Annotated in this window: 48 protein-coding genes and 2 other annotated features (1 of these 50 running past the window's edge); of the genes, 6 read left to right on the forward strand and 42 right to left on the reverse strand. The window is 50.6% G+C overall.

Annotation, left to right across the window (positions count from 1 at the left end):
• Positions 1-318: 318 nt before the first annotated feature.
• From EKM99_RS04155 to ezrA, 31 genes are all read right to left on the reverse strand, one after another.
• Complete coding sequence (locus EKM99_RS04155) at positions 319-1,677, reverse strand: DEAD/DEAH box helicase (RefSeq protein WP_125581244.1); 1,359 nt, start codon at positions 1,675-1,677, stop codon at positions 319-321.
• Positions 1,674-2,639, reverse strand: a complete 966-nt coding sequence (locus EKM99_RS04160) for a DHH family phosphoesterase (protein ID WP_125581246.1) — start codon at positions 2,637-2,639, stop codon at positions 1,674-1,676. The genes EKM99_RS04155 and EKM99_RS04160 overlap by 4 nt, the downstream gene beginning before the upstream one ends.
• A 451-nt stretch (positions 2,640-3,090) precedes the next feature.
• Complete coding sequence (gene dinB, locus EKM99_RS04165; RefSeq protein ID WP_225419783.1) at positions 3,091-4,203, reverse strand: DNA polymerase IV; 1,113 nt, start codon at positions 4,201-4,203, stop codon at positions 3,091-3,093.
• A gap of 174 nt (positions 4,204-4,377) precedes the next feature.
• On the reverse strand, positions 4,378-4,812 hold the full coding sequence (gene yajC / locus EKM99_RS04170; protein WP_164511522.1) for a preprotein translocase subunit YajC: 435 nt from the start codon (positions 4,810-4,812) through the stop codon (positions 4,378-4,380).
• A gap of 148 nt (positions 4,813-4,960) precedes the next feature.
• On the reverse strand, positions 4,961-5,986 hold the full coding sequence (gene ruvB / locus EKM99_RS04175; protein ID WP_125581250.1) for a Holliday junction branch migration DNA helicase RuvB: 1,026 nt from the start codon (positions 5,984-5,986) through the stop codon (positions 4,961-4,963).
• A 20-nt stretch (positions 5,987-6,006) separates the two neighbouring features.
• Positions 6,007-6,612, reverse strand: a complete 606-nt coding sequence (ruvA, locus tag EKM99_RS04180) for a Holliday junction branch migration protein RuvA (RefSeq protein WP_125581252.1) — start codon at positions 6,610-6,612, stop codon at positions 6,007-6,009.
• A gap of 1,091 nt (positions 6,613-7,703) precedes the next feature.
• The gene (mutL, locus tag EKM99_RS04185) at positions 7,704-9,734 is read right to left on the reverse strand and encodes a DNA mismatch repair endonuclease MutL (protein ID WP_125581254.1); all 2,031 of its coding nucleotides are present in this window, start codon (positions 9,732-9,734) and stop codon (positions 7,704-7,706) included.
• 41 nt (positions 9,735-9,775) lie between these two features.
• Positions 9,776-12,481 (reverse strand): DNA mismatch repair protein MutS, encoded by a 2,706-nt coding sequence (mutS, locus tag EKM99_RS04190; RefSeq protein WP_125581256.1) that lies wholly within the window; start codon positions 12,479-12,481, stop codon positions 9,776-9,778.
• Positions 12,482-12,509: 28 nt separating this feature from the next.
• Positions 12,510-13,304, reverse strand: a complete 795-nt coding sequence (locus EKM99_RS04195) for a TIGR00282 family metallophosphoesterase (protein ID WP_125581258.1) — start codon at positions 13,302-13,304, stop codon at positions 12,510-12,512.
• 714 nt (positions 13,305-14,018) lie between these two features.
• Complete coding sequence (rny, locus tag EKM99_RS04200) at positions 14,019-15,578, reverse strand: ribonuclease Y (protein WP_125581260.1); 1,560 nt, start codon at positions 15,576-15,578, stop codon at positions 14,019-14,021.
• Between the two features lie 289 nt (positions 15,579-15,867).
• On the reverse strand, positions 15,868-17,028 hold the full coding sequence (gene recA, locus EKM99_RS04205; protein WP_225419784.1) for a recombinase RecA: 1,161 nt from the start codon (positions 17,026-17,028) through the stop codon (positions 15,868-15,870).
• A 90-nt stretch (positions 17,029-17,118) separates the two neighbouring features.
• Positions 17,119-18,369 carry a competence/damage-inducible protein A gene (locus tag EKM99_RS04210; RefSeq protein ID WP_125581262.1) on the reverse strand — a complete coding sequence of 417 codons (1,251 nt, stop codon included), beginning with the start codon at positions 18,367-18,369 and terminating at the stop codon, positions 17,119-17,121.
• A gap of 344 nt (positions 18,370-18,713) precedes the next feature.
• The gene (pgsA, locus tag EKM99_RS04215; protein ID WP_125581264.1) at positions 18,714-19,301 is read right to left on the reverse strand and encodes a CDP-diacylglycerol--glycerol-3-phosphate 3-phosphatidyltransferase; all 588 of its coding nucleotides are present in this window, start codon (positions 19,299-19,301) and stop codon (positions 18,714-18,716) included.
• Between the two features lie 71 nt (positions 19,302-19,372).
• Positions 19,373-20,317 carry a helix-turn-helix domain-containing protein gene (locus EKM99_RS04220; RefSeq protein ID WP_125581266.1) on the reverse strand — a complete coding sequence of 315 codons (945 nt, stop codon included), beginning with the start codon at positions 20,315-20,317 and terminating at the stop codon, positions 19,373-19,375.
• A 112-nt stretch (positions 20,318-20,429) separates the two neighbouring features.
• Positions 20,430-21,716 carry an EF-P 5-aminopentanol modification-associated protein YfmH gene (gene yfmH / locus EKM99_RS04225; RefSeq protein ID WP_164511523.1) on the reverse strand — a complete coding sequence of 429 codons (1,287 nt, stop codon included), beginning with the start codon at positions 21,714-21,716 and terminating at the stop codon, positions 20,430-20,432.
• Positions 21,709-22,989, reverse strand: a complete 1,281-nt coding sequence (gene yfmF, locus EKM99_RS04230) for an EF-P 5-aminopentanol modification-associated protein YfmF (RefSeq protein ID WP_125581270.1) — start codon at positions 22,987-22,989, stop codon at positions 21,709-21,711. The genes yfmH and yfmF overlap by 8 nt, the downstream gene beginning before the upstream one ends.
• Before the next feature lie 349 nt (positions 22,990-23,338).
• Positions 23,339-24,187 carry an amino acid ABC transporter substrate-binding protein gene (locus tag EKM99_RS04235; protein WP_125581272.1) on the reverse strand — a complete coding sequence of 283 codons (849 nt, stop codon included), beginning with the start codon at positions 24,185-24,187 and terminating at the stop codon, positions 23,339-23,341.
• 12 nt (positions 24,188-24,199) lie between these two features.
• Complete coding sequence (locus EKM99_RS04240; protein ID WP_125581274.1) at positions 24,200-24,835, reverse strand: amino acid ABC transporter ATP-binding protein; 636 nt, start codon at positions 24,833-24,835, stop codon at positions 24,200-24,202.
• Positions 24,836-24,853: 18 nt separating this feature from the next.
• Complete coding sequence (locus tag EKM99_RS04245) at positions 24,854-25,495, reverse strand: amino acid ABC transporter permease (protein WP_125581276.1); 642 nt, start codon at positions 25,493-25,495, stop codon at positions 24,854-24,856.
• A gap of 179 nt (positions 25,496-25,674) precedes the next feature.
• Positions 25,675-25,902 (reverse strand) — a binding site (T-box leader).
• Between the two features lie 406 nt (positions 25,903-26,308).
• Positions 26,309-27,115, reverse strand: coding sequence for a septum site-determining protein MinD (gene minD, locus EKM99_RS04250; protein ID WP_125581278.1), 807 nt, complete (start codon positions 27,113-27,115; stop codon positions 26,309-26,311).
• A gap of 2 nt (positions 27,116-27,117) precedes the next feature.
• The gene (locus EKM99_RS04255; protein WP_125581480.1) at positions 27,118-27,789 is read right to left on the reverse strand and encodes a septum site-determining protein MinC; all 672 of its coding nucleotides are present in this window, start codon (positions 27,787-27,789) and stop codon (positions 27,118-27,120) included.
• Positions 27,790-27,807: 18 nt separating this feature from the next.
• On the reverse strand, positions 27,808-28,338 hold the full coding sequence (mreD, locus tag EKM99_RS04260; protein ID WP_125581280.1) for a rod shape-determining protein MreD: 531 nt from the start codon (positions 28,336-28,338) through the stop codon (positions 27,808-27,810).
• Positions 28,339-28,351: 13 nt separating this feature from the next.
• Positions 28,352-29,203 (reverse strand): rod shape-determining protein MreC, encoded by an 852-nt coding sequence (gene mreC, locus EKM99_RS04265; protein WP_125581282.1) that lies wholly within the window; start codon positions 29,201-29,203, stop codon positions 28,352-28,354.
• 83 nt (positions 29,204-29,286) lie between these two features.
• The gene (locus tag EKM99_RS04270; RefSeq protein ID WP_125581284.1) at positions 29,287-30,291 is read right to left on the reverse strand and encodes a rod shape-determining protein; all 1,005 of its coding nucleotides are present in this window, start codon (positions 30,289-30,291) and stop codon (positions 29,287-29,289) included.
• 230 nt (positions 30,292-30,521) lie between these two features.
• Entirely contained in the window at positions 30,522-31,157 is a 636-nt protein-coding gene (locus EKM99_RS04275) for a JAB domain-containing protein (RefSeq protein WP_125581286.1), read from the reverse strand.
• A gap of 43 nt (positions 31,158-31,200) precedes the next feature.
• Complete coding sequence (locus EKM99_RS04280; RefSeq protein WP_125581288.1) at positions 31,201-32,520, reverse strand: bifunctional folylpolyglutamate synthase/dihydrofolate synthase; 1,320 nt, start codon at positions 32,518-32,520, stop codon at positions 31,201-31,203.
• Positions 32,521-33,372: 852 nt separating this feature from the next.
• Positions 33,373-36,039, reverse strand: a complete 2,667-nt coding sequence (locus EKM99_RS04285) for a valine--tRNA ligase (protein WP_125581290.1) — start codon at positions 36,037-36,039, stop codon at positions 33,373-33,375.
• Between the two features lie 247 nt (positions 36,040-36,286).
• Positions 36,287-36,501, reverse strand: a binding site (T-box leader).
• A 22-nt stretch (positions 36,502-36,523) separates the two neighbouring features.
• On the reverse strand, positions 36,524-37,033 hold the full coding sequence (locus EKM99_RS04290) for a thiol peroxidase (protein ID WP_125581292.1): 510 nt from the start codon (positions 37,031-37,033) through the stop codon (positions 36,524-36,526).
• A 249-nt stretch (positions 37,034-37,282) separates the two neighbouring features.
• The gene (gene thiI / locus EKM99_RS04295; RefSeq protein WP_125581294.1) at positions 37,283-38,500 is read right to left on the reverse strand and encodes a tRNA uracil 4-sulfurtransferase ThiI; all 1,218 of its coding nucleotides are present in this window, start codon (positions 38,498-38,500) and stop codon (positions 37,283-37,285) included.
• Positions 38,501-38,520: 20 nt separating this feature from the next.
• Positions 38,521-39,666 (reverse strand): cysteine desulfurase family protein, encoded by a 1,146-nt coding sequence (locus tag EKM99_RS04300; protein ID WP_125581296.1) that lies wholly within the window; start codon positions 39,664-39,666, stop codon positions 38,521-38,523.
• Between the two features lie 260 nt (positions 39,667-39,926).
• Entirely contained in the window at positions 39,927-41,657 is a 1,731-nt protein-coding gene (gene ezrA / locus EKM99_RS04305; protein ID WP_164511516.1) for a septation ring formation regulator EzrA, read from the reverse strand.
• A 188-nt stretch (positions 41,658-41,845) separates the two neighbouring features.
• On the opposite strand from ezrA, the gene EKM99_RS04310 reads away from it, so the two are divergent.
• Both EKM99_RS04310 and rpsD read left to right on the forward strand, forming a co-directional pair.
• A complete protein-coding gene (locus EKM99_RS04310) occupies positions 41,846-42,316 on the forward strand; it encodes a GAF domain-containing protein (RefSeq protein WP_125581300.1) in 471 nt (156 codons plus the stop codon).
• Positions 42,317-42,514: 198 nt separating this feature from the next.
• Entirely contained in the window at positions 42,515-43,120 is a 606-nt protein-coding gene (gene rpsD / locus EKM99_RS04315) for a 30S ribosomal protein S4 (RefSeq protein WP_125581302.1), read from the forward strand.
• Positions 43,121-43,691: 571 nt separating this feature from the next.
• Here rpsD and EKM99_RS04320 read toward each other — a convergent pair.
• Together EKM99_RS04320 and EKM99_RS04325 are read right to left on the reverse strand one after the other, a co-directional pair.
• Positions 43,692-44,741 carry an AI-2E family transporter gene (locus EKM99_RS04320; RefSeq protein ID WP_125581304.1) on the reverse strand — a complete coding sequence of 350 codons (1,050 nt, stop codon included), beginning with the start codon at positions 44,739-44,741 and terminating at the stop codon, positions 43,692-43,694.
• Between the two features lie 26 nt (positions 44,742-44,767).
• Positions 44,768-45,367, reverse strand: a complete 600-nt coding sequence (locus EKM99_RS04325; RefSeq protein WP_125581306.1) for a DUF1054 family protein — start codon at positions 45,365-45,367, stop codon at positions 44,768-44,770.
• A 75-nt stretch (positions 45,368-45,442) separates the two neighbouring features.
• On the opposite strand from EKM99_RS04325, the gene EKM99_RS04330 reads away from it, so the two are divergent.
• The 4 genes from EKM99_RS04330 (at position 45,443) to EKM99_RS04345 (ending at position 48,777) form a co-directional block, all read left to right on the forward strand.
• Positions 45,443-45,898, forward strand: coding sequence for a YueI family protein (locus EKM99_RS04330; protein WP_125581308.1), 456 nt, complete (start codon positions 45,443-45,445; stop codon positions 45,896-45,898).
• A gap of 43 nt (positions 45,899-45,941) precedes the next feature.
• A complete protein-coding gene (locus tag EKM99_RS04335; RefSeq protein ID WP_125581482.1) occupies positions 45,942-47,192 on the forward strand; it encodes a replication-associated recombination protein A in 1,251 nt (416 codons plus the stop codon).
• 721 nt (positions 47,193-47,913) lie between these two features.
• Positions 47,914-48,201, forward strand: a complete 288-nt coding sequence (locus EKM99_RS04340) for a hypothetical protein (protein WP_125581310.1) — start codon at positions 47,914-47,916, stop codon at positions 48,199-48,201.
• 96 nt (positions 48,202-48,297) lie between these two features.
• A complete protein-coding gene (locus EKM99_RS04345) occupies positions 48,298-48,777 on the forward strand; it encodes a universal stress protein (protein ID WP_125581312.1) in 480 nt (159 codons plus the stop codon).
• Positions 48,778-48,897: 120 nt separating this feature from the next.
• Here EKM99_RS04345 and EKM99_RS04350 read toward each other — a convergent pair whose 3' ends face one another.
• The 9 genes from EKM99_RS04350 to yidD form a co-directional block, all read right to left on the reverse strand.
• Entirely contained in the window at positions 48,898-49,755 is an 858-nt protein-coding gene (locus EKM99_RS04350) for a helix-turn-helix transcriptional regulator (protein ID WP_125581314.1), read from the reverse strand.
• Positions 49,756-50,526: 771 nt separating this feature from the next.
• Positions 50,527-52,119, reverse strand: coding sequence for a glycerophosphodiester phosphodiesterase (locus EKM99_RS04355; RefSeq protein WP_125581316.1), 1,593 nt, complete (start codon positions 52,117-52,119; stop codon positions 50,527-50,529).
• An 83-nt stretch (positions 52,120-52,202) separates the two neighbouring features.
• Entirely contained in the window at positions 52,203-53,345 is a 1,143-nt protein-coding gene (locus EKM99_RS04360; protein ID WP_125581318.1) for a D-alanine--D-alanine ligase family protein, read from the reverse strand.
• 75 nt (positions 53,346-53,420) lie between these two features.
• The gene (locus tag EKM99_RS04365; RefSeq protein WP_125581320.1) at positions 53,421-54,392 is read right to left on the reverse strand and encodes a DUF2785 domain-containing protein; all 972 of its coding nucleotides are present in this window, start codon (positions 54,390-54,392) and stop codon (positions 53,421-53,423) included.
• Positions 54,393-54,462: 70 nt separating this feature from the next.
• Positions 54,463-55,311: an SPFH domain-containing protein gene (locus EKM99_RS04370; protein WP_125581322.1), complete on the reverse strand. Its 849-nt coding sequence runs from the start codon at positions 55,309-55,311 to the stop codon at positions 54,463-54,465.
• Between the two features lie 450 nt (positions 55,312-55,761).
• The gene (locus EKM99_RS04375; RefSeq protein ID WP_125581324.1) at positions 55,762-56,064 is read right to left on the reverse strand and encodes a glycine cleavage system protein H; all 303 of its coding nucleotides are present in this window, start codon (positions 56,062-56,064) and stop codon (positions 55,762-55,764) included.
• A gap of 15 nt (positions 56,065-56,079) precedes the next feature.
• A complete protein-coding gene (locus EKM99_RS04380; protein ID WP_125581326.1) occupies positions 56,080-57,285 on the reverse strand; it encodes an FtsW/RodA/SpoVE family cell cycle protein in 1,206 nt (401 codons plus the stop codon).
• Positions 57,286-57,381: 96 nt separating this feature from the next.
• On the reverse strand, positions 57,382-57,606 hold the full coding sequence (locus EKM99_RS04385; protein ID WP_125581328.1) for a DUF2969 domain-containing protein: 225 nt from the start codon (positions 57,604-57,606) through the stop codon (positions 57,382-57,384).
• A 12-nt stretch (positions 57,607-57,618) separates the two neighbouring features.
• Positions 57,619-57,671, reverse strand: the 3' end of a protein-coding gene (yidD, locus tag EKM99_RS04390; protein WP_125581331.1) for a membrane protein insertion efficiency factor YidD. It continues 250 nt past the right edge of the window; only the last 53 of its 303 coding nucleotides appear in the window; its start codon lies off the right edge, out of view; the stop codon is at positions 57,619-57,621.

The following is a 57,671-nucleotide window of genomic DNA, read 5'->3' on the forward strand; positions in this document are numbered from 1 at the left end:
TTCAGTACTAATTCGCTTCAGCTCACACTCCTCCTAAACGATAACTTGAACCACATCTAAAAGAAACATGATTAAACTGGGATTAGTACTTGACTAATGGTAGAAAAATAAGGACGTCCCAGCTTCGGCCTTTGTTGATTCTACTGGCTTAGTTCGTTAATCTTTCTCTCGCCCTTATATCCTGATCCTGGCAGCTTCCGAAACGTGCTACACAGGGCAGGTCCCTGCGCTTAGCAAAAAGAGGAGCCCCAGTCGGCGCTGCCGACTGAGACTCCTCTTCCCGCTAATGCTCAGGACCTAATCGCCCTGTTCCGCACTCTACTTATATCTATCCGATTCACTCTTCCGTCTCTTCCGCTCATTTCTAGCGCTTTGACGTTGGGCAATTCGTTTTTCTTGGTCTTTTCTGCGGTGAATTTCTTGCTTGATTTGGTGCTTGTATCCTGGCTTGATTTTCTTCTTCTTTTTCATGACGAAACCAATCAAACCTGGATCAAGCTTTTCCGTACTCTTGTTCCGGTGAGTCCGGCGGTTCCGGTCGTAGGAGTCCGTGATTTCATTGTTGCTGATCCGCTTGGGTTGGAACTTGATGCCCATCGCTTCAATTTCAGCAACCTTGGCTTCTTCGTCTGGTGAGTACAGCGTGATGGCTGTCCCGTGCATCCCCTGGCGACCTGTCCGGCCAACCCGGTGAACGAAGAAATCCAGGTCCTCTGGAATATCATCGTTGATCACGTGTGAGACCCCTTCAATATCAATTCCCCGCGCAGCTAAATCAGTTGCGACTACAAATTGGTATTGCAAGTTCTTAACTTCACGCATGACCCGCTTCCGTTCACGGGGTTTGATGCCCCCATGAATCATGGCGACCTTCATACCTTGTGCCTGTAAGAAGTCATGGATCTGTTCGACCCGCGTCTTGGTGTTGGCAAAAATCAGGACCAGGTAAGGTTCACCCATGGTAATCAATTGGTAAATCAATTGATTACGGTTCTGCCCCTTGGTGGAGATCAACCAATTATCAACCGTGTCAGAAATAATCGTGTCGGTTGGAATCTCTTCAACAACGGGATGGTTCATGTACTTCTTCAAGAATGGGTTCAGGCGTTGGGGAATCGTCGCCGAAAAGACCATCATTTGTAAGTCCTTAGGCATCCGCCCAGCAATCCGGTCGATTTGGTCCAAGAAACCCAAGTCCAACGTCATGTCAGCTTCATCCACAACAAATTGGCGCGCGGTGTGCACGTCCAAAGCGTCTGACTGAATCAAATCCATAACCCGGCCGGGCGTCCCAATAATCAATTGGGGTTGGTAGTGCCGCAGCTTTTCAACTTGGCGCTTCTTGTCGGTCCCCCCGACGTAGTTCCCAATCCGAATTTCAAATGGGGATTCCGCAGCTAATTGTTCCGCTGCCGTATGAATTTGGTAAGCTAATTCCCGGCTTGGCGTGGTGATCACGGCCTGAACCTGGTTTTCTGACGTCAACTGGTTAAAAATAGGCAGGAGGAACGTGTGCGTCTTCCCACTCCCAGTCTGGGATTGGCCCACGACGTCTTTGCCCGACGCAATCACAGGAATTAATTTTTCCTGCACCTTGGTTGGGGTCGTGAAACCAATCTTTTGCAAGGCCGTCATTAAGTACGGCTGCAACTTGAATTGTTTAAAATCTGCGGTCATTCATTTTCTCCTTTAGTGTTAGCCACTAACTCATCGAGCTCGTGAATAACTTGGTCGATTTCTGCTTGATCTTGGGCCGCAGCGCCACTGGCTAGGGCATGTCCGCCCCCACCGTGATTCTTGGCCAAGCCGTTGATGGACGGGCCTTTAGACCGCAACCGAATGCGGAAAGTCTTGTCCTTCGCTTCAACGAAAATGGCCCAGGCAACCACCGACGTAATCTTGCCGGGTAATGGAACCACGGCAGACGTCGAATCGCTGGCAGCGAGGCCAAACGATTCCACAATTTCATCGGTCAGCTTTAAATAAGCCGCCCCACTAGGCAGAATCTCTAAGTTCTGGTAAACGTAAGCGGACAACCGCGCCATTTCTGGGGAAATTTCATCCTCAGCCTGGTTCACAGCGGTCATCGAGAAGTTGTACGTTAACAACTTGCTGGCAACCGCAAATGTGTTGGGTGACGTCGCTGGGTACATGAAACGCCCAGTGTCGCCAATGATGCCGGCGTAAAGTAGTCGAGCCGCATCGTCAGGCATGGTTAAATCCGCTTGGTTTTTGGCGTACCAGTCGTAAATAATTTCGGACGTGCTGGACGCTTGATCCAACACCCACTGAATATCGCCAAAGGCATCGTCGTTGGGATGATGGTCGATTTTGATGAGGGCAGCCCCCGTGGACCACCGTTCATCGTCGATTCGAGGTTGGTTAGCCGTGTCCACAACAATCACTAACGCACCCTGATAGACGTCATCCGCAACATCTTGGTCAGCTTGCCCCATCCAGTCGAAGCCGGGGTAATGCTTACCCACTGCTAAGACTTTTTTATTCGGAAAGCTCGCTTGTAAAATGTCCCGTAAAGCCAGTTGCGCCCCGATACAGTCGGGGTCAGGCCGTTGGTGACGGTGAATAATAATCGTTTGATACTTCTTGATTTCTTCTAAAATGGCAGCTTCAATAGCCATGAATTCACCCGTTTTCTATCCGATTTTTTCGACCAAGACGCGTCGATACCGCGTTTTAGTATACAAGTTTTGCCGTCCAATATCAATAAAACTCCGCCAGGTTGCGGGCTAAACTGCTATGAATACGCCTCCAGGAAAATCAAAATGGGACTGGAACGCTGGGGGTAGGACGTCTGAAGCCTGAAAGGCGGTCTTCAGACTCGCTTCGAACCGCAATGAACCGCGTTTCAAAGTCGCCATTCTCAAATTAACAGACCTAATTTGAGAATCCCCCGGCTGAGCCCATTTTGATTTTCCTTGCGGCTCATACGCGTTTAGCCCGCACTGATAAAATTAAATTTTTATCAATCGTCTTTAATTAACCAACTAATTGGTATCAATCGGAGCTGCCAAATACTTGGCATGTTGTTAAACGTTTTTGCTTGCCCGACTTAATTCAATTTCAAGAGGGCTACTCTTCCTCATCCGACTCAAACAACGGTAACCGCACATTCTCAAACGTTTGTGCCGCCAGTCCTGTCAGGGTGATGCCCAGCAGGCGCACTTGCTCGTCATCTCCCGCCACACTGTGGTAAAGGTCTAAGGCCAAGTCATAGTAGACGTTGGCGTCATTGGCGATGAAATCTGTTTGAGTCACCCGCTTCGTGATGGTGTTGAAATCACTGTCCCGGAGCTTTAACACCAACGTTTTGCCGTGGCGTTGTTTTTGCTTGACGGTAACGGCAACCATTTCCGCTAGCCGCTGGAGTTGTGCCTCGACCTCACCCGCGGACGATAGTGGTGGCCCGTACGTCCGCTCCTTGCCAATCGACTTGCGCTCCCGTTGATATTCAACCGGCCGTTCATCAATGCCGCGCACCCGTTGATAGAGCACGTACCCAAATTTACCAAAGTCGTGAATCAACTCTAATTGTGATTTCTGATACAGGTCGGCGCCCGTCAGGATTCCCAACTCGTGCATCTTGGGAACCGTCTTCTTGCCCACGCCCCGGTAACGCTCGATTGGCAAAGCCATCAAGAAGTCGTGCGCGTCCTCAGGCAGAATCACACTGACCCCCACCGGCTTGCGAAAATCTGACGCCTCCTTGGCCAAGAACTTGCTGTACGAAATGCCGGTTGAACAGGTCAGATGGGTCTTCTCGAAAATTTCTACTTGAATCTCGTGGGCCACTTGAACCGCCGACTGAATCTGCTTTTTATTGGTCGTAATATCCAGGTAGGCTTCGTCAAAAGCCACCGTTTCAATCTTATCCGTGTACTCGTGGAAGATGGCGTGAATTTGATCCGAAATCTCCCGGTAGTGGGGAAAGTCAGGCGTTTTGAAGGTCGCATGCGGCGCCAGCTTAAAGGCCTCGTTGGCATTCATGGCGGAGTGCACGCCCAACTGTCGGGCCACGTAATTCGCTGTCGTCACGACGCCCCGCCCGCCGGTGGTCCGGGGGTCACGGGCAATGATCAGCGCATGCCCTTTGAATTCAGGGTGGTCGCGCTCCTCAATCGACGCGTAAAAAGCATCCATATCGACGTGAATAATTTTTCGTTGCGTATACTTTTCCGGTACCACGGCCACCCCTCCCTCACGTTTAACACCAACTATTAGTTAAATTATACCCAAACAAACGTTTGTCTTCAATCGAAAACGCTCCTAATTCCCAGGCAATTCCCAACACCCCACCGTCGTAACCGCAAATTTTAGCCGAAAAAAAACGGCCTCAGGGAGACCGAACTTTTTAACACATTATTTAGCTGATTCGTCGTCAGTTTTTTCAGCAGGTTCGTCGCTTGCAGCGGCTTCGCTAGCTGGTTCTTCAGCGGCACTTTCAGCTGGTTGGTCGTCGCTAGCAGCTTCACTAGTGGCAGTCTCAGCAGCGGCTGGGGCCGTAACGGCTTGTGGTGCTTGGGAAGTTACTTGGGCAATGGCCCGTAAGTCAAAGACTAAGTAGATTCCGTCGCAATCCAAGGTTACAGTCTTGTCAGCGTCGTTGATTTCGTCGATCACACCGTGTAACCGGCCAATCGTGATGACGTGGTCGCCCTTTTTAAGTTCGCTCATCATGTCACGATGCTTCTTTTGTTGCTTTTGTTGTGGACGTAACATCAAGAAATACATCAACACCAAGAAAACAACTAAAATCAGTAACGTTGAGTAACCGCCGGCAGCGGCACCGATCATTAAATTTTCGAACACGTTTGTTCACCCCTTTATTTACTATCTATTGGACAACTTTACCAGAATCCAAGGAATCCGTCCAATTATTTCTAAAAATTCTTTGGATGTTCGGCATTATCGCCGATTTTCTGAAAATATTAGCCGTCTCGACCTAAGATTGGCCCTCGGAATTAGGCAATGGTCGCCCGAGGTGCGCGTACCCCGTAGCCGTGACAACCCGCCCCCGAGCCGTTCGCTTGAGGTAACCGCGTTGGAGCAAGTAGGGCTCGTACATGGCCGCCACCGTTTCCGTTTCCTCACCGATGTTGGCCGCCAAGGTGTTCAAGCCAACCGGACCGCCATCGTAGTAGTCAACCATCGTGGATAGCAGCTTGATATCCGTGGCATCCAGTCCCGCGGCGTCCACCCGTAACAGGGTCAGCGCATGGTTCACAATCGCCAAGTCAATTTCGGTGTGGTCCGGCGAAACTTCTGCGAAATCCCGAATCCGTTTCAACAGGCGGTTCGCAATCCGTGGCGTGCCCCGCGAACGCAAGGCAATCTCGTGGGCCCCCTCAGTGGCAATCCGGGTGTTAAAAATATCCGCCGAGCGGGTCACAATTTCCTGTAAGTCCGCCGTTTCGTAGTAGGCCATGTGCTCCACAATTCCAAACCGATCACGCAGCGGCGCTGACAGTAAGCCGGCCCGCGTCGTCGCCCCAATCAGGGTAAATGGCGGCAACGGAAAATGGACGGGATGGGCAGTAGGCCCCTGACCGACCACGATGTCGATGTAGAAATCCTCCATCGCTGAATAGAGCATTTCCTCAACAATCTTGGGTAACCGGTGAATTTCATCAATAAATAAAATGTCACCCGGCTGGAGCTCGTTTAACAGGGCCACCAGGTCGCCTGGCTTTTCAATGGCCGGTCCGCTGGTCGTTCTGATATGAACGCCCATCTCATTGGCAATCACCATCGCTAGTGTCGTCTTCCCTAAACCAGGGGGGCCGTACAACAGGACGTGGTCTAACGATTCTTCCCGCTGTTTAGCCGCCTGAATGTAGACGGAAAGTTCGTGTTTGATTGGATCCTGGCCAATGTATTGGGCCAGTGTCTGGGGGCGCAGTGATTTTTCAATTGAATCTTCGTTGTCATCAGATGGTTCCGGTGACACGATCCGCTCATCATCAGCCATGAGTCAGCCTCCCTTCACACTTATTCGGTCAGTAAACGCAGTCCTTCGCTGAGATAATCATTGGTCGATTGACCAGCAAATTTCCGAAGCTGGGGGGTCACTTTCTTAACCGCAGCAGCCTTGTAGCCTAACGCCGTCAAAGCCGCAATCGCATCGTCCAATTGTGGATCACCCTCACCCGTCGCGACTTCCTCGGGCGTGAACAACGTCCCATCGTCAGCGGGTGCCAAGTCGTCCAACTTATTTTGCAAATCCAAAACAATTTGACCGGCCGTCTTCTTACCAATGCCCGGGAACTTCATCAAGAAACTGACGTCGTTGGTCTTAATGGCCAGCATCAAGCCTTGGTGATCAGGGTTGGCCAGGATGGCGAGAGCGCTCTTGGGGCCAATCCCGTTAACGTTGATTAATTTCAAAAATAGTTGCTTCTCGGCAAAGTCCGCGAAGCCATACAGCGTCTGCGCTGAGTCGCTCACTGCCTGGTAAACGTAAATGGTTACCGCCGCGGTGCCTACTGCGTAACGGTAAGGATTGGCGGTATTCACCAGGTAACCCACCCCGTTGACGTCCACGACCACGTGGTCCGGGTAGACCGCCGCAATCGTGCCATGAAGGTATTCGTACATGCCGGTTAATCTCCTTTAGGAAAACATATGTTTGCTTCGTAAATTGTACCACACTTGCGCCCGCTTGTGGACCTGATTCCGCCTTGCGGTCTGACAGGACCCGATTCTGCCCGCGGTCTGGCGGGGTCTGATTCCACCTGCGGTAGTCTAGGTACGCTTCACCCTGTGGGACCCCGTCTAAAGCCTGAGGAGCGGTCTTTAGACTCGGTTTTAAGCCTTGCTAAGCCCGCAAGTCTCAAAACGCGGTCCGTGCTGTAAGGCTGGGCAAAGATCGCCCAGTCTAACACCACCTTCACAGGGTTCGGTACCTAACTACCTCCGGCTCCATCAGGCCCCACCAGACTGCTACGCTTGTCGTTTTTTGTCAGACACAGCTGTCATAAATGCTTACCAATTCACGACAGCAAGCATGAACGACGCAATTTAAAATACATATTCGCCATAAATGTTCAACTAGAAAAACATAATAATAAAAACACGCGAATAGGTAGTCGACGCCGGAGGCAGCTAAGGAGCACACCTGTGTCGATGAAGTTAGTTGGCGTCCTTTGCCGACTTACTTCATGGGACGACTTTGAGACTGTGCTTTTCAGGCTCAAAGCGAGACCGAAGACCGCCCTTCGGCTTCGGTCAGTCCCCATAGGTGTAGTCCTTAGCTGCCACAAGCAACAGTTGGGAAACAGTTTCCCAGTCTGGAATAATCTTTGCTGGAGGCTGTCAGGTTCGGTACCTGTGTCGGTGGCGTTTGCTGCTGTTTTTTGGCAGCTTACGCCACGGGACGTACTTGGAAACTCGTTCTTTGAGGTTCCAAGTCGAGCCTGAAGACCGCCCTTTGGCTTCAGGCGTTCCTCAATCAAAACCGACTCATTCTATTACAGAATTTAAAAACACGCGAATAGGTAGTCGACGCCGGAGGCAGCTAAGGAGCACACCTGTGTCGATGAAGTTAGTTGGCGTCCTTTGCCGACTTACTTCATGGGACGACTTTGAGACTGTGCTTTTCAGGCTCAAAGCGAGACCGAAGACCGCCTTTTGGCTTCGGTCGGTCCCCATAGGTGTGGTCCTTAGCTGCCGCAGGCAACCCCAACTACCTATTCTCCCCAGTCGTCGCCGGAGTGGTGTGGATCCTGAATCCGCTTGAACAGCTTCTCCAAGTCCTGATCCGTGAAATGCACCAGCACTGGCCGCCCGTGAGGACAGTTAAACGGATTTTCAGCCGTGGCTAACTTCACTAACAGTGCCCGCGCCTGTTGATCGTCCAAGTGATGATTGGCCTTGATGGCCCGTTTACAGCTCATCATGATGGCCGTCTTCTCACGAAAGGCCGCCACGGAAATCTTCCCGTCGTTGAGTACCCAATCAATCATTTCTTTAATGGTATCGGTCTCTTGACCGGCCTTGAACCAGGTTGGGTGTTCGTGCACGATGAAACTATTTGGTCCAAACGACTCGAGATGAATACCGACACTGCCCAGCGTTTCGATGTGGTTGGTCAGTTCCAACACATCGGTCGTCGGGTAATCGAGAACGATTGGCACCAGCAATTTCTGCTCGTCATCGCTGACCTCGCCGATCGCTTGCCGGTAAAATTCATAGTTGACCCGTTCCTGCGCGGCGTGTTGGTCGACTAAATACAGCCCATCGTCCGCCTCCGCCAACAGGTAAGTCCCGTGCACTTGCCCCAGGTACCGCAACTGTGGGAAACGCTGCGCTGGCGGCTCCGGTGCCCGTAAGTCAGCCTCCGGGAGGGGTTCTTGCTTCACCGGCGCACGCCCACCCAAGGGTGCCGCCACTTGTTCCGTTTGATATTTTTCATCAAATGCTTGAACAGCTGGCAACTGAAAATCGTGCTTATCATGGACAACCACTGGCTCGACCGGCACTTCCTCCGGCGTTTCCAATGGTTGTGGTCCAGCAGCGGGCGTCGGCGTGGTCTCCGCCGGTTCGGACGCCGCCGAAGACTTCTGCGCGACGGTATCTGTTGGCGCCGCACTTTCTTCTGGCTGCGGCTCGGGGACCGTCGTTCGGGCCGACATCTCGTACTTAGCTGAGACGTCGTTTAACGCCATCGTCAGTTGATCCGTCGAGCGGGTCTCCCGCGTTTTCGTGGGAATTTCGTCAAAGACATCCGGAATTAAATTTTCCTGTGAAAGCCGTTTGAACACCGTGTCCTGAATCAATTGGGTCAGTTCGGGTTCCTCACTGATCCGGACTTCCTGCTTGGTTGGGTGAACGTTCACGTCGACCAGCAAGGGGTCCATCTTAATATCCAACACGGCCAACGGATAGCGGCCGACCATTAACTTTGAGCCGTAACCTGCCACCAAGGCCTTACTCAACTGAAAATTGTGAATGTACCGGCCGTTCAGCAGCAGGGAAATGTATTGGCGACTCGCCCGCGTCAGTTCGGGTAAGCTCACGTAGCCGCTCACCTGAAAGTCGGGATTCTTGCCGTTGATGGCCACCATCTTCCGGGCGCTCTGCACGCCGTAGATGCCGGCAATCACCTGTTGGAGGTCTCCCCGTCCGGTCGTTCGTGTTAACTCCCGACCGTTGTGCACCAAAGAAAAGGCAACGTTGGGGTAGCTCAAGGCCAACCGGTTCACAATGTCCGTGATTCGTGCCAACTCGGTCGCTGGCGATTTCAAATACTTCAAGCGCGCAGGAACGTTGCCGAAGAGGTCCTTCACCGTGACCGTGGTGCCCTTCCGTGCGGCGGCCGCAGTGTGTTCCTTGATAATGCCGCCCACGTTGTGAATCAAGGTCCCCACGCCACCGGTGGAAGTCGTCAGGGTCACGTCGGCCACGGACGCAATACTAGGCAGCGCCTCACCCCGGAAGCCCAGTGACTTGATTCGAAAGAGGTCCCGCCGATCCGTAATCTTGCTAGTGGCGTGGCGTTTGAAAGCCATTTCGCTATCTTCATCCGCAATGCCGTCGCCATCATCAACCACGGAAATCCGCTGTAACCCAGCCTCTTCAACCGTGATGTCAATCTGCTGGCTGTGGGCATCGACTGCGTTTTCCACCAGTTCCTTGACCACGGATGCCGGTCGTTCAACGACTTCACCCGCGGCGATTTGGTCGGCTAAGACCGACGCTAGTTCATGAATTTTGGCCATCAACGACCCTTCCTCTCTTACGCTATCCTTATGCTAAAATGCTACTTTTTCGCTAACCTCTGTTGCCATTGGTAGACCTGATTCATAATCGCCATTGGGGTCATCCCCATCAGGTTGAGGTCCGCAATCTGTGCCAGGACCTTGGCCTGCGCGGGGTTCAACTCTGGCTCATCCGTGAACAATGATAACTGTTGATCCGCGGCAGCTTCGGGGGTTGTTTCCGTAGGCTTGGCCGTTTCAGCTGCCTCGGAATCTGCTAGTTGCGGTGCCGTTTCAGGTGTCTCAGCCACCGTTGCCGGCTCAGCAGGCTGTGTCGGCACTTGTTCCGACGAATCTGCCGTTTCCGGCGCCACTAGCGGTTGTTGCTCAGCCGTCTGCTCCAGGTCCTCTAAAATAACTTCCGCGCGGTCTAACAACTTAGCTGGCATCCCCGCCAATTTAGCGACGTGAATCCCGTAAGACTTGTCCGCGGGCCCCGGTTGCATTTGGTGTAAGAAGACCAGGTCGCCATTCTGCTCGACGGCCCCGACGTGAACGTTGCGCAATTGCTTTAAAGACTCATCCAGCGCGGTCAGCTCGTGGTAGTGGGTTGAGAACAACGTCTTGGCGTGCACGCGGTTGTGCACGTACTCAATAATCGCCTGGGCCAGCGCCATGCCGTCGTAGGTCGCGGTTCCCCGCCCAATTTCATCGAATAAAATCAGACTGTTGGCCGTGGCCTGGCTCAACGCGTGGTTGGCCTCTTGCATCTCGACCATGAACGTACTCTGACCGGAAATGAGGTCATCGGCCGCCCCAATTCGGGTGAAAATTTGATCAAAGATTGGCATCTGGGCGGATTCGGCTGGAACAAAACAGCCCATCTGCGCCATGATGACGGTCAACGCTAACTGGCGCATGTACGTACTCTTCCCGGACATGTTGGGTCCGGTAATCAGTAAAATGTTGGTCTGTTCATCCATGCTGACGTCGTTCGGCACGTAAGATTGCCGGCCCAACACCTTTTCCACCACCGGATGACGGCCCTGCTTGATCTGCAAATCATGGCCCTTGATCAGGGTTGGCTTCACAAAGTGATAGTCTTCACTGACCACGGCAAAACTCTGCAGCACATCTAGACTGGCAATGGTCGCCGCCAATTTTTGGAGCCGCGTAATGGCCGTCTTCACCTGTTCTCTGAGGTCAACGAATAACTTGTATTCCAGGGACACGGATTTTTCCTCGGCCTCTAAAATCAAGCGTTCCTTGTCCTTCAACTCGGGGGTTGAGAACCGTTCGGCGTTGGCTAAGGTCTGCTTACGTTCATAGCGGTCGGCGGGCAATTTATCCAAATTAACCTTGGTCACTTCGATGTAGTAGCCGAAAACGTGATTATAGCCAATCTTCAGGTTGTTGATCCCGGTAATTTCTCGCTCGCGGGCTTCCATCTCAGCCAACCAGGTCTTCCCGTTGCGCATGGCATCCCGGTATTCGTCCAGTTGGGCGTTAAAGCCATCACGAATAACGCCACCATCGGACACGGAGATTGGCGGTTCCGGAACGATTGCCGCACGAATGGCTTCGGCCACATCCTCGACTGGGTCCAAGCCAGCCAACGTGTCGTCAAAGACCGGCTCATCCAATTCTTCAATCGTGTGCTGAATCTGGGGCACCTGTTCCAAGGACGTTTGCAATTGGATCAGATCCCGGCCATTAACGCTGCCAAAGGCTACCCGGCCAGCTAACCGCTCCAGGTCATACACTTTCACCAATTCTTCTTGTAAATTATTGCGTTCGAAATAGTGGTCGAGTAACGCGCCGACTTTGGCTTGGCGTTCTTCGATCTGGCCCTGGTCAATCAACGGCCGGTCCAGCCACTGTTTGAGTAACCGGCCCCCCATGGCTGTCTTGGTTTGGTCCAATAGCCACAAGAGTGTTCCGGATTTTTTCTTGGTTCGTAGGTTCTGGGTGATTTCTAAGTTACTTTGTGACGAATGATCCATTTTTAAAAAGGCAGTTGGCTTGTAGGCCACGGCACGTTGTAAATGCGCGAGACTCCGCTTCTGGGTAACTGTGACGTAGGTGACCAGCACGCCGACAACTTGTTTGAGTAAAGCAGATTGGACGTCTTGTTCAACATAGCTCAACTCAGAACTAGCCTGGACGTCCGGTTGACTGGAAATCATCATGCCCAACTGGGTCATCCGCGCCGTCAACGCCTCGTCAACTGTGCCGTCGACCACAACTTCCTTGGTCTGAAGGCTCATCAATTCATTCAAGACCGGATCAGTACCAGTAATTTCAGCGGCCTTGAGTTCACCGGTAGACAGGTCGGTATAGGCCAAGCCATACTGGTTCTTTTCGCTCATGGTCAGTGCCGTCAAATAGTTGTTTCGCTTGGCACCAGCCGCACCGGTATCGGTTTGTGTCCCGGGGGTCACCAACTGAATGACTTCTCGTTTAACCATGCCCTTGGCCAATTTAGGGTCTTCCATTTGTTCACAAACAGCGACCTTATAGCCTTGATCGACCAAAATATCGATATAACTCTGAACGGCCTTGTGGGGAACGCCACACATCGGAATTGGATTCTTTGCGCTGTGACTCCGCGTCGTTAAGGTTAGCTCTAAGAGTTGGGAACCCTTGACGGCGTCGTCATTAAACATTTCATAAAAGTCCCCGAGCCGGTAGAACAAAAAGGCATCGGGATACTGGTCTTTAATTTTTTGATATTGCACCATCATGGGCGTCGTGTTCGTTTTCGTCATGGAAAATGGTTCATCCTTCCGTTATCGTTTAGCTTTGGTATGGGTGTTGGGGGCTGATCAGGATTGGCTTGATACTCTTCGCGTGTCCCGTTTTATCACTCAGGTCAATCACGGCGCCGGATAAGAGGCCTGCGCCCTTTTCTTGGACCGTGTAACGGGTTGGCCGTTGGTTCTCAAAGCGCTCAATCACACTGTCGGCCTGCATGCCCAAGACACTGTCGGCGGGACCGGTCATCCCGGCTTCGGTCATAAAGGCCGTCCCACCACGGAGAACCTGGGCGTCACTGGTCTGCACATGGGTATGGGTGCCGACAACGGCTGACAATTGGCCATCGTAGCGCATGGCGAAGGCCCGTTTTTCACTGGTCGTTTCTGCATGGAAGTCCACGAAGACAAAGTCGGTGTCGAGTTCTGGCAGGAGTTCTTTCATTTTGGCAAAGGGGTCATCCATGGGATTCATGAAGACCCGTCCCTGCATGTTGACCACGGCTAGGGTCTGCTGGTTCACTTTGACCTTTGTCCAGCCCTGCCCCGGTGTATCGCCAGGGAAGTTAGCGGGCCGAACCAAGCGGTTAGCCCCGCCGATGAAGTCATACAGCTCGGCGTTGTCCCAGGTATGGTTTCCCATGGTCACCACATCGGCGCCATCTTTTAAAATTTGTTTGTAAATGCTTTGACTGATACCGCGACCAACGGGGGTTGAGTTCTCCCCGTTAACGATGGTGACCTGGGGCTTCAAGTCCCGCTTTAACTGTGGCAGGTACTCATGAATCATGTCCACACCAATATTTCCTACAACGTCACCAACAAACAGAATTCGCATCTTCGTTCCCCTATCTAGACCGTTTCGGCCCGCCTGGTGCTGTTCACCAGTTCTATTAAATAACCTCTATTTTACCATGCTTCGTCTAATTCTGCGTGAGTTAAATCTGAATCAAGCACTTCAGCTAACAGAGACTCCTGCCACAAGGTTGGTTGGAAATTGCCACCTGCGGCTGCCAGAGATTCCGACTGCTGTGAGGACCGCCTGCGGCCTGAGGGGCGGTCCTCCGGCTCGGTTTGAAGCCTGGCACAAACCGCCAGTCTCCAAACACGTCCCACGCTGTAAGCTGGTTCCCAGCTAACACCGTCGACACAGCTGCCTCCATCTCTGTCCTCCTTCGGTTACGGTTGATTTTCACCGTGACATTGGTGTGCACATCGCTGGAATGACGGCGTTCATCCGCAATAATTGGTGACAATCTACGTAGGCGGGAGTGAACCAAATTTAGGCTCAGCCGTGGGATTTTCCATGTGGTCTTCTTGGAAAATGGCGACTTTGAAACGCGGTCCGTGCGGTCCAAAGCGAGCAGGCAGACCGCCTCACAGGCTGCCGGCGTCCTACCCACAGCGTTCCAGCCTAAATTTTGCGAACGGTAAGCCGGCAGTTTTAGACAACGATGCCAAGATTCAGCGTTGTCTCCCGACAATTTAAGTTTCAACCTTTAGGTAAATACCAAAAAGAGCCTGGGGATTTAGTCCCAGACTCATCTCTGAATTATTTCGCATATTCAACTGACCGGACTTCCCGGATGACGGAAACTTTGACGTGACCTGGATAATCCAAGTCGCCTTCAATTTGTTTCTTGATGTCGCGTGCCAAGACAACGGCATCCGTATCGGAAATCTTCTCGGGCCGCACAATAACTCGAACCTCTCGTCCCGCCTGAATGGCAAAGCTATGGTCGACACCGTCAAATGCATTGGCGATGGTTTCCAGCTTATCCAACCGGTGGATGTAACTTTCCAGAGAATCTGAGCGTGCGCCTGGCCGCGTCGCTGAAATAACATCAGCGGTGCTAACCAGTTCCGCAATCACGGATTGCGGTGCCGTTTGATCTGCTTGAGCTGCAATAGCGTTAACCACAACGGAACTCTCACGGTACTTTTTAGCAAGTTCCATGCCCGTTGTGATGTACGAACTATCATCATCATGCTCCGCAGCGCGACCAATATCATGTAATAATCCTGCACGTTTTGCTAACGTAACATCCTCACCTAATTCAGCAGCCAAAACCCCAGTGATCTTAGCAACTTCGATTGAATGGGCCAACGCGTTTTGCCCATGAGAAATACGGAAATTCAAGCGACCAACCAGTTTGACCATTTCGGGATGCATGGAATGAATCCCCAGATCAAAGGTTGCTTGCTCGCCAAGCTCCCGGACATGTTCGTCCAGTTCTTTTTTGGCCTTTGCGACCATTTCCTCGATTCGTGCCGGGTGAATTCGCCCGTCTTGAATCAATTTCTCCAAAGCAATCTTGGCAACTTCTCGCCGTAACGGGTCGAAGCCACTCAAGACGACGGCTTCTGGCGTATCATCGATGATTAGGTCAATCCCAGTCAACGTCTCTAACGTCCGAATATTCCGTCCTTCACGGCCAATAATGCGGCCCTTCATGTCGTCGTTTGGCAACGTAACCACGGTAATCGTGGTTTCAGTCACCATATCGGCGGCACTGCGTTGAATGGCGGACACAATCAGGTCTTTGGCATTTGCCTCAGCCGTCTTGCGCGCCGTTTCTTCGCTCTCTTTAATCATCTTTGCGCGTTCACCCGCCAAAGCCGTCTTGGCTTCAGAAATAATCAGGTCCCGTGCATCATCCTGGGATAAAGCGGCTACGGTTTCCACCGCGGCCTGGCGTTTTTCAATCAGTGAGTCTGCTTGTTGCTGTTTCTTGGCTAAATTTTGCTCTTCAGCACTTAGCTTCTTGTCCCGACGATTCAAAGAATTTTCGCGCTTTTCCAGAGAGTTATCTTTCCGGTCTAACGTTTCTTCTCGTTGAATCAAGCGGTCTTCTTGCTTCTGAACTTCGGCACGACGTTCTTTCAGCTCGGTTTCGACCTCTGCACGGTACTTATGACTGTCTTCTTTGGCTTCCAATAAAGATTCCTTGGTGGCAGTCTCAGCTTGCTTCTTAGCTTCAGCCAGTACACCTTCAGCAGTGTACTTAGCTACATCTAGCTTTCGCTCGTGGACAGATTTACGAAAATAATACCCGCCCACAACACCAACAACGATAGCGATGATTGCGAGGATTATAATTGGAACACTCATGATTCCACCTCCGCATCATCAAAAATGACTAATTTTAAAATCAGACTTTTTAAGATGTTGATTTGATAACTGACGCAACTTCAATTTTAATGGTTGCCATGAACGCTGTCAACTAAACTCACCGGAAACTGATGGGTCTGCGCCGATTTCTTCACGCTTTCATAGAATTTATCTGAATTTGCCGGGCTCTCCCACATTCTTGAAAGTATGCCGTCACTAATTTTTTAAAGAAGCACCAATCAACACAAAAAGCGTCAACCGCCTCTCATGGGCCGTTAACGCTTCAGGTCTACTTCCCAGGCTTGGTTGCATCCTTGTCTGGAATTAATTCACTTTGCTCTGGCTTAGCTTTCGCCTTTTGTGGCGTCGCAGTAGCCTTAGTCTCTTTTTTGTCGGTCTTGGTTTCTTTATCCTTGCTAGCTGCCGTCTTCTTGGCGGTCGCTGCATCGGCCTCATCACCCTCGCCGACACCGTAAGCGGCCCGGACCCGTTGGTTAATTTCAGCCATTGTATCAGGGTGGTCCGACAGGTAATTCTTTGCGTTCTCACGGCCTTGACCAATTCGGTCCTCACCGTAAGAGTACCAAGAACCACTCTTGTCCACGATATCCTTTTCAACGGCCATGTCGATTAATTCACCGGTTTGGGAAATCCCCTTACCGTACATGATATCAACTTCGGCCCGCTTGAATGGCGGCGCAACCTTGTTCTTGACGACCTTAATTCGTGTGCGGTTACCAATGACATCGGTTCCGTCCTTGATTTGTTCTGCCCGACGAACTTCCAAACGAACCGTCGCGTAAAACTTCAAAGCCCGACCACCAGGAGTCACTTCAGGGTTACCAAACATAACCCCAACTTTTTCACGAATTTGATTAATGAAAAGTGCAATTGTTTTCGTCTTATTAATCGTTCCAGATAATTTCCGGAGAGCTTGGGACATCAGGCGGGCTTGTAACCCCACGTGAGCGTCCCCCATTTCCCCTTCAATTTCGGCACGGGGAACCAGTGCGGCAACGGAGTCGACAACCACAATGTCCACGGCCCCACTGGAGATCAAGGCATCCGCAATTTGCAATCCTTGTTCACCGGTATCAGGTTGTGACAATAGCAATTGGTCAATGTTAACCCCTAAAGATGTCGCGTAAGCCGGATCCAAGGCGTTTTCCGCATCAATATAGGCTGCGGTTCCGCCCCGCTTTTGAACTTCCGCTACGGCATGTAACGCCACGGTCGTCTTCCCAGATGATTCTGGTCCGTAGATTTCTACGATTCGTCCACGGGGGTAACCACCAACACCCAAGGCCACATCAAGGGCCAACGAGCCAGATGGTACGGTTTCAATGTCCAGGTTACTGTTGTCACCTAGCCGCATGATCGAGCCTTTACCAAAATCTTTTTCAATTTTCTTCAGCGCTTTGTCTAACGCTGCTTGTCGTTCGTCAGCCATCCAAATCCTCCTTCGTTGCATCAATATCCAAGTAACACTATACGGGTTTTGTTCGTAAAAAGCAAGTAAAAATAGAACAAAAGTTCCCCTTTATTTCAATCCGTTCAGAACACGCCGTAACCAGTCTAATCCGGTCATCACCGACCGTTCACGAATGGCCGCGCGCGTCCCCGTCAGGTGAACCAGCCGGGCCCGTGGTTCGTGGCCTCGTTGCGCCAAGCCCAGCCAGACGGTCCCTGCCGGATGGCCTTCCAACGCATCCGGACCGGCCACACCGGTAAAGCTCAGTGAAAAGTCTGTATCCAATAGAGCCCGGGACCGCTCCGCCATTTGCTGTGCCGTGGCCGCACTAACCACACCATCCCGGTCAATGATTTCCTGTGGGATGCCCAAGAGGTCATGTTTCGCCGAGTTGGCATACGTCACGAAGCCCCCAGGAAAAATCGCGGAGACACCCGGGACATCACCAAGCGTGCTCTGAAATTTGCCGGCCGTCAGACTCTCAGCACCGGTAATGGTCAGGCCCCGGGCAATCATGTCGTTGACCACCACGGCGGCCAAACTGTTCTCATCCCCATAGCCGTAAAGGTACTCCCCGACCCGGCCCTTAATGGTCGCGGTCATCTGGTCGAGAAGTTTGGTGCCCGCTGCTTCATCCTGTGCTTGAGCCGTCAGTCGCAGCGTCACCTCGTTGACCTTGGCGTAAGGCGCAATCGTCGGGTTACTCTGCCCATCGATCAGGTCGCTTAAGACCGTGACTAGTTGCCCCTCACCAATACCAAAGAAGCGCAGCACCCGCGACACCAAATATTCGTCACGATTGTAGGTGGCCTTCAGCAACGGGACCGCCTGTTCAACAAACATCGGCTCCGTCTCACTGGGTGGTCCAGGGAGTAACATGATGTCAGCCGCGTTAGGATCCTGATAAAAGGCGCCCACAGCCATGCCAGTCCGATTCTTGAGTGGTTGGCTCCCTTCAGGGTAAAGCGCCTGTAACCGGTTGTTAGGCGTCATGGGCCGGTCGGCAGTTGCAAAGTGGCAGCGAATCTTCACCATTGCTGGCGCGTCTTCAATCAGCTTAACGCCCAGCAAATGCGCCACCGTCTGCTTGGTCAAATCATCCTTGGTCGGTCCTAAGCCGCCACTAATAATCACCAAATCGCTACGAGAACGGGCCTGATTCACCACCGCAGTCAGTCGATCAGCGTTGTCGCCCACCAGTGAATGGTAATAGACCTCAATGCCGGCTTCGGCCAATTCACGGGCAATGAAGGCCGAGTTGGTATCGACAATCTGTCCCAATAAAATTTCAGTTCCGACGGCAATAATTTCCGCTTGCATGCTGACCCCTCCTGGGTGACTTAAAGTTAACTCCGTAATGAAACGCGATTTATTTTATTTTTCGCCAAATTAATTTAAAAAACTTTGCGTGTCGCTGGCAAATCAACTGCTTATCGGACACCAGTACTACTGATTGTCACCAGTCATCGGTGCCTCGAACAAGCAGTCCCAGATAAACACCCGTAGTAAAATCCTACCACAATCGTTCCCAATCTGGTTAATATTACCTCACAAATCAAAAAAAACTGTGCGCATCGCCAGCCAACAAACGCACCAGTGACACCCACAGTTATCTGAATAGTTTAATTTTAATGGTCATTTCAGAATCGATACCCAGTAGCCACCTATTCCGCCGAGGATTCAGCGAAGACTTGGCGGTTCTGGACAAAGTAATCGATTCCAGAGTAAATCGTGAAGAACAGGCAGATGTAGAAGAAGATTAACGCCATTGGGATGTTCAGACTGCTAAAGCCAATGTTGTTCAGCAGTAACAAGATAATCCCCACCATTTGCGTGGTCGTTTTGATCTTACCCGGCCAGGCAGCGGCTAACACCTTGCCACCCGTTTCAACCACGATCAGGCGCAGTCCGGTCACAGCCAATTCTCGGCAGACGATGATGGCCACACCCCAAGCGGGGACAGCGTTCATGGCCACCAACAGGATGAAGGCGGTCATCACAATCATTTTATCTGCTAGCGGGTCAGCGAATTTACCAAAGTTCGTCACCAAGTGGTTACGCCGAGCAATTTGGCCGTCCAAGAAATCGGTGATGGACGCCACGGCAAACACTAAGGCTCCCCAAATTTGGGTAACGGGGATTGTGGTACCCAGCCAGGTAACTTGTCCCCAGTTCAGGGGTAGGACTAATAACAATAAGAATACCGGAATCAGGATGATTCGCATGATGGTTAAGCGATTGGGTAGGTTCACGAAAAATTCCTCCTTAAATTTACCAACGAAAAAAGGCGCGCCGGTCGCCACGGACCGACCCGCCTTGAGTCTTACTTAAATTCCAATGTCACAGTTTGTACTTGTGAAGACGTGGTCGTCGTACTTGAGCTAGACGTCGTAGTCGTGGTCCCCGTCGTGCTGCTTGAACTCGAAGCACTGCTGGTACTGGTAGCCGAGGTGAAGTTGAACTTCTTCCCGTCAACCTTCACGGACGTAGCTGGCGCGTTCCCAAACTTCAGCGTGACACTCGTTGCTGAACTTGGAATCGTCAATGAGTGTGACGTGGTAGAAGACAACGTCCCCTGCCAAACGGTCGAGCCGTTAGCCGTCACGGACATCCAAGCGCTGGTTGTCGCTGACAAACTCATCTTCGGCTTGGAAGACGCGTTTAACATTTCCCAAGTTGAGCCAGAAGTCGTTGAACTCAACTTCTTGAAGCTAGCCGTCTTAGCCTTCTTGGAAGAGGACTTCTTAGAAGACGAAGACTTGCTGCTACTTTGTGTCTTGTTAGAACTGCTGCCGGAAACGCTCACGGAGCTGCTATCAACGTTGTTCTTGGTCGTACTGCTCCCGTTATGGGATGCGGCAACCCAAATACCCACGAGGATGACCAAAACCACGATGACAATGCCCACAACTGGAATTGTCCGCCGTAATTTCACGTAACGTTCATCGACCTGTCGCTGTTGGGAACGGGTCTCCGGATTGTTCTCGTTGACCTTATCCACGTACTCTTGCGTCTGCGTACTTGGCAACGCACTGTCAAATTGCTTCAACAGTTCGGCGCCATCCAAATCAACCATATCGGCGTACTGCTTAATAAATGCCCGCACGTAAAAGTCCCCAGGCAACTCATCGAAGTTTTGATCTTCAATGGCAATCAAATAACGCTTCTGAATCTTCGTTGTCTGTTGCAGGTCATCTAGGGTGTACCCCTTCGCAATCCGCGCGTCACGCAGCGTTTTTCCCAATGTAATTTTGCTGTTATCACTCATGATTTAATTCTCCACCTGTTCAAAATTTCTCTATATGCAGTATAGCATAGGCACCGCGTCATTTTTAGCCACAACACCCAGAATTCAGGATTTAACGGTTTCTTAAGCTCCGTTAGGGCAAAATCGTGTAAACCGTTTGCCGGCTGGCACTTAAAAATTTCGCCATAGCGGACTGAACATCTGCGAAGGTCATGGCTTCCAAAGCGGCCAATTCATCAAAGATGGTGGTCCCGCCAAATAGCGGCCCATCGTACTGATTGGCGATGGCTTCGACCGAATTAATCGCCCCAATCGTCCGTCCAATCGCTTCCCGTTTCACGAGTTCAAACTGCTCTCTGGCAGCCAATAGTTGTGCTGGCGCATCATTTAAAATAGTAGTTAGTTCACTGACAAAAGATTCTGGCTGGTCCGTATCTCCGGCAAGCTGAGCGAAGTGTGAACCCCGTTGTACCTGGAAGTCGTAGCCAAAGCTATCGTCGATCACATTGGCGTCATACAGCCGCAAGTAATTATCGCTGGTATCGTTGAACAAAAGATCAAAGGCTAACGAGATGGCGTCACTGTAACTGAGACCCGCTTTACCCGCAGGAATGGCTTCGTAGCCCCGCAAGCCAATGCTGACCTTAGGCCGATTGACCGTCAAATGCCGCGTCGTTGCGGGCACAATTTCGGCGGCCGGTGTCTGTGGTGACGGTACCCGTTTGATTGGCTCATCCGGGCCAAAGGTCTTGCCGTCTTGGTTCGCCGTGATCCAAGCCAACGTTTCTTCGGGATCTAACTGTCCCACGATGACCAGGCTCATATTGCTAGGATGATAGAACGTGTTGTAGGCCGCGTACAGGTCGTCTGCCGTAATCTTGTCGATGGACGCAACGGTCCCGGCAATATCAATATGCAGCGGCTCACGCGGATACAATTGCCCAATCATGCCAAAGTAGCTCTGCCAACCGGGATCGTCATCGTACATCTGAATTTCTTGGCCAATGATGCCCTTTTCCTTGTTCACCGTCTGAGCCGTGAAATACGGCTGTTGCACGAAATCCAAGAGGATATCCAGATTCTCGTGCAGATGGCTCGTCGTCGCAAATAAAAAGCTGGTTTGCGTGAAGCTGGTAAAGGCGTTAGCACTCGCCCCGTATTGGCCAAAGAGGTCAAAGGCGTCGTGATCTTCCTTTTCAAAAAGTTTGTGTTCCAGAAAATGGGCAATGCCGTCTGGAAACCGGACCGGTTCCGTCTGCCCACGCGGGACAAACTCGTTATCCATGGAACCGTAGTCCGTGGTCATGACAGCAAAGGTTTTATGAAATCCGGTCTTCGGCACCAGAATAACCTGCAAGCCGTTAGCCAGCTTGGTTTGGTACACGTTTTCTCCCAAGCGGTCGTACGTTTCTTTACTCAGCATCCTGATCACCTCCATGCAAGCAGTAGGTCGCCTGCAGCGTGACCTGTTGCGCCACGCGCTGCACGTCGGCGACTGTCACCGCTGCTAATTTTTTCTGCCACACTTCTAAGGGTTCCGTCAAATGGGTCAGTTCACTATTCAACAGGCCCACGAGTTTGCGTTGGGGGCTGTCCAGTCCCGCCAAACGTGCATTGAGCAGGCTGGCTTTTACTTCCGCCAACAGGTCTGTGCTTAACTCGCCGTGTTGCAAGGCAGCCAATTGCTCACCGATGATGGCAATCACCTGCTCCTGGTTTTCCGCCTGAATCCCGCTCTGAACGCCCATGGTTCCGGTAAACGGATTGTAGGAGCTGCTGGCATAGTAGGCCAAACTGGCTTTCTCCCGAACGTTCGTGAAGAGTAAGGACAGCGGTGAGCCGCCAAAGGCCGCGTTAAAGACCACGGCCGGCACAAAATCAGCGTCATCTCTGTAGACGGGTAAGCGGTAAGCCAGGTTTAATTTTGCCTGGACAACGGGAGCCAAATCGTCACCCGATTGAACCTGATCCCGCTGTTCCCACCGGTAGTAAGGTGAGTCATCGGTAACGGTGCGGTCGGTCAAAGGCCAAATTGCCAATGCTGCCTGAACCCGCTCCTCAGTAACGTCACCGACCACTGCCACGTGAATGGCATCGTTGGCCAGCATGTCGTGGTAAGTCCCCAGGACGTCCGCCGCACTGAGTTCCCCCAACGTGGTGGTGTCGCCCAGAGCGCTCATTGCCTGTGCTGGTTGGCCGGTAAATAACAATTCTTGTAAACGACGATTGGCCAGGTATTGCTTGTCATCGTCTAATGATTTAATCGCAGTTAATAAATTTTGCCGTTGTTGCGTAAAGGTTGCTGGGTCAAACTGCCCATTGGGTAAAAGTGGCTCGAACAAGACAGCTTTTAACAAGGCCATCCCCTGTTCAAATAACGGGGTCTGATCCGCAAATTGATCTAAATATTGTTCGTCAACGACTGAGCAGGTCAAGCGAATCACATGCTTCGTCCCCAGCTTAACGACACTGATGCCAAAGCTGGCACCGTACAAGCGAGAAAGCTGCCGGGCCAGTGCCGTTTGGGTTGGATATGCGGCCGTACTGGTCTCCAGTACCTGCGCCAATAGGGCTCGCGCGGTAATCGCCGTGGCCGTCAGTGGCGCAACAAAGTCCACCTTCATGCCAATTGTTTTAAATTGTTTTGTGGGTAACAGGTCGAGCGTTACCCCGTCTCGTATGCGAAAATGCACGCGCAATTGCCTCCTCTAGCAAATTATCCGCTTGGTCTGGCGGGCTCATTGGGCCGTAAAAATCAGCCAACAACCACACTCTGGGTTCTTAACTTGGACCAAGCGTATCGGTGTTTAATTCTAAGGGAACCCAGCGATAAATACAAGCAACCACTCGCAAATATGAATTAAATTGTGACGCCGACACCATTAACTGAAAAAAGCGGTAACTGATTCCAGTCGATGGAATCAATGACCACTCTCGTTGAAAATCCTTAAATTCCCACCTAAATTTGGCGCACGGTAAGCCGGCCAGGGCCGCTAGTCGCAGCGTTCCCCTATTTCACAGTCTTTTAAGTCGAATACAGAATTACTTTTTAGACAGAAGCGGCGTGTCAACGTTGCTGCCGAACCATTTCTCGTTGATTTTCTCCAGCGTTCCGTTGGCCGCCAACTGCTTCAACCCCGCGTTAATTTTCTTGCGCATGGTCACATCGCCCTTCCGCATCCCGACGGCGAACTCTTCTTTGGGCAAGCTACCGACCGTTACCCGGTAATCTTCAGGGTGAGCCTGGTGTTTGATGTAGTAGTTGGCGTAAGTACTGTCGATCAACAAGCCCTTGATTCGGCCAACGTTCAGGTCAATGAACGCGTTGGTAAAGGAATCATAAGTGACCGCCTCGTGATTTTTGATGCGGTTCTTCAACAGCTTCGGGTACGCCTCAATGTCATTGGCTCCGGACGATCCCGTTTGAGCGCCTAAAACCTTACCCGTCATGTCTTTGTACGACTTAATCTTGTTTTTCTTTAAGGTGACCAGCACCTGGTCGTTGTTTAAGTAGGTGTCGGAAAAGGCCACCTGCTTGGCCCGCTGCGGCGTCACGGAAAAGCCATTCCAGATCAAATCGATCGTGCCATTGTGCAGCTCCGTCACGTTCATACTCCAGTCAATGGATTGAAAATCAACCTTCACGCCATAGAGTTTGAAAACGGCGCGGGCCAGGTCAATGTCATAGCCGACGAGCTTGCCACTCTTCTGGCGAAAGCCCATCGGCACGAAACTATCATCAAGACCCACGACAACTTTTTTCTTCTTTTGGATTGTCGACCAGGTGTCGGCCGTGTTTGCCCGTTCCGTCACGTTGGCACAGCCCGCTAAGACACTGCCCAGTCCCACCACGACGACCAGTAAGGCCCAAAAACGTCTGAATTTTTTCATCAAGCGGCCTCCTTAGTCTTTGGGTTCCACGCGAAGCATCTGGTCAGCAATTGCTTCAGCAAACGGAATGTCATGGGTGACCACAATCTGTGTGATTCCCTCGTCCCGGAGTTTCACAATAATCTGTTGGACTTCCCGTCGTAAATCAGGATCCAACGCTGACGTGGGTTCATCGTAACACAGTAGCTTCGGGTGCATGGCCAGTGCCCGCACGATGGCCACCCGCTGCTTCTGGCCCCCGGATAACTCATATGGGAACAGGTCAGCTTTGTCGCGTAGGTTCAGTTGGGTCAGCAACCGGTCAGCCTCTTCGTTGGCGTCTTGCTTGGCTTGCTTCAACACCATCGTGGGTGCCAAGGTCACATTTTGCCGAACGGTCAAGTTAGGAAAGAGTTGATAGTCCTGGAAGACGACGCCAATGACCGCCGCATTATCTCGGTTAGTCGCCGGGTCGAATGCCTTGCCATCCAAGAGAAATTGGCCCGCATCAACCGACGCCAAACCACTGATACACCGCAGCAAGGTCGTTTTACCAGCACCAGATGGGCCAACGATCGTTAAAATTTTACCGTCCTCGACCGTCAAATCGATGTTGTCCAAGATGGTCTTGCCACCAAATTTTTTCGTAATACCTTTGAGTTCTAACATGTTAGGACCATCCTTTCCTTAACGCCAATAACTGTAGTGCTTTTCCATACGCTTCAAGACCAACGTACAAACGGCCGTCAGTAGCAGGTAGATCACGCCGACCAACAACATTGGGATTAGCGTGACGTCGCGCGCCATAGCCACGTTACCGGCCCGCAACAGGTCACCCAACCCAATCACGTAGACCAGGGAGGAATCTTTCACCAAATTAATGACTTCATTACCAATTGAGGGCAACACAATTTTAACCACTTGGGGAATCACAATCTTGCGCAGCGTTTGCCAGTTAGTTAACCGCAAGACCCGTGCGCTTTCGTACTGGCCTTCGGGGATGGCTTGTAGGCCCCCGCGGAAGATTTCAGCGAAGTACGCCGTGTAGTTCAGGATGAACGCGAACAACGCCGCGTCATACCGTTGGAAGACAACGCCAATAATGGGTAAACCGTAAAAAACAAAAATTAATTGCAGTAACAAAGGCGTGCCCCGCATCAGCCAAACGTAGATGTTGATGAGCCAGGTCAACGGCTTGAAGTTGGTGGTCATTCCCAACCCTACCAGAATTCCCAACGGAATCGCAATAATAATGGTCCAGAAGAATATCGATAACGTCATTCCGGTTCCGGAAATTAGTGATGGTAAAATTTGACTAACATAGTGCATAACAATTCTCCTCCTTTAGCAACAAAAAAAGCCCTCTCAAGAAATATCTTCTCAAGAGGGCGTCTCAACGCTGTGCCACCTCATGTTCTCGACGGGCTCACGCCACGCCGACTCAACGAGTTGCTGACAAGCGCTGATTTTGGCGGGAAATAAAAAACGCCCTCCTAGGTCCAAAGACCTAAGAGGACGATCACATCGTGGTTCCACCTCTGTTTGTTTTCATATCACTACGAAAACCTCAGCGAGTTGCTAGCAACTCCAGCGATAACGGGCTACCCCGGATCATCTTACTAACTTCAGACAATCAACTCACAGATGTGTTTCGACTAGTTAAGTTCGCCCGTTTCCATCGTCGGGGCTTTCTGCAGAAACCTTAACCACTCTACTCTTCCGTTCAACGTTTTTCATTCATTGACAGTATACTACGTTTTTTTCAGGCCCCTGTCAAGGCCCTGTTTTCACAAATTCAAATTAAAATTGCAAACACGACTGCGTTGAGAAGGCATAATGATGCAAACCCAAGGACACAATTTCTTGCTAACCTCGTCAGCCATCTTCAACCATAAAAGTACAGCCATATTAGCAGACTGTCCACCCTAAACAATCAAAGACGGGGTCAGACAGTCTTTTGGTCGGAGACTACCAGACAGAACCTGGTGTCGCGTGGACTTAGTCGAGTGATTTTCTCGATTTAGTCCACTGGCCGATCTTAAAGATAGGCATTCTTTGCATAGCTTTAAGTCGCCCTGGAGACCGCTTTTCGGCTCCAGGTCTGCCCCACCAGGTGGCGTCTGGTAGTCGGAGACGGAAGGCCTAACCGCGGTGGAACCAGCCGCTGACGCGGTGCCAGAAGCCCGTATCCTCTTGTTCTTCGATCTTCATCAAAGGAACCGTTTCACCCTCCAAGCGGCGGGCAACGTTACGGTAGCCTTGACCAGCGGGATTATCCGTCTGCATAACCACGGGTTCCCCCTGGTTAGAGGTCGTGATCACGGCATCGTCATCAAAGATAATGCCCAGCAATTCAATGCCCAGATGGTGCGTGATTTCGTCAATGTCCATCATTGAACCATCCTGCATCATGTTCCGCCGAATGCGGTTGATCAACAAGCGTGGTGCTTCGGTCAAGGGGTGTTGTTCCAACAACCCAACGACTCGATCAGCATCGCGGACGGCAGAAATTTCCGGTGTCGTCACAACAATGGCAGCATCAGCGCCGGCAACAGCGTTGGTGAATCCTTGTTCAATCCCAGCGGGGCAATCGATCAAGACGTAATCGTATTCGGGCTTTAACTCGTCGACGATTTCTTTGACCTGTTCCGGTTGCAGCGCGGTCTTGTCCGTGTTTTGAGCAGCTGGCAACAAGTAAAGCTTGTCGTCAAACCGCTTATCTTTGACTAAAGCTTGTGGTAACTTTGCGCGGCCCTCGGCGACATCCACGATATCGTAGATGATGCGGTTGTCGAGGCCCAACACAACGTCCAAATTCCGGAGACCAATGTCCAAGTCCATCAAGCAGACCCGTTTGCCCATTAAGGCTAACGCGGTCCCGATGTTGGCACTGGTCGTCGTCTTCCCAACGCCACCCTTACCGGAGGTGATTACAATTGCTTTACCCATTTCTAAATTCCTCCAATCTGGTTATACAACTTCGGATTGATCTTCTTCAATTGCCCGAGCTTGCCGTACGACAAAACGTGTAAGTCATTGACGTAAGCAATCGTCTGCCGTGAAGCGGACAAGGTATCCGCTTCAATAATGTCAAACTGCTCGGCAATCCGGACCTGTTGCGCCGTTTGAAGATTTCCCATAATCAGCTTGGACTCATCATCGGGATATCCCGCCTGAAGAATGCCAGCGACATCCCCCATGGAAAAGATGTTGCCCGTCGTCCGGAGCTTACCACCCTCGTGAATCGTCCCCAAGAACAGGACATCGCCCTTCATGACGACCTCCTGCCCGTTGCGGATCACTTTACTTAACAGGTGGACATTTTCCCGCTCCCGTAACTGAATTGCATCCGCAATCGTCATCACGTTCGCGGCAATCTTGTGAATTTCAAACCGGGGATACTGCGCCACCATCTGTTCGATGCGACTCTTCTCCTCTGCAGTCAAAATTCGGTCCTCAGTCAAGACGTCCAAGGAGACCTTGGCGCTTTCCAAAGCCTGGGGATCTGCCTTGAGATTTTCTAACAATGTTTTCAAATCAACCAAGACTTGATCCAGACTCGCTGATTGCTTGAGGACCAAGTCATAGCCGTTTTGCGTTCCGCGTAATACGGCTGCCTGCATAGCGTTCGTTCCCTTCACCTATTTTAACCAATTATACACCCAACGAATGGGGAAATATAAAATGACAAACATGGCCAGGTTTAAAGCCAATGTTGGCCCGAGTGTGTTCACTAAGAACGCACTCCCAGCGGCATTATTGAGATGAACGGCCCGACTCGCCACGTAGCCCAATCCTTCAACGAGCGTAATGTCGATGAAGTAGATGAGTAACCCACTTAAAAAGTTAGGATTGATCCAGCTCACAAGTCGCCGGGTCACGTAAATGACTAACGGAAAAATAAAGACGTAAATCCCAAAAATTCCAGTATAGTACAGATCAAAGACGGCACCAGCAACGGCCGCCCAACGTGCTAGCGGCATGGGAAAGTCACCGTTGTCCGCTTCAAAAATGGCACCGCACACCAGCCACAGCACAACTAAATGGCTCACCATGGCGGTGGGGTAGCGGAACATTTGCACATTAAAGACTTGGCTCACGGCCCCGTCTAAAAAGAGTGCGAGAAACAAGAAGACGGGAAAGCCGAAGCGTAATTTTGATAATCGATACACGATTGGTTCCCCCCTACTGCTTGCTTACGGCGACCGTCACAATGTTCAGGTCGCTCAAGTCCGTCGCCGGCGTAATGTACAGTTTGGTGGATAACCCGTAATCGGAACCCGTTGCCTTGGCAACTTGACCAACGTACAAGCCCTTTGGCGTCACACCACCGAGCCCACTCGTAACAACCTTATCGCCCTTGGCAATCTTGGCCTTGGTCGTAATGTTATCCATCGTGATTTGCCCGGTCGTGGAATTGTACCCGCTCAACACACCGTTGACCGTCTTCCCAGACTTGGTGGTAATTGAGACGGCAAACCGGTTTGCCGTGTCATTGTTGTCGGTAATCAGTTCAACCTTCGAATTGGTCTTGTTGACTTCGGCAACCCGACCCACTAATCCGGAACCGGACATCACTGGCATGTTCTTCGTCACGCCAGCAGAGGAACCCTTGTTAATCACGACCTGGTTTTGCCAAGACGATGGGGTCCGGGTGATGACGGCAGCGGAAACGGCCGTGTAATCCGTTAATGAACTGTTTAAACTAATTTCTTTCTTCAGTTGTTTGTTTTCTTTAGCCAAAGTCTGGTCGCGCACCTTGGTTTGGGCGAGCTCACTGACCTGCTTCTTCAACTGTTGGTTTTCTTGATACGTGTTCAGCAGCTCCGAAACAGAGCTCACGGAACCACTCAGCCCGTTCGTTGGAATGGCAACGACCCGGTCGACTAGACCGACAATGTCGTTCCCAAATTGTTGAACCAACGGCGGTGTTGACTTCTTGTTACGAATTGTCACGGACACCGTCATCAAAGCAAAGCTAACAATCACGCAGACAATGATAATAACGAGCCGCCGATTGAGAGAAAATTTCTGCATGTTTGACCTCCATCTTGCGGGTATGGTTTACTTTGCCCATACCGTCACAATAAAGAAGCGGGAAGCTGCCTTCCCGCTAGTCCCTATTTTTTCTTCATGACATCAATACTCTTTAAGGATTCACCAGTACCAGCGGCCACACAATCTAATGGGTCACTTGCAATGGAAACCGGCACCTTGGTTGCGTCGGCAATCACTTCAGAAAGGTTCTTCAGTAATGCCCCACCACCAGTTAAGACGATACCGTGATCAATCACATCGGCAGCGATTTCTGGGGAGGTTTCTTCCAAGGTTTCCTTGATTGCCGTAATGACATCTTGAACGGGTTCTTGGATGGCCTTAGCCACGTCAACAGCAGAGACTTCAACGGCCTTAGGTAAGCCGGTCACTAAATCACGGCCCCGAATAGTGGCACCGTCAATCTTGCTAGCGTCTTCAACTGAAGCAGAACCAATATCCATCTTCAGCTTTTCAGCAGTCCGTTCACCAATCAACAGGTTGAAGTTGCTACGAACATAGGTCGCAATCGCATCATCCAACTTGTCACCGGCAACCCGGATTGAGCGGCTAGACACAATCCCACCTAAGGAGATGGTGGCAACGTCTGTGGTCCCACCACCCATGTCAACAACCATGCTACCGGTTGGGTCCATAACGGGCAACCCGGCACCAATAGCTGCAGCAAATGGTTCTTCAATGACGTAAGCGTCACGAGCACCAGCAACACGAGTCGCGTCGATCACGGCCCGCTTTTCGACTTCCGTTACACCACTTGGCACACAAACCATGACATATGGCTTGCCGCTTGACTTACCAACTGTTTTCTCGATGAAGTACTTCATCATGGCAACAGTGGTATCGTAATCGGCAATCACGCCGTCTTTCATGGGCCGAATGGCAACGATACTAGCCGGTGTACGGCCAATCATTGCGCGTGCGTCTTCACCAACGGACACAATTTCCCCAGACTTTGTGTTCTTGGCGACAACGGAAGGTTCGCGAAGAACGATACCCTTACCGTCAACGTAGACAATTGTATTGGCGGTACCAAGATCGATCCCAATATTTTTCGTTCCTAATCCGAACACTGTGTTTCATCCCTTCATTGTCAACAAAACTTTAATTGATTTTTTATTTTCTATACATTGATAGACGTATTATAACATACCTATCAGCGTGAGAACACGTCGTCAATGTCAAGAATACCGAACTTTTAACGAGAAAGAAATAGCTAAAAGTGATTTTAAACAGTTTTTAATGGTTGTGACATCTTTCCCCCATTTATTCTGCTAGTTAATCACTCACGACCTAGCTCAAATTAGTGCCCGGTGAGCGGCAAATGCCCGGTTTCGCGCAAACTAAAGTAGCTCGACACCCCAATCACAAAACCATCCAGGAGTGGAATTCCCATTAGCTGGCCGCACTCCGCTAACCGAGTCATGAAGGCTAGGTCGTTGCTGGACGGCTCCGGTACGCCACTGGGATGGTTGTGCGCCACGACAATCGTCGCCGCGCCATGCATCACCGCTACCTGAAAAATTTCCCGCGGATGAACCGGACAACTGTCCAGGGTTCCCTGAAAGACGGTTTGACGAGCGATGATTTGGTTGCGCGCATCTAAGGCCAGCACCTCAACCCGTTCCTGTGGCAAATAACGCAGATCATCCATGAGCAGTTGTCCTAACTGACTACTAGCCAGCACTTCCCCCAGAACGGGGCGCGGCGCTTGTTGGACCCACCGGCCTAAATCGATTGCCGTTAAGAGACTTCGCCGGCGTGACTGGCCACCAACGTAGGCGCGTCGTTGCCGTTGACTGGCATACCGCAAGTCGGCGACGCTGTGAAAATAGCGGAAGAACCGGTCACATTCCGTGGCGGCTGGTAATCCCAAACTCTTTAAAACCCGATTCAGTAGTTGACGCTCGTTTCTAGTTGCTGTCTTTAGCTGTTGCATGGCTTTCACCCCTCTACGAGTTAACTCCGTAAAAGAAGGCGAATTATTCGTCGGTTCCCTTAAAATATTGCCGAACTTCCGAAATAAAATACAACGATCCCGTTAACAGAACCAAATCATCGGCTGAAACGTCCGCCAATACCGTCTTTAACGCTGTTGGCCAGTCGGGGGCCATGCTGACGCGTTTGTACTGCTTGACCGCTGACTCCAGCTCGACCGGCGTCGCAGCGGCCCGTTTGCCAGGCCCCTGAAACTGCGTGGCAATCAGGTGGACGTTGTGCACGCCCATCAAGGTCTTCACCATTTGTTCGTACTGCTTATCGGCCAGAACAGCCAGGATAATGTAGATATCATGGTCTTTGAAATGTTGCCGTAGAAGATGGGCCATTTCGACCATGGCCGGCTCGTTGTGGGCCCCATCAATAGCAATCAGGGGTTCGGCGTTCAACCGTTCAAACCGGCCCGGCCAGACGGTGTGCTGTAAGCCTCGGCGAATCTCGGTGATGTTCACGGCCTGCTTAGTCTCCAAGTGATAGGTAATAAATGCCGTCAGTGCCGTTGCCGCGTTATCAATTTGATATTCACCTAACAAATCAATTTGTAAATGTTGCCAGCGCCGGTCGCCCCAGCTGTAAGCAAAGCGTTCGCCCCATTCGTCATGCGGCTGGTTCTTCACCCGAAAGTCCCGGTCCAAGGCGCAGACCTGGGTGTGCTGGCTGTCGGCCGTCGCATCCATCACGGCTAGTGCATCCGGGGTCAGGCGGCCACAAACTACGGGAACCCCTGGCTTAATGATTCCCGCCTTTTGCGTCGCAATTTCAGGAATCGTGTCTCCCAGAATCTTCATGTGATCCATGCCGATGGTGGTAATCACGGAAACCGCCGGGGTAATAATATTCGTTGAATCATACAGGCCGCCCAGCCCAACTTCAACTACCACCACGTCTACCGGGTGACTGGCGAAGTGGCAGAACATTAGGGCCGTGTCGATTTCAAATTCAGTTGGTCCTTCAGCGCCGAGTTTTTGATCCAACTGGGCAACAACCGGTTCGAGCCGCTGAACGTCGGCCAACAGGTCGGCATCGCTGATGGGCTCGCCATCCGTACTGATTCGCTCGTTGAACCGGGTAATAAATGGCGACGTAAAGGTCCCCACCGTTTGGCCCTCAGCCATGAATAAATCGCGTAAGAAGGCCACGGTGGAGCCCTTGCCGTTCGTTCCGGCAACGTGGATCATGTTCAGTTGTTCCTGTGGGTCGCCTAGCAAGGCCATGAACTCACGCATGCGGGTTAGCGTGGGCTTCTTCTTAAACTTGTCGCGGCCGTGAATGAATTTTAGTGCTTCGGCGTATGTTTCTATCAAGTTGAAAACCTCCCGAGTAGTCATTGGTTTCCAGTGTAGCAGATTTCCCTTGGTCGTGAACGGTAAATTGTGCTCTGTTTTCGCCTTACCGGGCGATTGTAATGAACCGGAACGCTGTGGGCGGGCGCCCGGAGCCGCTTAGGAGCGCGTCTCAAAGATACCAATTGCCTAAGCGGCCAAGTCCCCGCCGCTAAGGCAATTCCCACGGCTGAGTTCATTACAATCGCCCTCTCGGCTTACATAGCACTTTCACTGTTCACTTGTGTTCTTGATTTTTTCGTTCAAATTAATAGATTGCGGACGTCGGAAACTTTAGGTACCACAAGCTGAGGACTAATCACCAGCACCATTCGGTTAGTTAGGCTACCGAACCTAATCTAATTCACAGAAAGAAAAAAATTTCGAGACGCTTGAAAATTGACAACACTATCTACGCCTGCTCCCTTCGACTACGTACACAGTGGCCGATTATTCTGACCAAACGTTGCCAGTTCAGCGACAATCACCTCAGTGTCAGGCCAAAGATCAACCGTAACCGGAGGCGGACAGAGATGCAGGCAGCTGTGTCGACGGCGTTAGCTGAGTGATTTTCTCAGGTTACACCGTGGGACGCGTTTGAAGACTGTCGGTTTTGGACAGGCTTCAAACCGAGCCGGAGGACCGCTCTTTGGCCGCAGGCGGTCCCCACAGCAGACGGAATCTCAGGCAGCCGCAGGTAACAATTCACTACTACTTTTATGGATTGCATCCCGGTCAGCTGGGTCTTTCACAGCACACAAAAACCGGCAGCAACCACTCTCAACGAGTCGTTGCTGCCGGTCGATTATACTTGTTTGCTCGCAACAAATCCGCTTAGATTTGCGCTTGAATGTCCGCTAACCGTTGCTTCGTTGCGGCTAACTTCTTTTCGTTGTCCGCTTGCTTCTCCCGTTCGGCGTTCACAACGTCTTCTGGGGCGTTGGCTACGAAACGTTCGTTACCCAACTTCTTCTTGGCACGGTCGACTTCGGCCGTGAACTTGGCAACTTCCTTGTCCAAGCGCTTGGCTTCGTCGTTCAGGTCAACCAATTCGGCTAACGGTACTGAGACTTCAGCACCCGTGATGACCGCCGTCATGGACAGCTTTGGCGCAACCAAGTCGGCACCAATTTCCAAGTCCTTCGGGTGAACAAACCGGTCGATGTAGTCGCGGTTGTTTTCGAAGACGTTGTGCAGTTGGTCGTCGCTGGTCTTGATTTGCAGGTCAATCGGCGTGGACATTGGGGCGTTTGCTTCAACCCGAATGTTCCGGACTGCCTTGATCAAATCAATCAGACTGGTCATGTCGTCTTCCGCCGTGGGATTGTCGAATTCTGGGTGGTCAACTGGGTAAGCCGCCGTCACCAGAGATTGCCCCTCATGCGGCATCGCTTGCCAAATGGACTCGGTCACGAATGGCATGATTGGTTGTAACAGACGCAAGGTTTGATCCAACACGTAAGCCAGCATGTCCTGCTTGGCGGCCTTTGCATCGGCATCGTCGCCAGTCAAGACTTCCTTACTCATTTCGATGTACCAGTCACAGAAGTCATTCCAAATGAAGTTGTAGAGGGCCCGGCCCGCTTCACCAAAGTCAAACTTGTCAAACATTTCAGTCACGTGCTTGACCGTGTCGTTCAACCGGCTCAGCATCCATTTGTCGGTCAGGTCCCACTTGTCAGCGGCGGGAACGACCGGCTTCGTATTATCACCCAAGTTCATGATAACAAACCGACTGGCATTCCAAATCTTGTTGATAAAGTTCCAGGCCGCGTCCATTTTGTCGTAACTGAACCGAACATCTTGACCAGCCGTTGATCCGGTTGACAGGAACCACCGCAGAGCGTCGGCACCGTACTTGTCGATGACGTCCATTGGGTCGATCCCATTGCCCAAGGACTTGCTCATCTTCCGACCGTCTTCGGCCCGAATCAAGCCGTGGATGAGCGCGTGTTTAAACGGCTTCTTACCGGTAAATTCGAGGCTTTGGAAGATCATCCGGGAAACCCAGAAGAAGATGATGTCGTAGCCGGTAACCAACGTGTCGGTTGGGAAGTAGCGCTTAAAGTCGGCGCTGTCTTCATTTGGCCAGCCCATCGTGGAGAAAGGCCACAGGGCACTGGAGAACCAGGTATCCAAGACGTCGGGATCCTGTTCCCAGTTTTCAATATCCTTTGGTGCCTCTTCATTGACGTAGATTTCGCCGGTCTGCTTGTTGTACCAGGCTGGGATCCGGTGACCCCACCAGAGTTGACGGGAAATAACCCAGTCGTGGACGTTTTCCATCCATTGGGTAAAGGTATGCTCGAACCGTTCTGGCACGAAATCAACCGCGTTGTCGCCCGCTTGATTCTTGATGGCAACTTCAGCGAGTGGCTTCATTTTTACGAACCACTGGGTAGACAGCCGGGCTTCAACCTGCACACCAGTCCGTTCTGAATGACCCACGGAATGGACGATTGGATCCACCTTGAGCAGTAAGCCTTGGTCGTCTAAGTCCGCAACCATGGCCTTCCGCGCGTCAAAACGGTCCATGCCCGCGTATTTGCCAGCCTTGTCGTTCATTGATGCATCTTCGTTCATGGTGTTAATCCGTTCAAGGTTGTGACGGTTACCCACTAAGAAGTCATTCGGGTCGTGGGCTGGCGTAATTTTAACCATCCCGGTCCCAAAATTGATGTCAACGTATTGGTCAGCGATGATTGGAATTTCACGGTCAGCTAATGGCAGGATAACCTTCTTGCCAACTAAGTCCTTGTACCGGTCGTCATCCGGGTTAACGGCAACGGCGGTGTCCCCCATCATGGTTTCAGGACGGGTCGTGGCAATTTCAATGTAGTGCTTGCCGTTAAACGTGTATTCTGGATCGGCGAAGGGATATTTCACGTGGTAAAAGGCACCCTTGTCGTCTTGGTGAATAACTTCGATGTCGGATAAGGCCGTCCGTGCTTGGGGATCCCAATTGATGATGTATTCGCCCCGGTAGATTAAGCCCTTCTTGTAGAGGGTCACGAAGACCTTCTTAACGGCATCGGACAGGCCATCATCCAGCGTAAACCGTTCGCGGGAGTAGTCCAGGGACAATCCCATCTTGGCCCACTGTTTGTGAATGGTTGCAGCGTACTCGTCTTTCCATTCCCAAACCTTTTCAACGAATTTCTTGCGACCTAGGTCGTAACGGGTAATCCCTTGTTCACGCAACCGGGCTTCGACCTTGGCTTGCGTGGCGATGCCGGCATGGTCCATCCCCGGAATCCAGAGCGTATCAAAGCCCTGCATCCGCTTTTGCCGAATGATCATGTCTTGTAAAGTCGTATCCCAGGCGTGGCCTAAATGCAGCTTCCCGGTAACGTTTGGTGGGGGTAAAACGATTGAATACGGCGTGGCCTTTTTGTCACCACTGGGTTTGAAAACATCTTCATCGAGCCAAGTCTGGTACCGTCCCGCTTCAACGGCGGTTGGGTCATACTTGGTCGGCATATCAATTTGCTTATCTGCCATTTGAATCAATTCCTTTCTTGTCTGCCTGAAGTTAATGAGTCCGGAGTAAATCCCAGGATCGCGTTGTATCTCCAAAATTATATTGCTGAAACGTGGAACAAAAGGCAGCTGGCTTCGCTTAAAACTGATAGCCAAATAATCCAAACCCAGGATTATCCGGCTATCAGCCTTAATGCTCACCAGCTAACCGCCTTCTGTCCCACTCTTGAAGTTAGTCTCTGGGTACAAAAAAATCCCCATCCTAAAAAATTAGGACGAAGATTCTTCGCGGTACCACCTAAATTGGGCGTTTATGCCCCACTTAACTTCTTTGTTAACGGAGAGTGCTCCGGTTCGGACTTACTATTGGTTCAGTCCGACAGCTCGCAAGCTACGTTCACGGGAGCGCACCCACCGGTTTCCAGCAATTCCGGCTCTCTTCTGGGGTGCAACTGACGCTACTGACTTGTTCAACGCTACTTGCCATAGTTTACGCAATTTTCGTCTAAAGGTCAACACGTGGGACGAATTTTTCGAGGGCGTCGATGGCGGCCAAGTAATCTGGTTCATCCGATTGTTCCGTGACAATTTGCCGGTAAACAATCTTGCCCGCATCGTCAATAATCCAAATCGAACGCGCCAAGTTACCCAAGTTCGGAACGTAGAGTCCCATTTCGTAGCCAAATGACAATTCTTCATCGGACAGCAGGTCAACGTTTTCCACGCCTTGTGCTGCACACCAACCGGTCTGTTCCGCGATGGAGTTGTTTGAAATCGTCGCGAACCGGGCAGCTGGATAATGATCTGCCTGTTGGGTGAACTTCCGTGTCTGAATCGTGCAAACGGGGGTATCCAAGTCAGGAACAACGCTAATCAAAGTCACCTTACCAATTAAATTAGCCGTCTTAACTTTACCATTGTTCTGATCGAACACCTTAAACTTTGGTAACTGATCCCCAACTTCTGGTAACTTCCCAGAAAGAGAGAATGTATCGCCGAGTCGTGTAACTTCCACGCAGATCAACCCCTTCAAGTTGTTTATCGGCCTTGTGCCGACTGATTGGTTCAATTATCACGCAACATAGGGGGTTATGACAAGCGTTTTGCCACAAAATCACGAAAAACTCAAGATTGTGGCTAAACACCTACTGGGGACCCACCCCCTGAGTGTGAAATAACCGTACCAAATAAATCCATCTGACGGGGTAGATTACAAAAAGTGCCAGCAAAAATGAAACTCGCTAGCACCTCTCTATAATTAATTTTAAAGTAATTCCGCAAAAACGTCTTCGTTTTGGTTGAGGTAGTTGTCCCCTGGCCGAATCTCCGTCACGGTAATCCCGGCGAGCGCTTCTTGCATCAAGCCTTCCACGTCGATGTACCCTTCGTACTTCCGGGACTTTTCCAAGTCGGGATGTGTCTTGGGTGCTGGCGGCGTGAAAATGGTACAGCAGTCCTCGTATGGCAAAATGGAAAGATCATAGGTGTCGATGTCTTCGGCAACCTTGATGATTTCCGTCTTGTCCATGGAGAGCAGCGGCCGCAGGATTGGCATGGACGTCACGTCGTTAATGGCGGCCATACTTTCCAACGTTTGAGAGGCAACTTGCCCCAAGGATTCGCCGTTAAAGATACCCTTGGCGTGGCGCTTTTCGGCGATGGCTGCCGTTAACCGCAGCATCAGCCGGCGTTGAACCGTCATCAGGTAACCTTCTGGCACTTTTTCCTTGATGGTTTCTTGGATCTTGGTAAATGGTACCTGAATGAACTGGATACCACCTGAGTAGCCGGCCAGCCGTGCCGTCAGTTCCTTGGCCTTGGCTAACGCCTGTTCGGACGTGTATGGCGGACTGAAGAAATGGACCATGTCAATTTTAACGCCCCGCCGCAATGCATAGTATGAGGCCACGGGGGAGTCAATACCACCGGACAGCATCATCACGGCCTTGCCACCGGTACCAACGGGCAACCCGCCGGCCCCATGAATGGTTTCACCAGACAGGAAGACCCCGTTCATCCGGACTTCAACCCGCAATTCCAGGTCGGGATGTTTCATTTGTGCCGTCAGCCCAGGAATGGCATCTAAGACGGCATCGCCGAGGAGCCCATTCATCTGGTAGGTGTCGTATTCAAATTCTTTGTCTTGCCGCCGCGTGTTGATCTTAAAGGTCATCCCCGGCTTGAAGGACTCTTTGACCATGGCAATTGCCGTGGCCTTAATTTGTTCAATATCTTTTTCAACCTTGACCGATGGCGAGAAGTTTTCAATTCCGAAAACGCCCTTCAACCGGTTCATAACGGCTTCTGAATCCGCCCCATTTAAGGTAACGTGCAAACGGTCGTGTTGGGCATGAATTTCCAGACTTTCAAATTGGCTGAGCGCCTTGCGGACGTTTTGCCCCAGCTGTTTGATAAAGTCCTTCTTGTTCTTGCCCTTTGTTGACAGCTCGCCGTAACGGACCATGATTTCACTGTATTCCATTGCGCGACCCCTTTCGTGATTTAGCTTAATTTGGCAAACTGCGTGTAGAGTTCGTCAAAGACTTGGTTAAATTTTTCGGCTTCCGCCATGGTGTTGTGTTCGTCCAAAGAAATCCGCACGGCACTGGTTGCCAGACCATCGTCGATCTTCATGGCCTGCAGGGTGCTGGATTCCACGTGCTTCTTGGATGAGCAAGCACTGGTGGTAGAAATGTAGATGTCGTGTTCTTCAAAGGCGTGCACGATGGTTTCACCCCGGACGCCAGCAATCGCAAAGCACAGAATGTGGGGTGCAAAAACGGGCAAGTCCTTGGAGAAAATCGTCACGTTCGCAAATTTTTCGACGTGATGCAAAATGGCCAAACGAATCTCCCGTTGGCGTTGCACCTTAGCACTCTCGTCGTTCAGTAACAACCGCAGTGCCTTGGCCATCGCCGCAATCGCGGGTAAGTTTTCGGTCCCAGAACGCAGATTCCGTTCCTGACCACCGCCAGCCATCAGTGGCGTAATTTTCCGACCTTGGCGTTTGTACATGAAGCCGATTCCCCGCGGTGCATGGAATTTATGCCCAGAGAACGTGACAAAATCGACGCGATCGTTGAAAATCTTGTCGGCGATGCCCTTACCAATCCCTTGGACAGCATCAATGTGCCAGTGAATCCGGGGGAAGTCGCGCATGACAGCCGCAATTTCATCAAGTGGCTGAATAGCACCAATCTCATTGTTCACCGCCATGGTGGACACGAGAATCGTGGTTGGCTTGATGGCAGCTCGCAAGTCAGCAGCGGAAACTCGGCCATTTTCATCGACCGGTAAATAGGTGACTTCAAAGCCTTCTTGCTTCAATTGTTCCATGGAGTTGTGGACGGCCGGATGTTCCACTTCGGTGGTGATCAGGTGGTTGCCAAATTCCTTCTTGGCCATGGCCGTTCCCTTGATTGCCCAGTTATCGCCTTCAGTTCCGCCACTGGTGAACAGGATTTCACTCAGGTTGGCGCCAACTAGGTCGGCAATCTGTTGCCGGGACTGTTCCAACAGGTTGAATGCCTGTTCACCAAATTTGTGTAAACTGGAGGGATTACCCCAGTAATTTTGGCTAACTTTAGCGTAGGTATCAACCACTTCCGGCGCAGCCTTGGTGGTTGCACTGTTATCAAAATAAATCATACTGAACCCTCTTATCCTTCTTCTATTTGGTTCGACTCCGCATAGAAATTCTTTCTCATTATAAACACAAATCCAGCGAACCACAAGCCTGGGCTCCTCGCCAGGTCGACTGAAAAGGGTTTCAGTTTGGCGATTTGGATAGAACGCCCACTGCGTTTCAGCTGATACCAAGGCAACGTGCCTGCGAGTAAATCCCAGGACAAGAAAAAAGCCTCGCTGGATGGGGTTCCGTGAGACTTTCCTTAAAACAGGTTAATGGCTTAATTTTCTGCCCGTCGTTTGGGTTTCGAGGTTCCCTTACGTTGGTAATAGGCATCCTCTAACCGCTTGTATGAGCCTGGTTCAACTTCATCCAAGACCGTCGCAATCGTTTCCAAGGCTTGGGCGTATTGATACTTATTCTCAAATAAGTCTGAAGCCTTCCGACTGGCAGCGGCCACATTGTCGTGACTGGTTTGGTAACGGTTGGCGTACTGCAACAACTGTTCTGCCAACTGCGAACTGTCAATCAGGTCGTCGGTCTTTTCCTGCAACGTATCCAAATCAGTTTGAATGATCAATAACTGCTTTGTGATCCGCTCCATGTCGATCTGTGGTTGATCCATGTCGGTCGCCAATTGGGCCACTTCATCACGAACGACAAAGAAGTAATCCAAGTAGGCTTGCGGAATTCCCGGCAGATTCAGGTTCTCCACCTGACGCCGTAAGCTATGTAAATTGAAATCAAACTGTTGCAGGGTGTCCCGTGCTTGGCGTTCTTCATCGGCCAACCCGGCCACACTCTTTAAAATGTCTGACTGTTGTTCCTCAATCTGCTTGAGTTCTTTTTCTTGCTGTTCCTGATTTGCCAACACCTGTGAGAACGTCGCGGTCTTACTGGATAAGTCCTGCACGTCCCGTTGATAGGTGCCATCAATGTTTCGTAACTGCTCGTTGAGTTCCCGTGCCGTTTCCAGTTCTTGGTGATCCAACGTGTAGTTCTGGCTCAACCGGTCCAATTCGTTCAACAGTGAATGACTCTGGTTTTGCGCGTGCGCAATAAACTTCGCCACTTGATCCAGGTTCTTTTCAACCGGCTCCTTGGCGTCCATTTCAGTCTGCATCAGTTCGTAAATTTGATCGATCTGCGTGGCAATCCGCTCGTTGACGACCTTGGCATCTTCTGGGCGCAAGTCCGTCAGCGTGTTCAAATTGTCCTTGATGTGTTCCTCAATCTCATGAATCATGGCTGGCACATCTTGGTCGCCAAATTGGTACTGCTCTGCGGCCAATTGTTGATAGCCACCTTTTAGTTCCTTAATTTGGTCAGGGTAGACCACCGTTAAATCTTTGAAGAGTGGTGGGATGGCCGCAATCAAATCTTCCAGATTTGTGGTATCATCCTGAAGTTGGCTTAAAACATCCGCAGCACGTTCGTGGTCGCCTTCTTGCGTGAGGCGGGTAAACGTATCGAAGTTTCCCTCAAGCTGGCCTAAGCGTTCCTCTAAGCCATCAATACTGGGACCAAAAGAGAAGTTCTTGGCCAACAACGTCTTTCGCAGGTCTTGATACTTCTTTTCCAATTCACGAACGGCTTCTCGGTGTTGCTTATCGACTTCCTGCAAGCTGGCCAGTTTGGCCTGAACGCTTTGCACCAACTCATCGGTCTGGCTAACCAGCAGTGAAATTTTGGTAAGTCGCTGCTTGAGCTGAACCAGGTTCACCCCACGAGAATCGCTCAACAATTGTTCCAGTTCCTGATCGATGCGTTTGAACCGGTTCTCGGTGATATCTTGGTAATCTTCCTGAAGTTGTTGGAACTGCTCTAACGACTGTCCCGTTAGGCTAAGCTGTCCCACCAAGTTCAGTTCATCCGCCAAAGGAATTTCCACCATCGACGCCTTTTTTGTGGATAACGCGCCTACTTGTTTGCGAATACGTGACTGGTAAACCAGTACGCCGGCGTAAACGACAATCGCAAGTATAACGATTCCAATTAACACACCTACCATAATTGACCCCATCCTTCATCAGCATTTCATCATTTAACGAGTTGCAAAATCACTCGGTTCATTTTACAATTTAATCTAATTTCGATTATAGCATAAGTCACGCCTAGGCTTCACTACGTTTTCACGATTCCCTTAACGTTTTTTTCTATATTCGAACAATTTATTCCCTAAACTTTGGAGGTCTTTCTATGAGTGACGCAATCAATCCACTAATCACTGAACAACTTGATGCCCTATTATATGAGGAAACCAACCTCGTCGCCAACCTGGCCAACGCTTCTGCTCTGCTCATGCAAACCTTGACAGACGTGAACTGGACCGGCTTTTACCTCTACCAAAAAGCCAGCGATGATTTAATTCTCGGACCCTTCCAGGGGAACGTTGCCTGTGTTCACATTGAAAATGGCAGTGGCGTTTGTGGTACCGCTCTCGCCACGCAGACCGTGCAACGGGTACCTGATGTGCACCAGTTTGCGGGTCACATCGCTTGTGATTCTGCCAGTAACTCAGAAGTGGTCGTGCCACTGACCCTGGCCGATGGCACGCAACTGGGCGTCATGGACATTGACTCCCCTAGCCTGGACCGCTTCACTGTTGCTGATCAGGCCGTTTTAGAAGAATTTGCCCGGGTTCTGTTAAAACACATTGACAAAGTATAGGGGTTCTGGTTATACTGGTCGTTGTGTAAAATAATGCAGCGATAAGTGGTAAGCTCGTCAACAGATTGTTGCCGTTCCATTGGTTCAAGAAGTAACCTGCGGCTGCATACGGTGAAACTTGCAAAGCAACCTGCACGAATACTAAACTTATAAACAGCTTATTTTACTCCAAATAATATCTTATTGGAGGAACTATCTATGTCTCGTTACACTGGCCCAAGCTGGCGTATTTCCCGTCGTTTAGGGGTATCCCTTTCCGGCACTGGTAAAGAATTAAACCGTCGTCCTTACGCACCTGGTGATCATGGTCAAGGACGTCAAAAGAAGTTATCTGAATACGGTACGCAATTGCGTGAAAAGCAAAAGCTCCGGTTCACTTACGGCATGACTGAACGTCAATTCTACAACTTGTTCAAGCGTGCCGGCAAGATCTCTGAAGGTACCCATGGTACGAACTTCTTAATCTTGCTCGAACGTCGTCTGGACAACGTGGTTTACCGTTTAGGTTTGGCAACGACTCGTCGTCAAGCTCGTCAATTGGTTAACCATGGTCACATCACTGTTGATGGCAAGCGTGTCGACATCCCTTCATACGAAGTAGAAGTTGGCCAAGTTGTCTCAGTTCGTGAAAAGTCCAAGGACATGGTCATCATCAAGGGCGCTGTTGAAGCCGTTGTTGGTCGTCCACAATACGTCCAATTCGACGCTGACAAGCTGGAAGGTTCCCTTACCCGCTACCCTCAACGTGAAGAATTAGATGCAGAACTTGACGAATCTCTTATCGTTGAATACTACAACCGTTAAGATTAATTCTGACTGGTTTAGAAAAGTCTCGCCTCTTGGCGGGACTTTTTATTTTGGCCTTTTTTCTAAGGGACGAAAGCTCAGTTAACTGAGACTAAATCCATACAGTTAGTGCGTGATTTGCCACCTGCGGCTCCCAGAGATTCCGGCTGCTATGGGGACCGCCTGCGGCCTGAAGTTCTGGCCTCCTCCGGTTTTGATTGTTCCTCAATCTGACATTGCCTGGTTATTGCTGAACTGGCAACGTTTGTTCACAACCTGGGCCACTGTCTATCTAATCGTGAGCAAGCTAAGCTTAGGATTGGCTGTGCTATCCAGTCCGCCAACTTTATATCGTCGAAATGCGTGTCAGATGGCGCCTTTTGACACAACTACAGTCGTTATTCTCTTGTTCTAGCTTCGACATGTAGAAGGTTATACTTACATTTCAACTTTCAACCTCCTCCTCAGGCCTGCTTGAATACTAACGGTTGTCAGATTCACTGGGTTAAATAATATGTGCTAAATAAAAACGGTCGAAGTCCCCCACTTGGGATTCTTCGACCGCTTCTGCTCTATCTGCTAAATGAAATTAATGTGCGCCGTGCTCAACCTCTTCAGATGTTACCCGCTTCGGTTTCAACTGCACATCGAACACGTCCAAGAAGAACGCCACCAGGGGTACCCCCACGATCAGGCCCCAGGCGCCAAAAATCTTCTCACTCACAATTAAGGTGATGAAGGTCACGAAGATTGGCAGGTTCGTGGCGTTGGCCATCAGCCGTGGATGCAGAAAGTAGGATTCAAACAGGTGAATTAAGACGACGAGAATTAAGACTTCAACCACGCGGATCAGTCCACCGGTCACAAAGGCCACAATGGTTAACGGAATCAATGAGATCAAAACACCGGCCACCGGAATTAAGCCCAGGAAGAAGACTAAGATCCCTAAGATTAACAGGCTCGGCATGCCAATGATCCACAGTCCCAAGACCATCAACACGGTGTTGATGGTACAGATGAGTAGCTGGGTTTCGATCACCGTGCCAAAGATGTGCACGAATTTTAGAATCAACTGCCCCATGGGCACAAAGAGCCCGGCAAAGCGACTCTTGGTAAACGCATGAACAAAGTGGACGAGTTGAACCTTCGTCAGATTGAAAATAAAACTGAAGAAGAACGCCAGCAGAACTGTCTCAACGCCCGTACTAAACCGAGAAATTTGACCAATTCCGCTACTAAACAATGTCTTCCCATTGCTGATGACGGATGCATTTTGCGACAAGTCCTTAATCAGCTTAGTGAGTTGCGTCTGTAATTGGGGGTACGTGTCAATAATTTTATCAATAGTGCTGGGCAGGTTTGACGCCTCAGACACCAGCGGCGGAATAATTTGTGAAAATGCCGCCGCTAACACGCCAAGGAATAGGAGATAGACCAGTAACGTCGACCACAGATGATGAATGTGCAGGTGGCGCTCAATTCTGGTAATCGCGGCATTTCCCAGATAAATAAAAATAATGGTGAACAAAGCCAGCGACAGGAATGCCCGGGCCTCCCAGGCAATCAGGATCAGCAGCACCAAGGCTATGTAGAAGGCGGTCAATGGATTCCGCCACCACCGCTTCAAAATTTCAATCACAGAAACTCCCCCTCAAATTTTCCAAATCAAATCCGAATCAACTGATCATACAATGGCAACAACGCCCGAACGGTGTCCTGAATCGTCTGCACCTGGTCCGTAGGCGTCCCCGTGAAGAAGTCGCTGCCCCGCATGAAATTACGACCGACCTGCCATTCCGCGTGACGCTGCGGTTGGTTTCGCATCAACTCTTGATAATTGTCACGGGTCAGCGGCTGGCCACAGTTCTTATCCGTATGATCCCCCCCGCAGGCAAACCCGGCTGGCAATTGCATCACGGTATCTTCTTTCAAACTGCTCAACAGTGCTTGGCGGTTCTTCGCTTCCTGCAAGACTGCCAACCAGATGAAGAACCGGTCATCCCAGAACCCCACTTCAATGTGTGGCAACATCTTATAGCCCCGTTTAGACGCGCTAAACGCCACCCAGGTATCCGGTGGTGGGTTCTTTGAGCGCCGCCGATGCTGTGAAATGTGATCGTAAATGGGCACCGCTAGTTCATTGAAGACCGGCGTCAAATCCGTCACCGTCTGCGTGAACTTCGGGTCAATCTGTGCCCGAATTTTCTCCAGTCTGCCAGGCAGTGTTTGGTCGTCCCAGACGTGGAAATCCTGATCCTGATACATGCTGAAGCCCCCTTCCTAAACGTCTTGTCTATTCCATGGTATACTAATGAGACCAACTTGAAAAGAGGGAAACCAATGGCTGAGAAGAGTCAAATGGAACAACATTTACAGAATTCTGTCTATGGCACCCCGAAGATCAATCCCGACGAACAACGCCATTACCTGGGGACGTTTCGGGAACGGGTCTCGCTGGCAATGACCATCGGTGAAGTCACCGACCGGCAAAACTTAGACGACTTCATCACTGAGATTTCTGCTCACCCTGATTATCAAGTCATCCTCAATGGTCACATCGACCAGGCGGATCTCAGTCCTTATCTTAAGCTGGCTGGCCAACACAATTTAAAATTTACGATTAAACAAGACACCATTTACGGCGTCAACGACAGCGACCTGGGGTTAGTGGTGGCGAGCGACACGGCTATCAACCAGAATCCCATTAGTCTGGCGAAAAAGTATCCCCGTACGCCACAAAAAGCAACCGCAGCAACCCCCAAGAAAAACTGGTTTGACAAACTGTTAGGCCACTGAGAAAGGAGTCTCGTTTTTGGCACAACAACCGTTAGCCTACCGCATGCGACCACGAAAGTTAGAAGAAGTGGTCGGCCAACAAGATTTGGTTGGCTCCGGCAAAATCATTGCCCGCATGGTGGCGGCTAAATTACTTTCATCAATGATTCTATACGGTCCACCGGGTACCGGGAAGACCAGCATCGCCAGTGCCATCGCCGGTTCAACCAAGTACGCCTTTCGCAAATTGAACGCGGCCACCGACACCAAGAAGGATCTACAAATCGTGGCCGAGGAAGCTAAAATGAGTGGTACCGTGATCCTCCTGCTGGATGAAATCCACCGCTTGGACAAGACCAAACAGGATTTCTTACTCCCCCACCTGGAAAGCGGCCGCATCGTTCTCATTGGCGCGACCACCGAGAATCCCTACATCAACATCAATCCGGCCATTCGCAGTCGAACGCAAATCTTTGAGGTCCATCCGTTATCGTTGGACGACATCAAAACCGCGTTGGTCCGCGCAATGGCGGATGAAGAACGCGGTCTCGGCAAACTAGACTTGCAGGTCGACGAAGAGGCGCTGGCCTTCATGGCTGGTGCCACCAATGGTGATTTGCGCAGCGCCCTAAACGGCCTCGAATTAGCTGCGCAGTCTACCCCACCCGCGGATGACGGTCAAATTCACGTGACCCTAGCGGTGGCCGAGGCTTGTTTTCAACGCAAGGCCCTGGTCGGCGATAAAAATGGTGATGCTCACTACGACGTGATTTCTGCGTTTCAAAAATCCATTCGGGGCAGCGACACGGATGCCGCACTGCACTACTTGGCCCAACTGGTGGCGGCCGGTGATTTGCCGTCAATCTGTCGGCGGTTAATGGTCATTGCCTACGAGGACATTGGCATGGCTAATTTACCGGCAGCAGCCCGCACGGTCCAGGCCATCCAGGCCGCTCAGCAACTAGGCTTACCCGAGGGACGAATTCCCTTGGCCGACGCGGTGATTGAACTGTGTTTGTCACCCAAATCCGATTCCGGTATTTCCGCCATCGACGCCGCACTGAGTGACGTCATGAACGGTCACAACGGCGCGGTGCCGGACCGACTGAAGGATGCGCACTACAGTGGCGCGAAGAAACTGGGTCACGGCACCGGGTATCAATTCCCGCATAATTTTCCTGGCGACTGGGTGAAACAACAGTACCTCCCAGATGATCTGAAGCACGCGGAATACTATCACCCCAAGGCTAATGGCCGCTTTGAGAGTCAGCTTGGGGAACAATATCAGCGACTTCTTCGGGCAAATCGAAAGTGACTAATTGAAATTTCAATATTTTTATGCTACGATACAAGTGGTTCTAAGGTGTACGCGTTGTCTCACTACAAGTTGCCGAACAAGTAATTTAGATACGGGATCGCAAAATGCTGGAGAAGATGACATGCCTTTTCACTTGGAAGTCAGACGCTCTAGCTAGCTTTCCCCCCTGCATTGTCATCGCGGGTCAACATGACTGGACAATTAACGGCACCACTTAGATCACCCAAAGCTCGGCTTTGAAGACCATTCCTTTGAATGGTCTTTTTCTTTTGGAATATGATTGTTCTTTAACATGATATTGACCTGACAATCGCTGGACTGGCAACGAGTTGGTCGTCGTCTACGTAGGCGTGAGTGAGTCAAATTTAGGCTCAGCCGTGGGATTTTCCATGTGGTCTTCTTGGAAAATGGCGACTTTGAAACGTGGGGTGAGCGGTTCAAAGCGCGGTTCAAGCCCGCCCTTCGGCTTGGAACGTCCTACCCACAGCGTTCCGGCCTAAATTTGGTGAACGGTAGGCCGGCAAGTTTGGCCAGTGTTGCCAGTTTTCAGCTTTACCCCCTCACTCTGTAGCGGGCCATGTCAGCATTTCAACTTTCTTGAGCTAGCAATTCCAACGACCATCACCGACGGCACAATCCACAATCACCTGATGATTTTCCCTACCAAATCAGGTATACTTAGTCCCACAGAACCGATTTTTTAAGGAGGATTCATCCCTTGGCTATTACGATTTTAATGATTTGTTACACCCTGCTCGCACTCGGGATTGGCTGGTACTTTTACAGTCACCGTAACCGTTCTTTCCTGGTCTTCCATCCCGAAGAATCCGCTCCACTCAGCCGGGTTCTGAGCGTCGGCGGCATTCTCATGATCTTGATCGGCATTGTCGCTGCCATTGCCACCATCATGAATAACACCATTTTTATTTCTGGGGTTCTTCTTGTGGGCGTCATTGTTGTGATTACGCTTCAGCTCGTCCTCGCCCACTGGCTGCCCAAGGGGTAACCGGTTACACTTTTCTCTTCTTTTTGTACCTTTTCGCTTTTTATTTGCCGATAAATAACGTATGATAAGAGTATAAAGTAATGAGAGGTGAACAATATGTTACAACAATACAAGCACATTTTAGTTCCAGTTGACGGTTCCTACGAAGCAGAATTAGCCTTCAAGAAAGCGGTCGCTGTTGCTAAGCGTAACGATGCTGATTTACATCTCGTTCACGTTGTTGATACGCGGGCTTTCCAAAACATTTCCAGCTTTGATACCAGCATGGTTGAACAAGTCACGGAAACTGCCAAGAAGACTCTTGACAAGTACGTGGCTGATGCCAAGGCTGATGGTCTGGACAGCATTGACTACGCCATCGAGTATGGGGCACCAAAGACCATTATCGCGCGGGATGTCCCTCGTGATAATGATACTGACCTGATTATGATTGGTGCCACCGGTTTAAACGCCGTGGAACGCCTCTTAATTGGTTCCGTAACGGAATATGTTACGCGGACTGCTGTTTGTGACGTTATCGTCGTTCGGACGGATCTGAACAATCAACCCGCTAAAGTAACACATCCCGAAGCTTAATTTAATTTCAAAGATTACTCCCGTCGCTGCCAGTCAGCGACGGTTTTTTGTTTAATCACAAGTTTTAGGGGCTGTGACAGATGCCACAGCCCCTTGTTGGTCTTCATTTTATTGCTAGAATTAATCAGCGAAAACGGACCCAGCAGCTGGTGCCAGCCGTTCTTGCAATGGAATGTTGTGCGTCACTAACGCTAAGGTCTTGGCAATCATCAAGCTTCGTTTTGCCGCCGTCTTCGCCATCAACGCCTGCTCGGCTTGGCCCTTGATTTCATAAAGCACATCAATCAAGTAGAGGGACGCCTGATGCTTAACGGCATCCAGAGCCGATTCAACGCTTTCCACGGCCAGCTGGGGTTGTTGCAAGTCCAGATACATCTGGGCAATCTGATAGCGGGCCCAAACCAGTCGTTTGAAATCGATCTCGTCGTGCCATTCAAAATCGTCTAGGTAACTAACGGCTTCCCCTAAATAATAACGGGCCTTGTCCAATTCTGCACGCTTCGAGTAGGCCGCAGCCATTCCCACGTTCCCCACAATGGCATAGAGATCCCAGGGCATTTGGTAAGAACGATGCAGCAGTAAGTTGAAGTGGAAAATAGCTTCATCTGGCCGATTGTGTGCGCCCAGTTCAATAAAGCCACGGTAATAGTGGTACCGTTCACGGTCGAATGCCGTTGCAACCTCATTCATGTCGATTCCTTCCAAGGCGTTGACCGCCGCACCAAAATCATTGCGGCGAATCGCCAAAGAAATATCGTCAAACTGGTCATCCATGCCACTCCCCACACCAGCTAAGACATCCGTCAAGGAAACGTTGAGTCGGCGGCAAACCTGCAGCATGATTTTAATACTTGGAATCTTATTTTTCTTTTCCATCAAGCTGACGGTTGCCTGTGTGCAGATTCCATCTGCCAACTCTTGTTGTGACATGTTTTTCTGTTTACGGTATTGCTTTACTTTATTCCCTAATAAACGCATCTGCTCTCTCCCTCACGTACGCTAACGCTGGTCAGTTGCCAATTTTGATAAAGCCGAACATTCCTGTCGATTACGACTATCAGAGATGCTTCCCTTGCGGAGACGCTCACCGCCAAAACTTTCCCTCAGAGACAAAATGGCCTAGTCCGGTTGATTTATCATTAATACTAATAATAAGGGATTTGTCATGGAATACAAGCAATATGCGGTTTTATGAAGGAACTCTAATTTGTCTAGTCCATTTTATCATTCTAATATAAAAAGAATTATAAACGGCAATTTTAACCGGATATAATTCCTTTAATAGTTGATTTCATTCGTCTATTAGCCATTAAGATGGTTCTACACTGCATCACTTGTTCGTGGCAAACAATTCACCATGACTTGGGCCATCCTGTCCACTTACAACCACTTTTTTACCAGCTACTGCTAAAGAAGTGTCGACATAACCTATTACGTTGTCGTCATCTACCGCTAGAAAATTGGCAACAACATAGTCTACACATGTCGATACCGTTCGTCGATTTTAGGTTGGAACGACTGCGTGAACTGTGGTCACTTATTCTGGATAACTGTTGCCAGTCCAGCGATGATCATATCAATGTCCTTTTGAAGACCCCATCATAACCGGAGGAGGACAGCTCCTCAGGCCGCAGGCGGTCCCCACAGCAGACGGAATCTCTGTCAGCCGCAGGTGGCAATTAATAAAACTAACTTTTTGGGTGGGATCTTTGTTAGCTGAGCATTTTGGAACTTTCATCCTTTACCAACCTACAAATAACTAAAGACAAAGTTCTGCAACACCGCCCACCAGTTTGCGGCCGGCCGTTGATTAGCCACGTCCCTTAACCTAGTGAGCTCATTGGTAATTTGGCCGTCCGCTCCTAGCGCCCACATCCGGGTCATCGCGGCCCGTGAATCCGGTGTCCACAGGTAGGCCTGTGCGCCCATTTGGTGAGCTGCCTGAATAAACTGCTGACTCACTGAGATTCGCTGGAACGAGTAGAAGTCTGCTGGAATCGACGCCGGTGAAACCCAGTTGAACGGTGTGATATAGCCCACCCGCAGCTGCGGCACCGTGCGCTTCACCTGCGTCACCACCCGGTAATCTAGCGAATGGACCGCGGAATGGTCTGCAGCCAGCCGGGCCCCATATTGCCGGGCAAACCGGGCCGCCATCCCCTTAGAATCCGTCGCCGTTGTCTTAATTTCGACCAATAGGGGTTGATGTAAGCGTTCAGCCGTTTTCAAATAGGTTGACCAACCCACTAGTCGGTCGTGATAGCCATTTTCGTGGACTGTCAGCCGTTCTAGTTGAGCGAGGGTCAATGAGTGTGGGGTCACGTTACGGCCCGCGAGAGCTGCTAAATTTTCGTCGTGAAGGACAACCCACTGGTGATCCTTCGTTTCGTGCAGATCCATCTCGACGTATGTGGGATGTTGCCGGCTCACGTAACGGAGTGCGCCCAACGTATTTTGCACGCCGTGGCCGTGGTCGACACCGCGATGACTGATCAATGCCATCTGGGAAAACTGTGGCGTCTGGTAAATGGTCTGAGTGCTAATGCAAACCGCCGCAAAGACCATGACCCCAATCAAAGCGCCGGTCTGGCGGCGAGAGGTTTCTGGCTGGGGTACAACGGGTTGCCCGCACCAGCTCCAAACCAGCGTGGTCATGCTGAGCATCGCGGCAACCAGGAGGCCAAACAAAATGAGACTTAACGACAGCCAGGCCAGTAGCTGGGCAGCGCTCGCACTTAGTTGCGGCCCCCACCACCAGTTGAGTCCAACCAAACCTTCAGCCACGAGCAACCAACTGACATACAGGCCACCACTAATCACTAGGGCAGCAATCATTTGCCGCGCTGTTCCGGGATGCTGAATTTGTGGCGTGAGTCGGCGAAAATGGCGCGGTCCCCACAACAGGCAATAACCGGCCACAATCACATAGATCAATGCCACTACAATTCCTACAGGCCGCCGGTGAAGGCCGACAAAATTAACCCAAGCTGCCGGCACCGACAACCGCACCAACAGGCGACTACTCAATCCCCAGAGGCCCAAGGGGAGCGTTAGCAGGATTAGCCCCAGTTCGACCAGCAACCACGTGCCCTTGTTGCGCCAGACCAGTTGCCAGCTCTGCCACGCAGCCGGACGCCGGCCAATAAAGGTCAGGGCCATTTGTGTTAGTTGCCAAGCGCTCAAAACCAACGTCAGTAAGATTAAGCTGAAACCAGCAACACTCCAGCCGGGCACCTCTCCCAGCAGTCGTAGACCGGCAAATAATAAGACGGCTAAGCACCAGCCAACCGCTAAATTAGTCCCACGTATACCAGCCGCCCAGGCGCATTTGACGTCCTTCATCCACAAGCGCACGGTATTCTCTCCCCTTTCCTCAAAAAAGCCGGTCAGAGCATTTCTGCTCTCACCGGCTCCGTAATTTCGTCTTAATTCTTTGGCTTGTAGGTCGACGCCGCTGAATGATCATCCAACGGAATGAAGTCATAGGCCAATTCGTCTTGATAGTTAAACTCATCTAAGCCTAATTGAATCAGCCGGTCAATCAAGTCGGCGTAACTAATGCCAGTTGCTTGCCACAATTGTGGGTACAAACTGATGTTGGTAAATCCTGGTAAGGTGTTAACTTCACCGACGTACGGCACGCCATCCTTAGAAACCAGGTAGTCGATGCGAGCCATCCCCTTCAAGCCAAGGGCAGCGTACGTTTGCAAGCCCATCTCGGTGATTTCCGCGGTCAAGTCTGCTGGTAAGTCAACGGGGACTTCAAAGGTCACCCCGCTGGCGTCCACAAACTTGTTGTTGTAGTCGTAGAAGACGTCTGAGTCAGGCACCCGAATGGCCCCCAGCTTAGAAGCTTGCGGCTTTTCGTTCCCCAAAATGGAAATTTCGACTTCCTCTGGACCATCAATGGTTTGTTCAACCAAGACCTTGTAATCGTACCGGAATGCGTCGGCAATCCCGTCGTCGAATTCCTTTTCGTTACCAGCCTTGTGAATCCCAACTGATGACCCTTGGTTGGCAGGCTTGATGAAGACGTTGGCGCCCAATTTAGCTTGCACGCTTGCGTAATCAAAATCGTCACGGTTGTCCGGTGTTAAGACCAAGTACTTGGTGTTCCGGATGCCATGTGCCGTCAAAACCTGCTTCGTCATATCTTTGTCAAAGGCCACGGCCGATGCCAAGACGCCACTCCCCACGTAAGGTTTTTTCAATAAGCGGAAAAGCCCCTGGATCGTACCGTCTTCACCCAAGTTACCATGAATAATTGGGAAGAAGACATCGATGTCCTTTGCTTGAGATAAATTCCAAATGGGTGCCAATGGGTTGGATGCGTCTACTTTGGTTAACTCCTCAGCGGCGACCGTCAGCTCGTCTTCGCCATCAAAGACGCGGCGAGATGCGGTGTCACTCAAGACAAAACCGTCACGGGTCAGTAAGAATAAACTAACGTCGTAGCGGGACTTGTCCATCGCGTCGTAAATGTTGTGTGCTGAACGCTTTGAAACGTCATGCTCAGAGGAATTTCCACCGAATAATAGACCTACGTGTAACTTGCTTTTCGTTTCCATGTTGTCACTCATCCTATTCGTATATATTTCGGTTAGCCTTCAGTATACCATTTCTCGAAATAATTGCGAACAAAATCAGCCTAAAAAATCGATTGTTGAGTTCAGATATTCTTGGAGTGATTTGGGTAAATTTTCTTGTAAACGCAGGGAATCCAACAGGCGCTTCCGGTTAAAGAAGCGGTTCCACCCCGCAATGGTATCTGGCCGTCGGTGCAGTGCTACCTGTTGCCGCCAGTTTTTGAGGGCCAGCAACAGCGCCTCTTCGTACAGTGAATGGCGGTTGGCTAGCTCCGTTAAGAAAGCCGCCATCCGGTCATTCTCACCGTAGATCAAGGGGGTATTTAGCCGCTTGATTCGTTCGAGCAAGGCCATCATCAAAAAGAGCTTGTCGGCCCGCTGAAGATTGGCATTTCCTGCCAGGACGCTCAGGAGGTCAGTAGTTGCGGTGAAGGCATGCGCCCAACCGTAATGATTCACGAACCCGCGGGTATCCGTTTCTAAGCACAGATAAGCCGCAGCGAGCACCACGGTTGGCTGGAGGTCTTCCGTAACCGGGCTTTTCTCCGATGAGATAAAATGCAACAGAACTGCCAACATCGCAACCCGACCGGCGCGACCAAAAATAGCGGCATTGGCCGGCTCCAAGATGTGATTGAAGAGGTCATCTGGTTGACGCAATTTTGCATACAAATAATTTAATTGCGCACTGTCCAAGGCATTTTGTTGAAGCGCATCGTACAACGAAAAATTAATCCCCTGATAGCGCAGGCCAAAATCCAGTGACGACAGGTGGTTGATGAGACTGTCCATCTCTTCGTGGGTCAGCGTTACTGGCACGTTCTCGTTCAGCTGTTGCCGCAACTTGTCTAGGACTGCTTTGACCCCATCCTCGTCGTCCGGCAATTGCACAGCCGTCCGCCGGCGCCGGTGAATGTTATCCATTATTTTACCCAAGCGGGGACCCAGGGACTGATAAACCTCCCCGGTACGGACCTGGGTATTTAAGTCGCTGAGCGCCTGCAACACCTCTGCTACCTGTTCATCCATCAAGAAACCTCCATCATTAATTCTTCGTTTATAACTTGATTCAGTCCTGCTTTAGCCGTTACCGCTGAAATTATTCAGCAATTTTCCCAGTATTGATTACCGGCTGGGAGCCCCGTTCGTTGATAATTGAGACCATCATGTTGTTGATCAATTGAATCTTTTGATTGTCAGATAAATTCAGACTCGTTTCGGCAGATAACCGTTCAATGGCGCCTTCGGTAATGGAAACGGCCCCTTCAACAATAATTTTCCGCGCAGATAAAATGGCTTGCGACTGTTGGCGTTGTAGCATAGCTGAGGCAATTTCTGTTGCGTAAGCCAAGTGGGTTAACCGTGTTTCAATAATCTCAACCCCCGCAACGTTTAACCGTTCCTGTAGTTCTTCCGTCAAATGATTGGAAACTTCCGTTGGATTGCTCCGCAGGGTCAGTTCCTTACCATCCCCGAAGTTATCATAGGCATATTCAGACGCCACGTGACGAATGGCTGATTCACTTTGAATTTCCACGAACTGTTCGTAGTCTTCAACGGCGAACAAAGCCTTACTGGTGTCAACAACCTTGAAGACAATCACCGCAGCAATTTCCACGGGATTCCCTTGTAAGTCATTCACCTTCAGAATGGCGCTGTTGAAGTTCCGCACCCGCAAGGACACCGTAGCCTTGTTGGTCAGTGGGACCGTTAAATACAAACCGGCTTCCCGAATCGTCCCAATGTAACGACCAAAGAAAGTCAGAACCTTAGATTGATTGGGACTAATGATTGTCAAGCTGCTGGCGCCTAATACGGCGATGACCACCAGGATGACACCCAAAATGACCATACCAATTGCACTGAGGTAAACCCCCGCTGCTAGAACAAGCAAAACTAAAATAAGACCTAAATACCCGTTAATATGAAAAACGTTCTTTTCTTCCATGAGACTCACTCCAATCCCCTTAATAAGTCTATTATACCCGACTGGCCGCTAAACCCCTAAGAAACCGCTAACTTTCCTGATTTGTTCTTGGTTTTGGGGTGGTTTACTTTAGAAATATGTGGCCTTTGAAACGTGTTACGCGGGGCAGACTCCTGCGCTTAACCCCGGTTCAGCAATGACCCAGACCTAGGGTGAGATTTTCCTTTGAGCCTATTTTGTTTTAGCCCGTTTGACTGGTTCTACACGGAGCAACTCGGAAATATGCAGCCTCTGAAACGTGCTACGCGGGGCAACTGGTTCCGCTTAACAACGCTAAGCAAAGCCCCCAAGCCCGGGGGCCTTCACTTAGCGCCGTTAATGCTCGCCAGTTAACCGCCCCGCTCCGCACTCTATACAAAAAGCCGCCCAACCCTTTTCAGAGTTGAAGCGGCCCCTATTATTCAGCGAGGATTAGTCTTCTTGAACGTCGACAAACCAAGCTGCATCTGTATCGCTACCGTTTAAAGCATCGAAATCGTTAGCCAAAGCTGGGTTAACGGCCGCTACCTTACCGGAAACGGGACTAGGAATGTCAGAAACCGCCTTGTCAGCTTCAACGCTCAACAGGTTCTCACCCTTCTTCACGTCGTCGCCAACGGCTGGTAACTTGGCAAACTTAACAGTACCTAATTCGTCTTGGCCCTCGGTGGTCAAACCAATTCGCGTACCATCGTTAACTGCTTTAGTCCAGAAGTACTTTACCATTTCACTCATAAATATAATCTCCCTCTACTTAAACGATTCGTTACGACTAAACATGTAACTCTTATAATGATACCGCATTGACATGATTAATCCAATACCTATCAGGTTACCAATCAGTGCAGATCCCCCTTGACTAACAAAAGGTAATGGAATACCGGTCAATGGGAGTAGCCCAATACTCATCCCAATGTTTTCAAAAACATGGAAGAGAATCATCATGATAACCCCAGTTGAAATGTAGGCGTAGAAGACGTTCTTCGTATCAAACGTCACCCGAATCATTTGGTAGATCAGCAGGAAGTACAGGAAAATCAGAATACAGCCACCGATGAACCCAAAGTTTTCACCGATTACTGAGAAAATCATATCTGATTCCCGCACCGGCACATACACGTGCGAAACGTTGAAGCCCGTCCCGGTGATGCCACCAGAACCAATGGCCTTCATACTTTGCCACAACTGATACCCGTTGTTCGAGGTATCTTGGGAGGGATGCAGCCAGGTATCAACCCGGGAGAATTGGTAGGCTTGGAACCCAAACTTTTCCAAAATCTTCCGTCCGGCATCCGTCGTAACCAATGCCAGTGCCGTACCACCAACGACCGCAATTGCCCCAAAGGCTGGCGCAATAATTTTCCAAGTGATCCCAGAAACCAGGATTACCCCACCCACGATGGCGAAGAACACCAACATGGTCCCAAAGTCATTTTGGAGTTTTAATAAGATTGGAATTGGCGCCGTCCACAAGATCAGTTTACCAATCAATGCCCAGTCAGTACGCATGGTATGAATCGGATTGGCATTATTGTGTTCCGTCACCACCCGCGCCAGCATCAAGATGAAAGCTGGCTTCATGACTTCAGAAGGTTGGAAGGTCAACGATCCAATTGCAAACCAACTCCGGGCACCCGTGTTAATGTAGTACGCCCGACTGTAGAAGACCAACACCGCCAGCAGGAGGAATATGCCCAGCCCGTACAGCAGCGGTGCGACTTTCCACAGTTGCTCTGAATCAAATTGCATAATGATAATGATGGCGATGGTCCCAATCACATACCAAGCGATTTGCGAGATCACAGCCGACGTAATACTGGTCGCACTACTATCATGATTCGCCGCCACGTAGATTGAAGCCAGCCCAATCAGCGCCAACATGAGGACACAAAAGATGATTCCCCAGTCGATGCGTGATTCCGCCTCGCCCCTTTTTTCTGTCGCATTCTTTGCCAAAATGATTGCTCCTTAATTCAAACTAAGTTTTGATTTCAATTATAAAGGCCGAAGTGAAATTCGACGTTTCACCCCGGCCAACTTTACCAAAATTTATTAACCGCGGTGCAAGTGATAGTCCTTTAAGAGCAACTCGACACCTTCGTCAACGGATTTTACGCGGTAAACGTCTCCGTCGTTCAATTGGGCTTCTAAGCGATCTTCCACTGGTGTCACAGTGCCAATCGTTTCGTCGCCAATCTTGAGGACGGACATGGTGCCACCGTCTGGGAGCTTTTGTTCATCAACTTTTACTTGTACAGATTTTTCTCGTTTGCTCATGCCAACTCTCCTTTATTTGCTGGGGGATTCTGGATGTTCTTCGTCTAACTTCATGGCCTGGCGGT

The organism is Levilactobacillus cerevisiae, assembly GCF_003946245.1.
In the GTDB taxonomy this organism is placed as follows: Bacteria; Bacillota; Bacilli; order Lactobacillales; family Lactobacillaceae; genus Levilactobacillus; species Levilactobacillus cerevisiae.

Coding starts and splice junctions, on each gene's coding strand:
- EKM99_RS04155 (WP_125581244.1), bottom strand. CDS start 1,677: ATGACCGCAGATTTTAAACAATTCAAGTTGCAGCCGTACTTAATGACG.
- EKM99_RS04160 (WP_125581246.1), bottom strand. CDS start 2,639: ATGGCTATTGAAGCTGCCATTTTAGAAGAAATCAAGAAGTATCAAACG.
- yajC (WP_164511522.1), bottom strand. CDS start 4,812: ATGATCGGTGCCGCTGCCGGCGGTTACTCAACGTTACTGATTTTAGTT.
- ruvB (WP_125581250.1), bottom strand. CDS start 5,986: ATGGCTGATGATGAGCGGATCGTGTCACCGGAACCATCTGATGACAAC.
- ruvA (WP_125581252.1), bottom strand. CDS start 6,612: ATGTACGAATACCTTCATGGCACGATTGCGGCGGTCTACCCGGACCAC.
- mutL (WP_125581254.1), bottom strand. CDS start 9,734: ATGGCCAAAATTCATGAACTAGCGTCGGTCTTAGCCGACCAAATCGCC.
- mutS (WP_125581256.1), bottom strand. CDS start 12,481: ATGACGAAAACGAACACGACGCCCATGATGGTGCAATATCAAAAAATT.
- EKM99_RS04195 (WP_125581258.1), bottom strand. CDS start 13,304: ATGCGAATTCTGTTTGTTGGTGACGTTGTAGGAAATATTGGTGTGGAC.
- rny (WP_125581260.1), bottom strand. CDS start 15,578: ATGAGTGTTCCAATTATAATCCTCGCAATCATCGCTATCGTTGTTGGT.
- recA (WP_225419784.1), bottom strand. CDS start 17,028: ATGGCTGACGAACGACAAGCAGCGTTAGACAAAGCGCTGAAGAAAATT.
- EKM99_RS04210 (WP_125581262.1), bottom strand. CDS start 18,369: ATGCAAGCGGAAATTATTGCCGTCGGAACTGAAATTTTATTGGGACAG.
- EKM99_RS04220 (WP_125581266.1), bottom strand. CDS start 20,317: ATGAGTGATAACAGCAAAATTACATTGGGAAAAACGCTGCGTGACGCG.
- EKM99_RS04235 (WP_125581272.1), bottom strand. CDS start 24,187: ATGAAAAAATTCAGACGTTTTTGGGCCTTACTGGTCGTCGTGGTGGGA.
- EKM99_RS04240 (WP_125581274.1), bottom strand. CDS start 24,835: ATGTTAGAACTCAAAGGTATTACGAAAAAATTTGGTGGCAAGACCATC.
- EKM99_RS04245 (WP_125581276.1), bottom strand. CDS start 25,495: ATGCACTATGTTAGTCAAATTTTACCATCACTAATTTCCGGAACCGGA.
- minD (WP_125581278.1), bottom strand. CDS start 27,115: ATGGGTAAAGCAATTGTAATCACCTCCGGTAAGGGTGGCGTTGGGAAG.
- EKM99_RS04255 (WP_125581480.1), bottom strand. CDS start 27,789: ATGCAGGCAGCCGTATTACGCGGAACGCAAAACGGCTATGACTTGGTC.
- mreC (WP_125581282.1), bottom strand. CDS start 29,203: ATGCAGAAATTTTCTCTCAATCGGCGGCTCGTTATTATCATTGTCTGC.
- EKM99_RS04275 (WP_125581286.1), bottom strand. CDS start 31,157: ATGCAACAGCTAAAGACAGCAACTAGAAACGAGCGTCAACTACTGAAT.
- EKM99_RS04285 (WP_125581290.1), bottom strand. CDS start 36,039: ATGGCAGATAAGCAAATTGATATGCCGACCAAGTATGACCCAACCGCC.
- thiI (WP_125581294.1), bottom strand. CDS start 38,500: ATGGAATACAGTGAAATCATGGTCCGTTACGGCGAGCTGTCAACAAAG.
- EKM99_RS04300 (WP_125581296.1), bottom strand. CDS start 39,666: ATGATTTATTTTGATAACAGTGCAACCACCAAGGCTGCGCCGGAAGTG.
- ezrA (WP_164511516.1), bottom strand. CDS start 41,657: ATGGTAGGTGTGTTAATTGGAATCGTTATACTTGCGATTGTCGTTTAC.
- EKM99_RS04310 (WP_125581300.1), top strand. CDS start 41,846: ATGAGTGACGCAATCAATCCACTAATCACTGAACAACTTGATGCCCTA.
- rpsD (WP_125581302.1), top strand. CDS start 42,515: ATGTCTCGTTACACTGGCCCAAGCTGGCGTATTTCCCGTCGTTTAGGG.
- EKM99_RS04325 (WP_125581306.1), bottom strand. CDS start 45,367: ATGTATCAGGATCAGGATTTCCACGTCTGGGACGACCAAACACTGCCT.
- EKM99_RS04330 (WP_125581308.1), top strand. CDS start 45,443: ATGGCTGAGAAGAGTCAAATGGAACAACATTTACAGAATTCTGTCTAT.
- EKM99_RS04335 (WP_125581482.1), top strand. CDS start 45,942: ATGCGACCACGAAAGTTAGAAGAAGTGGTCGGCCAACAAGATTTGGTT.
- EKM99_RS04345 (WP_125581312.1), top strand. CDS start 48,298: ATGTTACAACAATACAAGCACATTTTAGTTCCAGTTGACGGTTCCTAC.
- EKM99_RS04350 (WP_125581314.1), bottom strand. CDS start 49,755: ATGCGTTTATTAGGGAATAAAGTAAAGCAATACCGTAAACAGAAAAAC.
- EKM99_RS04355 (WP_125581316.1), bottom strand. CDS start 52,119: ATGAAGGACGTCAAATGCGCCTGGGCGGCTGGTATACGTGGGACTAAT.
- EKM99_RS04360 (WP_125581318.1), bottom strand. CDS start 53,345: ATGGAAACGAAAAGCAAGTTACACGTAGGTCTATTATTCGGTGGAAAT.
- EKM99_RS04365 (WP_125581320.1), bottom strand. CDS start 54,392: ATGGATGAACAGGTAGCAGAGGTGTTGCAGGCGCTCAGCGACTTAAAT.
- EKM99_RS04370 (WP_125581322.1), bottom strand. CDS start 55,311: ATGGAAGAAAAGAACGTTTTTCATATTAACGGGTATTTAGGTCTTATT.
- EKM99_RS04375 (WP_125581324.1), bottom strand. CDS start 56,064: ATGAGTGAAATGGTAAAGTACTTCTGGACTAAAGCAGTTAACGATGGT.
- EKM99_RS04385 (WP_125581328.1), bottom strand. CDS start 57,606: ATGAGCAAACGAGAAAAATCTGTACAAGTAAAAGTTGATGAACAAAAG.